Annotated in this window: 56 protein-coding genes and 1 pseudogene (1 of these 57 running past the window's edge); 28 read left to right on the forward strand and 29 right to left on the reverse strand. The window is 72.4% G+C overall.

The genetic code is table 11. The features are described from left to right. The 3 genes and pseudogenes from ACGFIQ_RS30525 to ACGFIQ_RS30535 form a co-directional block, all read right to left on the reverse strand. Window positions 1-282, reverse strand: a pseudogene (locus tag ACGFIQ_RS30525) (hypothetical protein); the annotation flags it as partial. 3 nt (window positions 283-285) lie between these two features. After that, window positions 286-3,225 carry an ATP-binding protein gene (locus ACGFIQ_RS30530; protein ID WP_393248950.1) on the reverse strand — a complete coding sequence of 980 codons (2,940 nt, stop codon included), beginning with the start codon at window positions 3,223-3,225 and terminating at the stop codon, window positions 286-288. Continuing rightward, complete coding sequence (locus ACGFIQ_RS30535; RefSeq protein ID WP_393248951.1) at window positions 3,222-5,378, reverse strand: hypothetical protein; 2,157 nt, start codon at window positions 5,376-5,378, stop codon at window positions 3,222-3,224. The genes ACGFIQ_RS30530 and ACGFIQ_RS30535 overlap by 4 nt, the downstream gene beginning before the upstream one ends. 109 nt (window positions 5,379-5,487) lie before the next feature. Between ACGFIQ_RS30535 and ACGFIQ_RS30540 the strand changes: the two genes are divergently transcribed. Beyond that, window positions 5,488-5,691 carry a hypothetical protein gene (locus tag ACGFIQ_RS30540; protein ID WP_393248952.1) on the forward strand — a complete coding sequence of 68 codons (204 nt, stop codon included), beginning with the start codon at window positions 5,488-5,490 and terminating at the stop codon, window positions 5,689-5,691. Window positions 5,692-5,694: 3 nt separating this feature from the next. On the opposite strand, the gene ACGFIQ_RS30545 is transcribed toward ACGFIQ_RS30540, so the two are convergent. Next, a complete protein-coding gene (locus ACGFIQ_RS30545; RefSeq protein ID WP_393248953.1) occupies window positions 5,695-8,304 on the reverse strand; it encodes a LuxR C-terminal-related transcriptional regulator in 2,610 nt (869 codons plus the stop codon). Between the two features lie 163 nt (window positions 8,305-8,467). Further along, window positions 8,468-9,202, reverse strand: coding sequence for an SDR family oxidoreductase (locus tag ACGFIQ_RS30550; protein ID WP_393248954.1), 735 nt, complete (start codon window positions 9,200-9,202; stop codon window positions 8,468-8,470). A gap of 127 nt (window positions 9,203-9,329) precedes the next feature. Here ACGFIQ_RS30550 and ACGFIQ_RS30555 point away from each other — a divergent pair, with 127 nt between their 5' ends. Continuing rightward, the gene (locus ACGFIQ_RS30555; RefSeq protein WP_393248955.1) at window positions 9,330-9,812 is read left to right on the forward strand and encodes an RrF2 family transcriptional regulator; all 483 of its coding nucleotides are present in this window, start codon (window positions 9,330-9,332) and stop codon (window positions 9,810-9,812) included. Between the two features lie 6 nt (window positions 9,813-9,818). Here ACGFIQ_RS30555 and ACGFIQ_RS30560 read toward each other — a convergent pair whose 3' ends face one another. Further along, complete coding sequence (locus ACGFIQ_RS30560; RefSeq protein ID WP_393248956.1) at window positions 9,819-11,372, reverse strand: ArnT family glycosyltransferase; 1,554 nt, start codon at window positions 11,370-11,372, stop codon at window positions 9,819-9,821. Window positions 11,373-11,494: 122 nt separating this feature from the next. Here ACGFIQ_RS30560 and ACGFIQ_RS30565 point away from each other — a divergent pair, with 122 nt between their 5' ends. The 3 genes from ACGFIQ_RS30565 (at window position 11,495) to ACGFIQ_RS30575 (ending at window position 13,167) form a co-directional block, all read left to right on the forward strand. Further along, window positions 11,495-11,758, forward strand: coding sequence for an aldo/keto reductase (locus ACGFIQ_RS30565; protein WP_393248957.1), 264 nt, complete (start codon window positions 11,495-11,497; stop codon window positions 11,756-11,758). A 4-nt stretch (window positions 11,759-11,762) separates the two neighbouring features. After that, complete coding sequence (locus ACGFIQ_RS30570; RefSeq protein ID WP_393248958.1) at window positions 11,763-12,269, forward strand: DUF664 domain-containing protein; 507 nt, start codon at window positions 11,763-11,765, stop codon at window positions 12,267-12,269. 403 nt (window positions 12,270-12,672) lie between these two features. Then, window positions 12,673-13,167: a CAP family protein gene (locus ACGFIQ_RS30575; RefSeq protein ID WP_393248959.1), complete on the forward strand. Its 495-nt coding sequence runs from the start codon at window positions 12,673-12,675 to the stop codon at window positions 13,165-13,167. Between the two features lie 87 nt (window positions 13,168-13,254). Here the strand turns inward: ACGFIQ_RS30575 and ACGFIQ_RS30580 are convergent, their stop codons facing one another. From ACGFIQ_RS30580 to ACGFIQ_RS30590, 3 genes are all read right to left on the reverse strand, one after another. Continuing rightward, window positions 13,255-14,172: an SDR family NAD(P)-dependent oxidoreductase gene (locus ACGFIQ_RS30580; protein ID WP_393248960.1), complete on the reverse strand. Its 918-nt coding sequence runs from the start codon at window positions 14,170-14,172 to the stop codon at window positions 13,255-13,257. Between the two features lie 132 nt (window positions 14,173-14,304). After that, window positions 14,305-14,550, reverse strand: a complete 246-nt coding sequence (locus ACGFIQ_RS30585; protein WP_357523850.1) for a flavin reductase — start codon at window positions 14,548-14,550, stop codon at window positions 14,305-14,307. Further along, the gene (locus ACGFIQ_RS30590) at window positions 14,550-14,843 is read right to left on the reverse strand and encodes a hypothetical protein (protein ID WP_393248961.1); all 294 of its coding nucleotides are present in this window, start codon (window positions 14,841-14,843) and stop codon (window positions 14,550-14,552) included. The genes ACGFIQ_RS30585 and ACGFIQ_RS30590 overlap by 1 nt, the downstream gene beginning before the upstream one ends. Window positions 14,844-15,078: 235 nt before the next feature. On the opposite strand from ACGFIQ_RS30590, the gene ACGFIQ_RS30595 reads away from it, so the two are divergent. Next, complete coding sequence (locus tag ACGFIQ_RS30595; RefSeq protein ID WP_393248962.1) at window positions 15,079-15,846, forward strand: DUF5753 domain-containing protein; 768 nt, start codon at window positions 15,079-15,081, stop codon at window positions 15,844-15,846. Beyond that, complete coding sequence (locus ACGFIQ_RS30600; protein WP_393248963.1) at window positions 15,837-16,028, forward strand: DUF397 domain-containing protein; 192 nt, start codon at window positions 15,837-15,839, stop codon at window positions 16,026-16,028. The genes ACGFIQ_RS30595 and ACGFIQ_RS30600 overlap by 10 nt, the downstream gene beginning before the upstream one ends. A 64-nt stretch (window positions 16,029-16,092) precedes the next feature. Here ACGFIQ_RS30600 and ACGFIQ_RS30605 read toward each other — a convergent pair whose 3' ends face one another. Further along, window positions 16,093-17,325, reverse strand: a complete 1,233-nt coding sequence (locus ACGFIQ_RS30605) for an MFS transporter (RefSeq protein WP_393248964.1) — start codon at window positions 17,323-17,325, stop codon at window positions 16,093-16,095. A 68-nt stretch (window positions 17,326-17,393) separates the two neighbouring features. Here ACGFIQ_RS30605 and ACGFIQ_RS30610 point away from each other — a divergent pair, with 68 nt between their 5' ends. The 8 genes from ACGFIQ_RS30610 (at window position 17,394) to ACGFIQ_RS30645 (ending at window position 23,618) form a co-directional block, all read left to right on the forward strand. Beyond that, a complete protein-coding gene (locus tag ACGFIQ_RS30610) occupies window positions 17,394-17,897 on the forward strand; it encodes a MarR family winged helix-turn-helix transcriptional regulator (protein WP_393248965.1) in 504 nt (167 codons plus the stop codon). Between the two features lie 118 nt (window positions 17,898-18,015). Then, a complete protein-coding gene (locus ACGFIQ_RS30615) occupies window positions 18,016-18,531 on the forward strand; it encodes a DUF2087 domain-containing protein (RefSeq protein WP_393248966.1) in 516 nt (171 codons plus the stop codon). 52 nt (window positions 18,532-18,583) lie between these two features. Then, on the forward strand, window positions 18,584-19,060 hold the full coding sequence (locus tag ACGFIQ_RS30620; protein WP_393248967.1) for a MarR family winged helix-turn-helix transcriptional regulator: 477 nt from the start codon (window positions 18,584-18,586) through the stop codon (window positions 19,058-19,060). A 76-nt stretch (window positions 19,061-19,136) separates the two neighbouring features. Beyond that, window positions 19,137-19,550 carry a DUF6069 family protein gene (locus ACGFIQ_RS30625; RefSeq protein ID WP_393248968.1) on the forward strand — a complete coding sequence of 138 codons (414 nt, stop codon included), beginning with the start codon at window positions 19,137-19,139 and terminating at the stop codon, window positions 19,548-19,550. Between the two features lie 323 nt (window positions 19,551-19,873). Continuing rightward, window positions 19,874-21,499 carry an ABC-F family ATP-binding cassette domain-containing protein gene (locus tag ACGFIQ_RS30630; RefSeq protein ID WP_393248969.1) on the forward strand — a complete coding sequence of 542 codons (1,626 nt, stop codon included), beginning with the start codon at window positions 19,874-19,876 and terminating at the stop codon, window positions 21,497-21,499. Between the two features lie 36 nt (window positions 21,500-21,535). Beyond that, window positions 21,536-22,024 (forward strand): GNAT family N-acetyltransferase, encoded by a 489-nt coding sequence (locus ACGFIQ_RS30635; RefSeq protein WP_393249038.1) that lies wholly within the window; start codon window positions 21,536-21,538, stop codon window positions 22,022-22,024. 102 nt (window positions 22,025-22,126) lie between these two features. Continuing rightward, window positions 22,127-22,552, forward strand: a complete 426-nt coding sequence (locus tag ACGFIQ_RS30640) for an Hsp20/alpha crystallin family protein (RefSeq protein ID WP_393249039.1) — start codon at window positions 22,127-22,129, stop codon at window positions 22,550-22,552. A 67-nt stretch (window positions 22,553-22,619) separates the two neighbouring features. Further along, window positions 22,620-23,618 (forward strand): tyrosine-type recombinase/integrase, encoded by a 999-nt coding sequence (locus tag ACGFIQ_RS30645; protein ID WP_393248970.1) that lies wholly within the window; start codon window positions 22,620-22,622, stop codon window positions 23,616-23,618. 31 nt (window positions 23,619-23,649) lie between these two features. Here ACGFIQ_RS30645 and ACGFIQ_RS30650 read toward each other — a convergent pair whose 3' ends face one another. The 4 genes from ACGFIQ_RS30650 to ACGFIQ_RS30665 all read right to left on the reverse strand — a co-directional run bounded on the left by ACGFIQ_RS30650 (window position 23,650) and on the right by ACGFIQ_RS30665 (window position 27,438). After that, window positions 23,650-24,057: a RidA family protein gene (locus ACGFIQ_RS30650; RefSeq protein ID WP_357067471.1), complete on the reverse strand. Its 408-nt coding sequence runs from the start codon at window positions 24,055-24,057 to the stop codon at window positions 23,650-23,652. Window positions 24,058-24,089: 32 nt separating this feature from the next. Continuing rightward, window positions 24,090-24,461: a VOC family protein gene (locus ACGFIQ_RS30655; RefSeq protein WP_393248971.1), complete on the reverse strand. Its 372-nt coding sequence runs from the start codon at window positions 24,459-24,461 to the stop codon at window positions 24,090-24,092. Between the two features lie 81 nt (window positions 24,462-24,542). Continuing rightward, complete coding sequence (locus ACGFIQ_RS30660; protein ID WP_393248972.1) at window positions 24,543-25,706, reverse strand: PQQ-binding-like beta-propeller repeat protein; 1,164 nt, start codon at window positions 25,704-25,706, stop codon at window positions 24,543-24,545. Between the two features lie 28 nt (window positions 25,707-25,734). Next, window positions 25,735-27,438 carry an acyl-CoA dehydrogenase family protein gene (locus tag ACGFIQ_RS30665; RefSeq protein WP_393248973.1) on the reverse strand — a complete coding sequence of 568 codons (1,704 nt, stop codon included), beginning with the start codon at window positions 27,436-27,438 and terminating at the stop codon, window positions 25,735-25,737. A 137-nt stretch (window positions 27,439-27,575) separates the two neighbouring features. Here ACGFIQ_RS30665 and ACGFIQ_RS30670 point away from each other — a divergent pair, with 137 nt between their 5' ends. From ACGFIQ_RS30670 to ACGFIQ_RS30680, 3 genes are read left to right on the forward strand one after another with little or no spacing between them, the layout of a single operon-like run. Beyond that, window positions 27,576-28,034 carry a hypothetical protein gene (locus ACGFIQ_RS30670; protein ID WP_393248974.1) on the forward strand — a complete coding sequence of 153 codons (459 nt, stop codon included), beginning with the start codon at window positions 27,576-27,578 and terminating at the stop codon, window positions 28,032-28,034. Further along, window positions 28,021-29,214, forward strand: a complete 1,194-nt coding sequence (locus ACGFIQ_RS30675) for a low temperature requirement protein A (RefSeq protein ID WP_393248975.1) — start codon at window positions 28,021-28,023, stop codon at window positions 29,212-29,214. The genes ACGFIQ_RS30670 and ACGFIQ_RS30675 overlap by 14 nt, the downstream gene beginning before the upstream one ends. Beyond that, the gene (locus ACGFIQ_RS30680; RefSeq protein WP_393248976.1) at window positions 29,211-30,425 is read left to right on the forward strand and encodes a low temperature requirement protein A; all 1,215 of its coding nucleotides are present in this window, start codon (window positions 29,211-29,213) and stop codon (window positions 30,423-30,425) included. Before ACGFIQ_RS30675 ends, ACGFIQ_RS30680 begins: the two co-directional genes overlap by 4 nt. On the opposite strand, the gene ACGFIQ_RS30685 is transcribed toward ACGFIQ_RS30680, so the two are convergent. The 7 genes from ACGFIQ_RS30685 to ACGFIQ_RS30715 form a co-directional block, all read right to left on the reverse strand. Then, on the reverse strand, window positions 30,392-31,108 hold the full coding sequence (locus ACGFIQ_RS30685; protein ID WP_110566938.1) for a thymidine kinase: 717 nt from the start codon (window positions 31,106-31,108) through the stop codon (window positions 30,392-30,394). The genes ACGFIQ_RS30680 and ACGFIQ_RS30685 overlap by 34 nt on opposite strands. 56 nt (window positions 31,109-31,164) lie before the next feature. Beyond that, a complete protein-coding gene (locus ACGFIQ_RS30690; protein WP_393248977.1) occupies window positions 31,165-32,559 on the reverse strand; it encodes an MFS transporter in 1,395 nt (464 codons plus the stop codon). Window positions 32,560-32,578: 19 nt separating this feature from the next. Then, window positions 32,579-33,346 carry a glycerophosphodiester phosphodiesterase gene (locus tag ACGFIQ_RS30695; protein ID WP_393248978.1) on the reverse strand — a complete coding sequence of 256 codons (768 nt, stop codon included), beginning with the start codon at window positions 33,344-33,346 and terminating at the stop codon, window positions 32,579-32,581. An 80-nt stretch (window positions 33,347-33,426) separates the two neighbouring features. Continuing rightward, complete coding sequence (locus ACGFIQ_RS30700; RefSeq protein WP_393248979.1) at window positions 33,427-34,629, reverse strand: serine hydrolase domain-containing protein; 1,203 nt, start codon at window positions 34,627-34,629, stop codon at window positions 33,427-33,429. A gap of 125 nt (window positions 34,630-34,754) precedes the next feature. Further along, entirely contained in the window at window positions 34,755-35,405 is a 651-nt protein-coding gene (locus ACGFIQ_RS30705; RefSeq protein WP_393248980.1) for a response regulator, read from the reverse strand. Continuing rightward, window positions 35,402-36,721, reverse strand: coding sequence for a sensor domain-containing protein (locus ACGFIQ_RS30710; RefSeq protein WP_393249040.1), 1,320 nt, complete (start codon window positions 36,719-36,721; stop codon window positions 35,402-35,404). The genes ACGFIQ_RS30705 and ACGFIQ_RS30710 overlap by 4 nt, the downstream gene beginning before the upstream one ends. 497 nt (window positions 36,722-37,218) lie before the next feature. Continuing rightward, window positions 37,219-37,992 carry a lysophospholipid acyltransferase family protein gene (locus ACGFIQ_RS30715; RefSeq protein ID WP_393248981.1) on the reverse strand — a complete coding sequence of 258 codons (774 nt, stop codon included), beginning with the start codon at window positions 37,990-37,992 and terminating at the stop codon, window positions 37,219-37,221. A 170-nt stretch (window positions 37,993-38,162) separates the two neighbouring features. Here ACGFIQ_RS30715 and ACGFIQ_RS30720 point away from each other — a divergent pair, with 170 nt between their 5' ends. The 5 genes from ACGFIQ_RS30720 (at window position 38,163) to ACGFIQ_RS30740 (ending at window position 43,566) form a co-directional block, all read left to right on the forward strand. Next, window positions 38,163-39,575, forward strand: coding sequence for a cytochrome ubiquinol oxidase subunit I (locus tag ACGFIQ_RS30720; protein WP_393248982.1), 1,413 nt, complete (start codon window positions 38,163-38,165; stop codon window positions 39,573-39,575). 14 nt (window positions 39,576-39,589) lie between these two features. Beyond that, a complete protein-coding gene (gene cydB / locus ACGFIQ_RS30725; protein WP_393248983.1) occupies window positions 39,590-40,588 on the forward strand; it encodes a cytochrome d ubiquinol oxidase subunit II in 999 nt (332 codons plus the stop codon). Window positions 40,589-40,804: 216 nt separating this feature from the next. After that, window positions 40,805-41,998: an enhanced intracellular survival protein Eis gene (gene eis, locus ACGFIQ_RS30730; protein WP_393248984.1), complete on the forward strand. Its 1,194-nt coding sequence runs from the start codon at window positions 40,805-40,807 to the stop codon at window positions 41,996-41,998. Window positions 41,999-42,052: 54 nt separating this feature from the next. Continuing rightward, window positions 42,053-42,637, forward strand: coding sequence for an RNA polymerase sigma factor (locus ACGFIQ_RS30735; RefSeq protein ID WP_393248985.1), 585 nt, complete (start codon window positions 42,053-42,055; stop codon window positions 42,635-42,637). Continuing rightward, window positions 42,634-43,566: a CU044_5270 family protein gene (locus ACGFIQ_RS30740; RefSeq protein ID WP_393248986.1), complete on the forward strand. Its 933-nt coding sequence runs from the start codon at window positions 42,634-42,636 to the stop codon at window positions 43,564-43,566. The genes ACGFIQ_RS30735 and ACGFIQ_RS30740 overlap by 4 nt, the downstream gene beginning before the upstream one ends. A 61-nt stretch (window positions 43,567-43,627) precedes the next feature. On the opposite strand, the gene ACGFIQ_RS30745 is transcribed toward ACGFIQ_RS30740, so the two are convergent. Then, window positions 43,628-44,089, reverse strand: coding sequence for a MarR family winged helix-turn-helix transcriptional regulator (locus ACGFIQ_RS30745; RefSeq protein ID WP_393248987.1), 462 nt, complete (start codon window positions 44,087-44,089; stop codon window positions 43,628-43,630). A 97-nt stretch (window positions 44,090-44,186) separates the two neighbouring features. On the opposite strand from ACGFIQ_RS30745, the gene ACGFIQ_RS30750 reads away from it, so the two are divergent. Next, the gene (locus ACGFIQ_RS30750) at window positions 44,187-44,639 is read left to right on the forward strand and encodes a MarR family winged helix-turn-helix transcriptional regulator (RefSeq protein WP_393248988.1); all 453 of its coding nucleotides are present in this window, start codon (window positions 44,187-44,189) and stop codon (window positions 44,637-44,639) included. Window positions 44,640-44,645: 6 nt separating this feature from the next. On the opposite strand, the gene ACGFIQ_RS30755 is transcribed toward ACGFIQ_RS30750, so the two are convergent. Next, window positions 44,646-45,335, reverse strand: a complete 690-nt coding sequence (locus ACGFIQ_RS30755; RefSeq protein ID WP_393248989.1) for a hypothetical protein — start codon at window positions 45,333-45,335, stop codon at window positions 44,646-44,648. Window positions 45,336-45,408: 73 nt separating this feature from the next. Next, window positions 45,409-45,870 carry a peroxiredoxin gene (locus ACGFIQ_RS30760; protein WP_393248990.1) on the reverse strand — a complete coding sequence of 154 codons (462 nt, stop codon included), beginning with the start codon at window positions 45,868-45,870 and terminating at the stop codon, window positions 45,409-45,411. A 204-nt stretch (window positions 45,871-46,074) separates the two neighbouring features. Here ACGFIQ_RS30760 and ACGFIQ_RS30765 point away from each other — a divergent pair, with 204 nt between their 5' ends. Further along, window positions 46,075-46,803, forward strand: a complete 729-nt coding sequence (locus ACGFIQ_RS30765; RefSeq protein ID WP_393248991.1) for an SDR family NAD(P)-dependent oxidoreductase — start codon at window positions 46,075-46,077, stop codon at window positions 46,801-46,803. A gap of 62 nt (window positions 46,804-46,865) precedes the next feature. On the opposite strand, the gene ACGFIQ_RS30770 is transcribed toward ACGFIQ_RS30765, so the two are convergent. The 3 genes from ACGFIQ_RS30770 to ACGFIQ_RS30780 form a co-directional block, all read right to left on the reverse strand. Beyond that, complete coding sequence (locus ACGFIQ_RS30770; RefSeq protein WP_393248992.1) at window positions 46,866-46,991, reverse strand: hypothetical protein; 126 nt, start codon at window positions 46,989-46,991, stop codon at window positions 46,866-46,868. Continuing rightward, complete coding sequence (locus ACGFIQ_RS30775) at window positions 46,988-48,400, reverse strand: OFA family MFS transporter (protein WP_393248993.1); 1,413 nt, start codon at window positions 48,398-48,400, stop codon at window positions 46,988-46,990. Before ACGFIQ_RS30775 ends, ACGFIQ_RS30770 begins: the two co-directional genes overlap by 4 nt. Before the next feature lie 260 nt (window positions 48,401-48,660). Further along, on the reverse strand, window positions 48,661-50,088 hold the full coding sequence (locus ACGFIQ_RS30780) for a DHA2 family efflux MFS transporter permease subunit (RefSeq protein WP_393248994.1): 1,428 nt from the start codon (window positions 50,086-50,088) through the stop codon (window positions 48,661-48,663). A 104-nt stretch (window positions 50,089-50,192) separates the two neighbouring features. Here ACGFIQ_RS30780 and ACGFIQ_RS30785 point away from each other — a divergent pair, with 104 nt between their 5' ends. Then, on the forward strand, window positions 50,193-50,870 hold the full coding sequence (locus tag ACGFIQ_RS30785) for a TetR/AcrR family transcriptional regulator (RefSeq protein WP_393249041.1): 678 nt from the start codon (window positions 50,193-50,195) through the stop codon (window positions 50,868-50,870). Between the two features lie 31 nt (window positions 50,871-50,901). On the opposite strand, the gene zwf is transcribed toward ACGFIQ_RS30785, so the two are convergent. Beyond that, window positions 50,902-52,281, reverse strand: a complete 1,380-nt coding sequence (gene zwf, locus ACGFIQ_RS30790; protein ID WP_393248995.1) for a glucose-6-phosphate dehydrogenase — start codon at window positions 52,279-52,281, stop codon at window positions 50,902-50,904. A gap of 194 nt (window positions 52,282-52,475) precedes the next feature. Between zwf and ACGFIQ_RS30795 the strand changes: the two genes are divergently transcribed. Then, complete coding sequence (locus tag ACGFIQ_RS30795) at window positions 52,476-53,264, forward strand: alpha/beta fold hydrolase (protein WP_393248996.1); 789 nt, start codon at window positions 52,476-52,478, stop codon at window positions 53,262-53,264. A gap of 19 nt (window positions 53,265-53,283) precedes the next feature. After that, on the forward strand, window positions 53,284-53,946 hold the full coding sequence (locus ACGFIQ_RS30800) for a hypothetical protein (protein WP_393248997.1): 663 nt from the start codon (window positions 53,284-53,286) through the stop codon (window positions 53,944-53,946). 66 nt (window positions 53,947-54,012) lie between these two features. Here the strand turns inward: ACGFIQ_RS30800 and ACGFIQ_RS30805 are convergent, their stop codons facing one another. After that, on the reverse strand, window positions 54,013-55,044 hold the end of the coding sequence (locus ACGFIQ_RS30805) for a BTAD domain-containing putative transcriptional regulator (RefSeq protein WP_393248998.1). The gene runs 1,788 nt beyond the window's last position; only the last 1,032 of its 2,820 coding nucleotides appear in the window; the start codon falls outside the window, past its right edge; it ends in the stop codon at window positions 54,013-54,015.

Consider the following 55,044-nt stretch of genomic DNA (forward strand, 5'->3'; position numbering starts at 1 on the left):
CGCGTCGGCTCGGCCCGCGTCGGCTCGGCCCGCGTCGGCTCGGCCCGCGTCGGCTCGGCCCGCGTCGGCTCGGCCCGCGTCGGCTCGGCCCGCGTCGGCTCGGCCCGCGTCGGGGCGGCCCGCGTCGGGGCGGCCCTGGTGGGTGTCCGGTGCCTTCTCCGGGCGTCGGATCATGGTGGCCTCGTTGCTGTCGCGCCAGCGGGCCTGTCCGGCCGGGTCGGGCCGCTGCTGCGCGGGCGGCGGCTGCGGGACGTCCGGCGGTCGCGGAGTGTCGGTCGGCATCGATCATTCCTCCTCTGGCTGGCGGTCCCGGGGCACGAGATGCAGCAGCGTCCAGTCGGCGTCGGTGAACCGGCCCAGCGCCGCGGCGGCGCGGTCGTCCCAGGTCTCACCGTCGGCGACGATGCCCCCGATGACCGCCTCGATCGCCGACGGGCGCAGCGTCCCGAACGTCACCGCGTCACGGGTCCTCTGCTCCCGGTCGTCCTGCGCGACCCAGGCCGCCACGGCCTGCAACTGGTGGTAGCAGTGGTCGCCGGGAATCGAGCGCCCGAAGCGGTGCTCCCAGACCGCCGAGTCCGGGTGGCGGTCCTCCCCGGCCTTCGACCAGTCCAGCTCCTGCTTGACGGGCGCCCAGCGGTAGGGCATCCCGATGAAGCCCCAGTCGTCGTCGGGGCAGTGGTTGGGGCCGTCGTGGGCCACCGAGTCGCGCAGCACCGAGACGCAGTGGTGGGCCAGGTCATCGGCGGCGGTGTCCGGCTGGAGCTGCCCGGACCGTACGGCGACCGCGTCGTCGACGGCGTGGGCGAGCGCGCAGTCGAGCAGTCGAGGGTCGAGGTCGGCGAGGAGGCGGCGCTCACCCGGGGTCAGCGTCGGGTTGAGCTGGTTCGCCAGATGCGCGAACACGGTCAACTCGGTGAGCAGTGTGAGCACCGGCCACTGCGCGAGCAGTCGCCGGGCGGCGGCCATCTCGCCGAGCGTGCACGCCCGGTTCACACAGTGCCGCCCGCAGGTGACACCGCGGCGGCCGATCAGACCGTCCACCGGCGCGACCGCGCCGCGCGCCGATTCGGCGGCACGGCCGTCGGGGATCGCCACCAGCACCGGGCGGTCCATGCCGTCGGTGAACACCGCGCTCTCACCGCTGTTGAGCGACACCACCGACCGCGTCTGGTCCCGGTCGAGATTCATCGTCGCGCCGACGCTGCGGCGGTCGTCCTCGGCCGGCAGGCGGTGCACGACCTTCACCGCGGTGTTCTTGATGACGTCCGGAATGAGTTTGCTCGGGATCTGCTCGACCACGACCAGCGCCTCGCCGTACGCGCGGACCTCGGCGAGCAGCGCCGCGAACATCTCCACGCCCTTGGCCGCCACGCCCGCCTTGTCGCCCTCGGGCCGGCGCAGCAGGCGGTGCGCCTCCTCGATGACCGTGAGGTGCTGCAACTCGTTGGCCGTGTTGTCGCCGCGCAGCAGCCGAAGGTGCTCGGTGAGCTGGATGAGCAGCGCGCCCATGAGGAATGCCTTGTCCGCGTCGTCGCCGACGTCCTCGATCTCGAACACGACCCGGCTGCGCAACAGCCGCTCGAAGTCCAGCGGATGACCGCCCTGGAAGAAGCGGCCGGTGGTGCCCAGGCGCAGGCTCGACAGCCGGGTGGTGATGAAGCCGTGCACGTCGGCCGCCATCTCCCTGCCGTAGCCGAGGCCCGCGACGACCTCCGTCGCGACCCGCTGCAGGTCGGCGAGTGTGGGATAACGTGGCCGCGCGCCGTCACGGGTGGGCGTGCCGACCACGAGGTCCCAGCCGAGATCCGCGTAGGAGCGAGTCAGCGCGGCGGAGAGGATCTGGGGGAAGGGCTCGTGCGGTTCGAACGCCGTGAGGAACAGGGCGCGCATGAGGTCCAGGTGGGTCTGCAACGGGAAGCGGCGTGGTGTGCCCGCGGCGGTGTGGACGGCCGCCGGCACGAGCGGGTTGAACCCGGCCGGCGGCACCGCGGGGTCACCGGGGCGGATCACCACGACATCGTGGTCGCCGCCCAGGGAGCGCAGCCGGCTCGCCATGCGCCGGTACTCGGCCTTGGCCGGCTCGATCACGAGCCACGGCAGTCCCAGCCGGGTCACCTCGGTGAGCAGGTGTCGGACGGTCCAGGATTTGCCGCTGCCGGTCGCGCCGCAGACGAAGGTGTGCCGGTTCAGCGACTCGGTGCTGACCTCAAGGCCGCCGACCCGCGCGTACGCCGTGTCGAGCACGTGGCCCAGCAGCAGTGAACCCGCGGCGGGGCCGGTCGGCGGCCGCTCCGGCGTCACGTCGAACCGGTGCGGCTCGGTCACCCGGATTCCGCTGACCTCGCGCCGTGGCGGTCGGGTCAACGCGACCAACAGGTCGGTGCTCGCCACGAACGCGGCGCGCCCGTCGCCCGGGTGCTCGGCCGGGCCGGCCGGGGACATCGTGTACGGCTGGTCGGCCAGGTCCGCGGCCGCACACAGCACGCCCGCCGTACGCTGCGCCGTCGCCCGGGTCCCCGCTCCGACCAGCACCCGGATCCGCCAGACGTGGCCGTTCTGGGAGCGGGACAGCTCGCGGTGCCGGGCCTGCTTGCGTTCCAGCTCGACCCGCTTCGCCTCGCCGACCTCGCCGCGCGACAGCGGCAGGATCTCGCTCACCAGCCGGTCCAGGTGGGGCTGAACCTCCGCTGGGCGCAGCGGCTCGGCAATCACCACCCAGGCGAACGGCTCGCGCAGGTGCGCCACGTGCTGCTGGAACGACCCGCGGCGGCGTTGGCCGGGCACCGACTTCGACGACGCGGGTGCCCACAGCGCGTCCGGCCGCCCGGCGGACAGCTCCCAGTGCGGGAAGTCCAGCAGCACGGACTCGGTGCCGGCGGGCAGCGGGAACGCGCGTGCGCCGGGCGGGAACAGCAGTTCCGGGGGCCGTCCGCCCGGCTCGGCGGGCTCCACGACAAGCGGCAGGCGAGGCCGGCCGCCGAGCAGGAAGCGCACCTGGCCGGTCTCGTCACGGGCCCACGCCGCCAGCAGTGCCGGAGCCGGACCGCCGGCCGCGAGCAGTGTCGAGTGGGCGCCGCCGAGTGCGGCCAGCACCGCGCCGTCCGCGTCGTCCGGTGCCACCGGCCGCTGACCGTCCTGCGGTGGTTGCTCGCGGCGCTCGGCGGCGGGGACCTCGGTGACCTGGCGGAACTCGATACCCGACCACGGCGTCGGGCCGGTCACGGGGTGACCCGGGGCGGCGCCACCGTGCCCGAGACGCGGTCCGACAAGCAGATCGGCGGGTAGCAGTTGGCCATGACGACCTGCCGGCCGCCGGTGGAGCTGTCGACGAGGATGAACTCGGTGGTGTCCATGCCGAGGATCGCCTGTGGCTCGGTGATGAACTCGTACACCCGGGCGGTGGTGGTCGAGGAGCCGAGGTTCTCCGCCGTCGACCAGGAGCGGTTGCCGGCCCAGGTGTGCCCGCGGGAGTCGGAGAGCCCGCTTGAGGACTTCAGGAAGGACTTGGACGAGTTGGTGCCGGCGTTCGTGGTGGCGGAGAAACTGTCGCCGCCGCCGTCGCTGAACGTCCGGCCCTCGGAGTGGCTGAGCTGGTTGACGACGAACTTGTAGCCCTTGCCGATGAACTCGGCGGCGATGTTCGCGTCCTTGTGGTTGTACATCTTCATGATGCACACCGCGCCGCCGGTGCCCACGATCTTCTCCAGGTCGTCCTGGGGCTGATCGAGGAAGAGCACCAGCCGTACGCCCGCCACCCGGGCCTGCTCGGACAGCGCCCGCACGGCGGAGCCGCCGAGCCGGTCGGCGCCGATCACCACGAGCTGGCGGCCGTGCAGGGTGTTGTCCGCGATGGCGTGGCGTACCAGCTGGAGCAGCAGCCGATCGATGAGCTCCTTGCGGTCGTCCTTGCCGCCGGGCGTGGCAAGCACCGACACGTCGTGCCGGGCCCACAGTGGACGGGCACCGCTCGGCGCGACGTCGTGCAGCAGGTCGAGGTGCGCGGCCCACAGCCGCAACTGCCGTCCGGTCCAGTCGTTCTGGTCGATGTCACCGATGCTGGCCACCAGTCGCTCAAGCTCCGTCGGTGTCAGCAGCTCGGTTTCCGCGCCACGGCGCAGCACGCGCAGCCCGGCGGCCAACCGGGCGAGCGTCACCGGCCGGTCCAGGCTCGCGAGCACCGTGCGCAGCACCTCGACGGCCAGCACCCGCTCATGCAGTTGCTCGCCGCCGCCGGAGCGGCCGGCCGCGTCCGGGCGGTCGGTGAGGACGTACGCCAGGCTGTCGGCGATCTCGTCGGTGCTGAGGCCGGTGAACAGGTCGAAGTCGGTCGCACCGTCCAGGACGGCCCAGCGGGTGTCCAACCCGCGGGCGGCCGCCAGCCGGACCAACTCGCCGCCCACCTCCTGCCCGGTCAGGTCGAGCACCGCCAACCGATGCCCGGCGGACAGCAGCGACGTGCCGAGCAGGACGAGCAGGCAGGCCCAGCCGTACCGGGCCGGGTCGCCGCCGATCACATCGACCCTCGCCGGTTCCGACACGGGGCGCACCGGGTACCACTGCGGTCCGCTCCTGTGCCGTTCCCGCGCCTGCCGGGACGCCTTGGCCGCGTCGTCGTGGCGCCGCTTGGCGTCCGTCCACTCCCGCAGCGCCTGGTCGTGCCGTTGCCTCTCGGCCTTACGCAGAGCCACGTAGGGCTGCTTGAACCGGTCGAGGTCCGCGTTCGTGCGCCGGACCTCGGAGAGCGCGCCCAGCACCCACAGCGCGAGCAGGAGACCGGCCGCGGGCAGCGCATAGCCGTACACCTTCATCGCGTCGCCGCCGCCGTAGCCCGACACGGTGCTCTCGATCGTCACCTGGTAGACACCGAACGCGAGGAACATCAGGACCGCGAGGGTCGAGCGCACCACGACCTTGCGCATCGCCCCGGCCCGCCGCCCGTAGAGCGCACTCGCGTCGGGGTGCGGCGGGTCGACCCACACCGGCTTGGGTCCGAGGGTCGCCAGCGGCGCCGACGGTACGGCCTCGACCAGGTCCGCGGCCTGCCAGCCCCAACGCTGCGGCGGCTGGAACAGCCGTGGCGCGAACAGCGCGGGCCAGTCGTCGCGGGCCGCCGTCCGCGTCCTCGTGTTCGTCTGGGCCGGTGCGCCGGTCCACGCCTGTGCTCGCGCCTCCGTGCGGGTGGCCCGCGGCGTGGTGCCGCCCGCACGGTAATCCTTCGCCGCGGCCCGGCCGGCCGCCTTCGCCTGCGCCTCGCTCGCGCCGCTCGCCCGGGCGGCGATCGCGGCGCGGGCCGCGACGTCGATCTCGTTGCTGTCCCCGCTGACTACCACATCGGCGAAGTAGCGATGCCAGTCGTCCACCATGACTGTCAGCATCGAGCCGGGCACCGCCGGGAGTCACGAGTAGCGGCGTACTCGAATCGCCGCGCGTCCGGGTGGAGTGCTACTCGTGCGGATGACGGCCGGCGGGACGAACATGGGCGGTATGGACTTTGCGGATCGACGGGCGGAGGCCCTGCGGCAGCTGCCTGCGGCATACGAGCTCGGGCTGCGGCTGCACGACGCGGGCGAGCCCGACGACGTGATCGCGCAGCGGCTCGGCGTGGAGCCGGAGGCGCTCGGCCCGCTGCTGGCGGTGGCCGAGGCGAAGCTTGCGGGGATTCTCGGCCGGACACCCACCGGGCCGTAACGCTCAGGCGCCCCGCAGCCGGTCTGCGAACTCGGCGCGGTTGCTGGTGCCGAGCTTGGCGCTTGCCCGGTAGAGGTGCCCCTCGATGGTGCGCACCGAGACGACGAGCCGGTCGGCGATCGCCCGATTGGACAGGCCCTCGGCCGCGAGCGTGACGATCTCGCGCTCCCGGTCGGTGAGCGGCAGCGGGCGGGCGAGGGTCAGGCCCGGCGTGCGGGCACCCTCGGACTCCTCGGCCAGCCGGTGGGCTCGGGCGGCGGCGGTATCGGCGGTGACGTCCTGGTGCCGGCGTCGGTACGCGGCGGCGGCGTGGCTCGTCGCGTCGGCGGCGGCTGGCCGGTCACCCATCTCCTCCAGACGCACGGATGCCGTGCGCAGGGCGTCGCCGTCGTCCGCGGCCAGCGCGGCGGCGTGCTGGGCCGCGGCCGGCGCCCGTGGGCCGTCGACCACGGTCGCCAGCTCGGCCAGCCGGGCGGCCACCGTCCGGTCGCCGAACCGCACCGCCGAATGCAGCGCCAGCACCTCGTAGCCGGGATGCCCCCGGGTCGCGGCAAGCGCCGCGCTGTCCCGGGCCAGCCGGACCGCTTCGGTGAGCGAACCCTCCGCGGCCGACACCCACGCGTGGGCCAGCAGAACCTCGGGGTCGCAGAACGCGAAGCTCGGATGCCGCTGCTCCTCCAGCCACCCGAGCGCCTGCCGGGCCGCCGGCGCGTCCCCCGACATGGCGAGGGCGTGGGTCAGGCTGAGCAGGGTGCGGAAGCCGTACCCCTCGGTGTCGACGTTCGCGAACCCGGCCCACGCCTCGCGCAGGTCCCGGATCGCCGTCCGTAGGCGGCCCTGGTAGCGCGCGGCGTGGCCGAGCAGCGCGACGCCGCGCAGTCGGGAGTGGCCCGGCATGTCCGCCGCCCGCCGGTAGTGCAGCTGGGCGAGGCCGTCCATCTCACCCAGGTAACCGGCGAGGTGCAGCGCCGACAGGTGGATGTCGCACAGCCCGAATGCGCCGACCGCGGTGCCGACGGAGTGCGGGGCGGCAGCGTATGCCCGAGCCGAGATCGGGCCGATCTCGTTGGCCCGGCCGAGCACCCCGAGGCCGACGGTGACGCCGTACGAGGCGAGCAGGATGCCGACGTCGGGCAGGTCGGGTACGGCAAGCGCCGCCACCGAGGCCGTCACGCCGGGCTCGGCCGGTCGGCCGAGGAAGACGTCGATCACAGCCTGGGCGACGGCGACCACGTGCAGACTGGTCCGGTTCGTCTCGGTCGCGACCCCGGCCAGCACCGCCTCGGCCCGCCCTGGGCTACGCCCGGGCCAGAACAGGTTCGCCACCCGAGGCACTGCGATCGTGAGCTGTTCCTCGACGCTGCCGGCCCGCTCGGCCAGCGCCGCGAACTCGACCTCGGCATCGGCGCCGCGGTTGAGCCACGACAGGGCCAGCGCCAGGGTCTGCCGCGCCTCGGTCCCACCGCCCGAGTCGGTCGCGGCCCGGGCAAGCCGCTCGGCGGCGGCGATGTCCAGCAGCCGGATCGCGTCGCGGGCGGCCAGGGTGAGCAGACGGGGGTCCGGCGGCAGGTCCGACTCCACCGTCAGCATGGCTCGGCGCAGCGTGTCATCGGCCCGGCGCCCGCCGGTGCCGGCCAGTGCCGTGGCGATCTCGCCCCGCATCCGCCGGGCTCGCAGTTGGCCGATCCCGGCGCGACGGACCTCCCCGTACAGCGGGTGCGCGAGCCGGGCCTGCCAGCGCCGCCCGTCCGGGCGCAGCTCGACGAGCCCGCGGATCTCCGCCTTCTCGACCTGACCCGAGTCGGTCAGCGCGGCCAGCACCGGCACCCCGAGCGGCTCGCTCAGCGCCAGCACGTCGACGACGTCGACGAGCCCCTCCGGCAGGGCGCCCATCCGAGCCTGGATCAGGTCGGTCAGGCCCGCCGACATCGCCGGCCGCCCCGACCAGCGCCACACGCCGTTCGTCGCCGCCAGGTGCCCGGCCGTCAACTCGTCGTCGACGAGTTGACGCAGGAACAATGTGTTGCCACGGGCCAGCGCCCACAGCCGCCGGACAGCGTCGCTGTCCACCGGCCCGCCGATCACGGACTCCAGCAGCCCGGTGGTCTCGGCCGCGGAGAGTGGCTGCACCTCCAGCCGCTCCAGGTGCCCGTCCTTCCAGAGTCTCGTGACGGCATCCGGCGCCGGCTCGCCGCTGCGCAGGGTCAACACGACCGGCGCGGCCGCACTCATCACCAGCTCGTGCACGACAAGCGCGGACAACTCGTCGAGCAGGTGTGCGTCGTCGACCACGACCACCACGCCCGCCTGTGCGCCGGTGAGCAGCGCGGTGATTGTCGCGCTGACCAGACGGGTCGGGCCTGGCTCGATGTCGCCGAGCACGCCGGCGAACGCACCGAGGGGCAGGCTCTGGGCCGAGGCGGTGCCGGTGACCCAGCGGGGGCTCACGCCGCGGGTGGCGAGGATGTCGAGCGCCTCCCGCGCGAGCCGCGTCTTGCCGACCCCGGCTGCCCCGGCGAGCACCACGCCCCGCGGCCCGGAGGAGCGTCGGCTGACGGCCTCGATGTACCGCAGTTCCTCGGCCCGCCCGGTGAGCGGCCACCGCCGGCTCACGACATCGGCACTGTAGACAGCTCCATTCCGGAACAGAAACCAACATCGGCCAAGAACGCAAGCGATTAGCCGACGGTGGACGCGGCGGTGCCGGCGGGGTGGGCGCCCCGAGTCGACGATCGTCTCGGGGCGCTATCACCCGCCGTTCGGTCCGGAGCCGGGGTCAGCGTGCGAGCCATTCCCGGTAGGCGGTGGGTGCGATGACGGCGTCGTCGGCGGCGATGAGGGCCGCACCGGGTGCGGCGGCGAACATGCCGGCGCTGTCGTCGGTGGTGACGGTGCGCTGGTCACCGCGTGCGGCAAGCGTGATCCGTCCCAGCTCGTCGAGGGTGAAGACGTCGGGTCCGGCGACGTTGCGGACACCGCGCAGGGGTGCGCCCATGCTGACCTCGGCGACGGCCTGCGCCACGTCGGCGGCGGCCATCGGCTGTACGGGGGTGCGGGGCAGCCGGACGGTGGTGTCGTCGGCCGTCCAGGACAGGATCGCCTCGACGAACTCGAAGAACTGGGTGGCGCGGACGATCGAGTACGGGACGGGACCGGCCTTGAGGATGTCCTCCTGGAGGACCTTGGCGCGGTAGTAGGCCAGGTCGGGCACCTGGTCGACGCCGACGATGGAGAGCACCACCGCGTGACCGACACCCGCGCGGGCGGCTGCGTCCAGGAGGTTGTCCATGGTCGTCTGGAAGAAGGCGGGGGAGGCGTCGTCGAAGGTCGGCGAGTTGGTCAGGTTGACGACGACCTCGGCACCGGTGAGTGCGTCGGCCAGGCCCTGCCCGGTGAGCAGGTCCACCCCGGTGGAGAGCGAGAGGGGCACCGCGTCGTGCCCCGCCGCCTGCAAGATCTTGACGACCTGTGACCCGATGAGGCCGGTCCCGCCCAGTACGGCGATCTTCATAACCATGCACCTTCCCGTGACTGTGAGGTCCGACCGCTGAGGTTTCAGCCAATACTCGGACCTCTCTTGTCCGAGAACTATACTCGGACACAATCAGTCCGAGTAGCGGGGTGACTAGGGTGACAACATGAAGATGTCCGGCGGGGTCGAGTGGGCCCTGCACTGCTGCGTGGTGCTGACGGCCAGCCACACGCCCGTTTCGGCGGCCAAGCTGGCGGAACTGCACGACGTCTCCGGCAGTTACCTCGCCAAGCAGCTCCAGGCCCTGGCCCGCGCCGGCCTGATCCACTCCGTGCAGGGCAAGTCGGGCGGCTACGTGCTGACCCGCGCACCGCAGAGCATCACCCTGCTCGACGTGGTCCAGGCCATCGACGGCCCCGGCCCGACCTTCGTCTGTACCGAGATCCGCCAGCGCGGCCCGTTCGCGACGCCGGCCGACGCCTGCACCACGCCGTGCCCGGTCGCCCGCGCCATGTGGGCAGCCGAGGAGGCGTGGCGCCAGGCACTCGCCGCCGTCACGATCGCCGACCTCGCCGGCGACGTCGACGCCACCTCCGGCCCCGAGGCCCTGGCCGGCATCCAGGCCTGGTTGACAAGCGGCACGGGCTGACCACGCTCAGCCCGTGTGGCGTACCTCGCTGTCCCAGATCTGCGCCCACGGACGCCGCAGCCCTCGGCACACGTGGATCGGGCCGTCGTTCTCGTCGTTTTCCACCCCGACCCGCTGGTCCACCCGCCCGGCGAGCGTGCACTCGTCGAACCAGGCGGTCAGCGGGTCGGCACGCTCCCAGCCGACCGCGATGACCACGTCCGCGCTGGCTGGCGGCTGACCGAAGTCGGCCATGCTGTTGTGCCCCGAGTAGGCCCGGGGCAGCTCACGGGTCGGACCGTAGCGGGCCAGGGCGCCGGCCTCGCCGTAGTTGTCGGTCAGGATGACCGCCCGGGAGCGCTCCTCGGGCGCCAGCCCACGATGGACGGCGGCCACCGAGTCGGCGAACGCCGGCCAGCCGATCGTCTCACCGGCGTCGTAGTTGACGTCGACCACGAACCCGGGCAACCGCTCGGCCGGCAGCACCGGCAGCAGCAGCACGATGTTGGGCAGCAGCAACGGCACCACGCCGAGCGCGAGCAGCCCCCGACGCAGCCGGACCGACCCGCGCGACGCCCACGCGACCGTCACCACCGCACCGGCGGCGGTGAGCACCAGCAGCAGCGGCGCGTCGTAGTAACCCTTGCCACCGGCGATCAACACGATGCCGAACACGACCAACCAGGCCCAACCCACCGCCCGGTAGGCCCGCCACGCCGGGCGGCGCAGCAGCGCGACGAAGCCGGCGATCCAGATCGGTACGGCGTACGGGCTGATGATGACGAACTGGAGGGTGAACGCGTCGAGACGGCCACTGTAGGAGCTGTCACCGTCGGAGATGGAGGCCGCCACGCCGAGCTGCGGGAAGCCGTGCGCCGCCTGCCAGATCAGATTGGGTGCGGCCAGCAGCACGGCGATCCCGGCGGCGGTGAGCACCCACCTGTCGCGCAGCAACCGACGGGGCCCGGCGATGAGCACGCCGGCGATCAGGCCCACGGCCAGCAGCGCGGGCAGCACCTTGCTGAGCATGCCCACGCCGAGCGCCAGCCCGATGCCCAGCGCCCAGCGGCTGTCGCCGGAGCGCAACAACCGCACCGCGCACCACGCCGCGGCCAGCCAGACCAGCAGGTCGACGGTGGTGGTGCTGAGCAGGTGCCCGCTGGCCAGCACGATGCCGGACAGCGCGGCCAGCACCGCCGCGCAGGTCTGGGCGCCCCGACCGGCGCCCAACTCGCGGGCGATGGCGGCGACCAGCAGGACCGCCCCGCCGGCCAGCAACGCCGACGGGGTACGCAGGATCACCAGGTTGCCCGGCGCGATCGTGTCCAGGAGTCGGGCCAGCACCGGGACCAGCGGGCCCTGGTCGACGTAGCCCCAGTCGAGGTGTCGGCCGGCGAGCAGGAAATACAACTCGTCGCGGTGATAGCCGTAACGGCCGGCGAGCAGCAGCAGGACCACACTCGTCGCCAGGGCCACCAGCCACGGCCCGCGCGTGGGCGCACCGGGCTCCGGTGGCAGCGTCGACGGTGCGGTCTGGGCTGGACGCTGCGGCCGATCGGTGTCGATCGCGGGCTCGCTCATGCGCACATGATGACGGGCAAGCCGGCCGCGCGGGTGCCCGTGGCAGGCTCCGGCGGCCTCCCCGTGCAGGTGGGCGAGCCGGGTGCGAAGATCGGCTTCTGGACTCGGACCGAAAGGACGATATGCGCTATCGCACTCTGGGCGGCACCGGCGCCCTGCTCACCCAGCACCTCAACCTCACCCCGATCGTGACCCTGCAACCGCAGTACAACCTGCTGGCCCGCGACATCGAGTTCGAGCCGGTGCCGGTCTGCGAGAACGAGGGCATCGGCATCCTGCCGTGGTCGCCGTTGGGTGGTGGCTGGCTGACCGGCAAGTACCAGCGCGACAGCACGCCCCGTACGGCGGGGCGGGTCTGCGCCAGCGTGCCCGCGACCTGCCGATGACGCCGTGACCGCCTTCCCCGAACCCACCGCCCCGGCCGGCAGCCGCACCGAGGTCTTTCTGCGCTACCTGGACTACTTCCGCGAGTCCGTGGTGGCCAGGGTGTCGGCGTTGGCCGAGTCGGAGCTGCGGCGCAGTCGGCTGCCGTCCGGGTGGACCCCGCTGGAGTTGCTCACGCATCTGCGGCACGTCGAGCGGCGCTGGATCGAGTGGGGGTTCCAGGGTCGGGACGTCGCGCAGCCGTGGGGTGACCGTCGCGACGACCGCTGGTACGTCGGCCCCGACGAGACCCGCGCGGATCTGGTGGCGGCGTTGCGGGCGCAGGGCGCGCACACCACGGCGGTGGTGACGGCGCACGACCTGGCGGAGGTCGGTGCGCCGGGACCGCGGTGGAGAGGCGCGGCCCCGGCGTCGCTGGAGCGGGTGCTGTTCCACCTGGTGCAGGAGTACGCCCGCCACCTCGGGCACCTCGACGTGGTCGCCGAACTCGCCGGGGGACCGACCGGAGAGTGAGGCCGCCTCGACGGTGACGACGAGGCGCGGGGCGCAGTCTTGAGGTGAACGCGGCGGGGTGCGAAATTGCCGTTGTGGCAGCGAACAGGAAATTCGCTGTCCCGCCACTGATGTCGTTCAGGGTCTGGCACAACGTGGCGCTGACGCCCACGTCCACGCCCGGCTACCCGGTCACCTGGAGCGTTGCGGCCAGTTTCGCCGCAGCGTCTCCGCACGGGTTCATCGGCGAGACCCCGACTTGCCTCTCTGTCATTGTTCCGTCACCTTCAGTGACGGCCTTTTCGCGTTGGCGAATGGAAGGCTGCCGATGGCCGCCCAGCCCCGGTGCGAGCCGTCCAGGGCCGAGCCACCCGCCAGGGGGCAGATCTTCCGCCGTTCGTCTTCCGAAGAGGGGTGTCACATCATGCGAGCTGGATTCTCTGATCGAACCAACGACGAGTTCCTGCAGGAGGTGCTGACCAAGGTCAACCAACTGCGGGCACGGCACGGATCGTCGCCGCTCACCCTCGATCCGGAACTCGTGGAGTATGCGAAGTCGAGGGCGTCCTTCATGGCCGAGAGCACCAAGCTCACCCACGAGGGCCTGCGACCGGACACCGGTGAGAACGCGTCGTGGGCGGGCGCCTCAACCGGCCCCACGGCGGGCTCGGGAACTGCCGCGGTAGACAACTGGTACGCCGAGCACAGCAACTACGACTTCGCCACGGGCGAACCCATCGACCCCACGAAGCCCATCGGGCACTTCACCGCACTGGTCTGGAAGAACACCACGAAGCTGGGCGTAGGGCGGGTCGCCGGCCAGGGCACGAAGTGGTGGGAGACCTTCATCGTGGCCAACTTCTCGCTGCCCGGAAACATGGAAGGCCAGTACGTGATGAACGTGGGGCCCGCGAGCTGACACACCGATCCCTCGGGTGGGGCGTACCGGCGAGCGGCCGGTGCGCCCCGGTCTGCGCCAGTCGAGCAGCAGACCGCCGGGGTGTTCTCAGCTGAGGAGCCCGACGGCCACGTCCCACAGCCGCTGCGCGTTGGCCGGATCGAGCGCGTACCGGGCGACGCCCGCGTAGTTCGGAGGCCTCTCGTCGACCACCGGGGCCTCGGTGACGTCCTCGAAGTAGCGCCCGCCGACGCCGTCGACAAGTGGCGAGCCGGCCAGCAGGGCGGTGGTAGCGGCGCCCTGCTCCGGGGTCTTGTGCTGTTCCTTGGGCGTTCGCAGCCCGCCGGTGTGCTTCTGCAGGCCGGTCGCGATGGCGCCGGGGTTCAGCGCGTTGGCGTAGATGCCCTCGCCGGACCAGCGTCGGGTCGCCTCGACGGCGAGCAGCACCTCCGCGGTCTTGGACTGCCCGTAGGCGAGGAACGGGTCGTACGGGCGGAATCGGAAGTGCAGGTCGTCGAAGATGACAGGGGAGAACAGGTGCCCGCTGGAGGCGACCGAGACGATACGTGCGCCACCGGCGGCGGCCAACGCGTCGTGCAGCCCGAGGGTCAGCGCGAAGTGGCCCAGGTAGTTGGTGGCGAACTGCATCTCCCAGCCCTCGGGGGTGTGCTGGAGGTGCGGCAGCGCCATGATCCCGGCGTTGTTGACCAGGATGTGCAAAGGCTGGTCCCACCCGTCGACGAACCTGCGCACCGATCCCTGGTCGGCCAGGTCGAGTTCCCGGGCGCTGATGGCGGTGTTTCCCGTTGTCGCCGTGATGTCCGCGATGGCCGTTTCGGCGACGCTGGTGCGGCGGACCGCCAACACGACCTCCGCACCCGCGCCGGCGAGGGCGCGGGCGGTCTCCACGCCGATTCCGCCCGCGCCGCCGGTGATGATCGCGCGCTGGCCGCTCAGGTCCACGCCAGCGAGCACCTCGGCGGCGGTGGAGCTGAACCCGAACGGAGTCTCGATGCGCTGTGCCATGTGTCCCATTCCTCTCGTCGTGCCTGGTGACCCACTCTTCCCGCATCCCCCGGGTTCAGGCTTGGTCCCGCTTTTCCTAGTAGTGGCAGGGCCAGGTTCGCGCCCGCCGCACGGACTGCCGACGAGTGGCACCTAGCGGGCCTCGGCCCAGCCGACGAAACGCGGGGTCAGGTCGGGCAGCGCGACGCCCGGGTTGAGCGCGGTGAGGTCGGCTTCGGCTGCCTCCTGCACCGTCGCCAGGTGGGCCAACAGGCCCGGCCGGTCCTCGCGGTACTCGCCGAGCAGGCGCAGCTTCGCGGCCGAGCACGGCCACAGGATGCCGCAGACCGGGCAGCGCCACGACGGGCGCAGTGGGAGGTGCTTGCGGCGTTCGGGCATCACTGCATCCGCACGGGACGGGTGCGCCGGATCGGCGCGGGCGGGCGGGTCTCGTTGCCCCGGCGGGGGGCCCGGAACTGCACCTGCACGCCGTGGCGCCGCACGTACAGCTCGCGGCGTGCGATCGCCTCGCCCTTCGGGCTCAGCTCGTAGGCGTCCAGCCAGAGCCAGCCGTCGTAGGTGTGCCGGTCGGATAGCTCCCGGATGACCCGTACGACGATCGGCCTGCTGAACTGCACGCTCGCGGCGGTGGTCAACCGGACCACGTCGCCGGCCCGCAGTGGGTCGGTCATCGCCGCCCCTCCGGCTGCCTCGGCTCCGCTTGCTCGTCTGGCATCGCTCTCCCCTTGCTGGCGTGGGAGAGGGCCGCCCGGCCATCGGGGCGGCCCCCGTGTCGGGCGCTTCCGTCGGGTTCGGGGCCCCGCCGATCGCACCGTCCACACACCACATTGCCCAGGGTTGTCGGACAATCACACAGCGTTGTGTAATCTCCTTCGGACGGCTGATTTGCCCCCAGGGAGGGACGGCATGAACCACGCATTTGTCGCTGCGCTCGCCGAGGCGGGGCACACCGCCGAGAGTCTCGCCGGTCGCATCGGCGTACACCCGAAGACCGTCGCGAGATGGGCGAACCCCGGCCACATTCCACAGAGCCGGCACCGCTCGACCGTGGCGGAGTTACTGGCACGGGACAGCGACGCGCTCTGGCCGGACGTCGTCCGTCGTCGCGAACCGGTGTGGTTCCGGCGGTGGGTCGACATCGAACGCGAGGCGGTGACGCTGCGGTCGTTTCAACTCGCCTGGGTGCCCGGTCTGTTGCAGACCGAGGCATACGCGCGGGCGACCCTGGCGGGTGGGGTGCTGGCACCGGACGCGGTAGTCGAGTTCGCCGAGGCGCGGATTGCTCGGCAGGCGATCCTCACCCGCGACAGTGGACCGCTGCTGATCGCCGTGTTGGACGAGGCGGTGCTGCGGCGGCGCGTCGGTGACGACCGCGCCCTGATGGCGGCGCAACTCGCCCGGCTGATCGAGCATGCCGAGTCGGACAGCGTCCAGCTGCACATCGTCCCGTTGGACGCGCCCAGCTATCCCGGGCTGGATGGACCTTTCGCCATCGCCGACATGCCGGACGGGTCGCGCGTCGCGCACGTCGACGGCCCGGCCCAGGCGCAGATCCTCGATCAGGCATCGGAGCTTGTTAAGCTCGAACGACGGTGGGAGTGTATTCGCGGAGAGGCACTGCCCCGAGGGCGTTCCCTGGACCTTCTCAGAGAAGCGGCAGCATCATGGACATGAGCGGTGCGCGGTGGCGTAAGAGCACGAAGAGCGGCGGCAACGGCGGTGACTGTGTCGAGGTCGCCGACAACCTCCCGGGTGTGGTCCTCGTGCGGGACACGAAGGATCGCGACGGCGGCACGCTGACCTTCAGCCCGCAGGCGTGGCGTGGCTTCGTCGCCATGACCCGCGACGCCGGCTGACCGAGGACACCGCACAAAGGCTCCCGACGTTTGTCGGGGGCCTTTCGCGTGGGCCCGACCGGCGTCAGCGCACACCGGCGGGTTCGGCCGGTTGCGGTTGCGGGGCCGTTGGCCACGTCAGTCGGCGTACGCCGGGGACGAGCGCGGTGCCCGCGCAGGAGGCGACGACCAGCAGGCCGGCGACGGCCAGTGGTACGGGCGCGCCGAACGCGTCGGCGGCCAGCGGCGCCAACGTGTATCCCAGCGGCATGGCGGCCAGCGACACCAGCCAGTCGTACGAGGTGACGCGGGCCAGCACCTCCGGCGCAAAGTGGTGCTGCACGACGGTCTCCCAGACCGGGTTGAGGTAGCCGAGGGCGGTCAGCGCCACCGCGTAGGTGGCGATCACGGCCGGGGCGGGTGCGGCGATGGCGAGCAGGAGCAGCGGCGCGGCGTAGCTGGCCAGCCCGAGGTTGGCCAGCAACACCGGTCGACGCAGGCGGATCCGCCCGGCCAGCAGGGAGCCGGTGAGCATGCCGATCGCGCCGGCCTGCAACAACAGCACCCAGGTCGTCTCGCCGCCGAGGCGGTCGATGGCGACGGCCGGCCCGAGGGTCATCAGCACGGCGGCGGCGCCGTTCCACACCCCGTGCCCGAGCAGGCTGGTCCAGAACCAGTCGCGGGCGCGGACCTCCGCGAAACCGTGGCGCAGGTCGGCGAGCACGGACCGGTGGGGCACCGGCACGTGGCGGATCCGCACCAGCGCGAGCAGGAGGGCGCTCAGCGCGAACGACGCGCCGTCGAGGATGAACGCCCAGCCAGGCCCGGCAGCCCAGATCAGCGCGCCGGCCAACGCCGGGCCGGCGAGACGGCTGGCGTTGGCGGTGATCCCCATCAGGGCGTTGGCCCGCTGCCGGCCCTCTGGTTCGACGGTGCCGGCGACCAGCGGGGACGCGGTCGGCATCGCGAACGCCGACGCGGTGCCGCCGAGGGCGGACGCGACGACGACCGTGGCCAGTGACGGATCGCCGCCAAGCAACTCCATGCCGACCGCGAGTTGGGTCGCGCAGCGGACCAGGTCGGCCAGCAGCGCGACCCGCCGGGCGTCGAACCGGTCGGCGACGACGCCACCGAGGGGTAGTAGCAGCAGCCGGGGCACCATCGCCGCGGCCAGGACGACGGCCAGCGCGCCGGTGGAGCCGGTGGCCCGCAGCACGGCCAGGGCCAGCGCGGTGGGCACCACCGCGTCGCCGACGGCGGAGACGGTCCGGCCCAGGAACAGCAACCGGAACGAACGGGTGCGCAGAGGGTGGGTCATATTCGCAATGTACTTCGACGCCGAACTTTTCGGCAATGAATATTTCGATACTGAGGTAAGCTGGGGCGGTGACCACGACTTCCGACACCGTCGACAGCCACATCGAGCGGTGGCTGCCGGTGGTGCCGCACCTCGACACGGACGTCGAGGGGGCGGTGACCAGGATGATCAAGCTGACCCGGCACCTGCGCTCGGTCAAGGAACGCGTCCTGGTCGAACTCGACCTGCCGGTCCACGAGTACGACACCCTGCACGCCCTGGCCGGCCGCCGCGGCCGAGCGGCACCCTCGGACCTCGCCGCGGATCTCGCGATGGCTCCCGCCTCGATCACCGCGCGGGTGGACGCCCTGCTGCGGCGGGGCTTCGTGCGCCGGATTCCGTCGACAGCCGACCGCCGGCGGGTGGACGTCGAGCTCACCGACGAGGGAGAGGCGGCGTGGCGCGGGGCCATGGAGATCCAGGGCGCGGAGGAGCACCGGCTGCTCGGCGCGCTCACGGCGACCGAGCGGCGACAGCTCGCCGACCTGCTGCGCCGTGTGCTGCTCGTCGCGGAGCAGCCGGCGGCCGACTGAGCGGGCCGTAGGTCAGCCGACACGGCCGACCGAGTCGCTCGCCGAGCAGCCGGCGGCCAACCCGGCGCGCCGGAAAACGCCTGGCGGTCCGCGTACCGCTGATGCGAGGGTGACCGGCGTGACTACGCATGCTCTGGCCGGGGCCCTGGCCGACGACGGACGGCGACGGATCTTCGCGGCGATCGTGCTGGGCGCGACAAGCGCGACGCAGGTCGCCGAGCGGACCGACCTGCCGGCGCGGGTCGTGCTCACCGGGGTCCGCCGGCTCGCCGACGCGGGCCTCGTCACCGACGTGGGCGGCGCACTCGCGGCCGACGAGGCGTCGTTGCGGGCGGCTGCCCGCGACAGCCGCCCGGCCGACGACACCGACCCGGCCGCCGATCCGGTGCTGCGGACCTTCCTGCGCGGGGACGTCCTGGTGGGCCTGCCGGCGCAGCCGAAACGGCGGCGCGTGCTGCTCACGCACATCGCGCAGCGGTCGTTCGAGCCGGGCACCCGCTATCCGGAGCGGGCCGTCGACGAGGCGCTCAAGACGTGGTGCGCGGCGGGCGGGTCGGACCACGCCACGCTGCGTCGGTATCTCGTCGACGAGCGGTTGCTCACCCGCGAGCACGGCATCTACCAGCGGGCCTGATCGTCCACGGCGCAAACCGTCTGGTCGCGGAGGATCTTGCTAGCCTCGGCGCATGACCTCCTGCACGCCCGCCGACGGCCCACCCGATCTGCTGTTCCTGCTCTCCTGGGCCAGTCACGCGTTGCAGACCGAGCATGCCGCGGGGCTGGCCGAGCTGGGTATCTCGCCGCGGGCGCACTACGTGCTGGCGCAGGCTCACACCGGCGAGTTGACCCAGCGGGAGATCGGCGAGCGGTGCGGCGTGGACAAGACCACGATGGTCGTCACGCTCGACCAGTTGGAGCGAGCCGGGCTGGCCGAGCGCCGTCCGGCACCGACGGATCGGCGGGCCCGGCTGGTCGCTGTGACGCCGGCGGGGGAGCAGGTCCTGCACCGGGCACGGCAGGTGGTCCAGCGCATTCAGGACGACCTGCTCGCGACCCTGCCCGAGCAGGACCGGGAGGCGTTCCTGCGGGCCCTGGTGGTCCTGGTGACCGGACCGCTGGCGGCCACCTCCCCGTACGCGCCGGGAGGCCGCTCGGGCTGTTAGTTCCGAGAAAGATAGTTCCGAACAAGACTATCTGCTACGGTCGTACTCGTTCGTTTCCCCTGAACGAGGAGCCGTCATGAGCGCTGCCGCCGTCACGACCCCCACCACCTCCACCCTGCGCCGCCGCGCCCTCGGCGTCGCCGCCGCCGTGGTGGCCGCCCTGGCCATCTGGGCGATCGGCGCGCTGGCCGGAGTCGACTACACCGTCGAGAACCCCGGTCAACCCGCCACCGACATCGGGGCGGGCGCGATCCTCGTGGTCGCCCTGGGCGCCGCCCTGCTCGGGTGGGCGGCGCTGGCACTGCTGGAACGGTTCGCCCCACGGGTCGCCCGGCCGGTCTGGATCTCCCTCGCTGTGGTGGTGACGGTGGTCTCCCTTTTCCCCCTGCTCGGCGTCGAGGCCACCGGCGGCGCCAAGCTGACCCTCGGCGCGACGCACCTGGCCGTGGCGATCCCCCTGATCGCCCTGCTGCCCCGCCCTCGCCGCTGACGGCACCCGGCCCGCTGGGTTGTCGCCGCCCACCCCAGCCCTCCGGGGCGACGGGGTGGGCGCAAACCGTGTGGTCGGGGCACCGCGAGGTTGCTAGCATCGCCGTCATGGCACGAGGTATCTGGTCGCAGAAGGTCCGCTTCGCCCGCTGACGGCGGCGCCCTTCCCTCTGCTGAATCCGCGCTCGCCGTCCCGGTTCCCGCCGGGCGGCCACTGGCTGCTGCCCGGCTCAATCGCGAGCTGCGGAGCACCGTTGACCCTCACACCAAACCCCAAACCCCGAACCCCTCTCCTCGCCCGTCGAGGCCGGCGGCAGCGCGCACGTGCGCGCCACCGGCATCACCGTCACCCGTGGGTCCCGTCGCGTCCTGCGGGATGTGTCGGTCACCGTCTCCGCCCGGTCACGGGTCGCGGTCGTCGGCGAGAACGGTCGCGGCAAGACGACGTTGCTGCACGTCCTCGCCGGGCTGATCACACCGGACGACGGCACCGTGCGGCGGGCCGGCGCGATCGGCCTGGCCCGCCAGGAACTGCCCGCGCGCGACGGCGAGACTGTCGGCACCCTGACGTCCGAGGCGCTGACCGCATCACTGTCGGCCCTCGCGGCGCTGGATGAGGCAGCCTTCGCCGTCGCCACGGGTGATCCGGGCGCCGGGGACCGCTACGCCGCCGCGCTCGACGAGGCCACCCGGCTCGACGCGTGGGACGCCGAACGCCGCGTCGACGTGGCGCTGGAGGCCCTCGACGCCTGCCCGGACCGCGACCGCCCCCTGGCGACGCTGTCGGTCGGCCAGCGCTACCGGGTGCGACTGGCCTGCCTGCTCGGCGTGCGACACGACGTGCTGCTGCTCGACGAGCCCACCAACCACCTCGACGCCGACGGCCTGGACTTCCTGACCCGCCGGCTGCGCGATCACCCCGGCGGCCTCGCCATCGTCAGCCACGACCGGGCGTTGCTGCGCGACGTCGCGGACCGGTTCCTCGACCTCGACCCGACCCGCGACGACACGCCGCGGCTCTACGCCGGGGGGTACGACGCCTGGCAGGACGCGCGGCGTCGCGAGCGGGAGCGCTGGCAGCAGGAGTACGAGGAGCAGCAGGCCGAGCACCGCCGACTACAGGACGCGGTGTCGGCGGCCCGCGACCGGCTCTCCACCGGGTGGCGGCCGGACAAGGGGACCGGCAAACACCAGCGCCAGTCCCGCGCACCGAGCGTCGTGCAGGCTCTCCACCGGCAGCAGGACGCACTCCGGGCGCACCGGATCGACGTACCGGAACCACCGCTGGCGCTGCGGTTCCCGAACCTTGGCGTACGCCCCGGCGCGCCACAGGTATGCGCGCAGGGCGTCGCCGTCGACGGGCGGCTCGCTGGTCCGATCGACCTCACCATCGACGGCGGCGACCGGCTGCTCGTCACCGGACCCAACGGCGCCGGGAAGTCCACACTGCTCGCGGTGCTGGCCGGAGCCCTCGAACCCACCGACGGTCACGCCTGGACGGCGCGGCAGGCCCGCATCGCCCGGCTCAGCCAGGAGACCGCCGAGCAGGCTCCCGAACTCGACGCCGACGAGGTGTACACCCGCCAGGTGGGCTCGCTCGTCGCTCGCGGGGTGCTCTCCGACGCGGACGCCGTACCGCTCGCGGCGCTTGGTCTGCTGGACTCCGCCGCGCTGCGTACACCGGTGGGGCGGATGTCGCAGGGGCAGCGGCGCCGCCTCGACCTGGCGCTGGTGCTGGCCGGGCGGCCCACGCTGATCCTGCTCGACGAGCCGACCAACCACCTGTCGTCGAGGATGGCCGACGAGTTGACCGCCGCGATCCGCGACACGGGCGCGGCCGTCGTCATCGCCACCCACGACCGGCAGCTACTGCGGGACCTGTCCGACTGGCCGCGCCTGCGGATCGGCGAGTCGTCGACACCGGGTGCGCGAGCCCAGGCGACCGGATAAAACCGTTGACCGGGCGGTCATGATCAGCGGGTGACCATGACCGCCCGGTCCGCCTGGGCAACCACCGCTGCCCGGCCCGACCACCCCGACGCCGTGCTGCTGTTGCACGAGTACATGACCGAGATGGTGGTTCGCTACCACCGTCGCCCGGCCCTGCCCGGCGAGGTCGAACGGGCTCTGACCGAGCTGCCCAGCGACGACCTGACCGCGCCCACCGGGCTGCTCCTGCTCGCCCACCGCGGCGACGAGGTGGCCGGCTGCGCCGGGCTGCGCTGGCAGCCCGGCGGGGCGGAGCTGACCCGGGTGTTCGTCCGACCCGCCCATCGGGGCGCGGGTGGCGGCGCCGCGCTGCTGGCCGCCGTCGAGGAGCGGGCCCGCGCGGCCGGGGCGGACCGGATCCGGCTCGACACCCGTGCCGACCTGGTCGAGGCCCGCGCCCTGTACGCCCGGCACGGCTACACCGAGATCCCCGCGTACTCGCACGACCCCTACGCCGAGCACTGGTTCGAGAAGCGGTTGCGGTGAGCGGTTGACGCCGGCCGGCGGATGCGTTAAATAAGAAGAGGAAGTTGAGTCACCCCGGCTCAACTCATCACCTTCGGCCAGGAGAACCGAGGAGGCATGACCATGTTGATGCGTACCGACCCCTTCCGCGAGATCGACCGACTCGCCGAGCAGTTCTTCGGTACGGCAGCCCGCCCCGCGATGATGCACCTGGACGCCTACCGCGACGGCGACCACTTCTACGCGGCGTTCGACCTTCCCGGCGTCGACCCGGACAGCATCGACTGCACCGTGGAGCGCAACGTGCTCACCGTCCGCGCCGAGCGTCGCCGGCCCACCGGCGACGGCGTCGAGCTGGTCGCCGCCGAACGCCCGATGGGCACCTTCACCCGGCGGCTGTTCCTGGGCGACACACTGGACACCGACAAGCTGGAAGCTGGCTACGAGCACGGGGTGCTGACGTTGCGCATCCCGGTCGCCGAGCGCGCCAAGCCGCGCCGCGTGACCATCAGCTCCAACGGCGACGGGCGCCGGCAGATCAACGCCTGATCACGGTGACGGGTGGGTTCGGCGCGCCTGCGCGCTGATCCCACCCGAGGCTGAGAGCCTTTTTCACATGGTGATCTCCGACGCCCCGGTGCCGGTCCGCCCGTCCGCGCCGCCCGCGCTGCCGAGCGGACCGATCGAGGTCACCGAGGCGTGGCTGCGTAACCGGCGGCTGTCCGAGCACACCCGCGACGCCTACCGCCGCGACGTCACCGGCTGGCTGCGCTGGTGTGCCAGCCGCGACCTGGACCCGCTGCGGGTCACGTTCCTGCACGTCAACGAGTACGCCCGGGCGCTGGAGGCCACCATCGGCGCCCGCAGCGGCAGGCCGCTGACCCCGGCCACCGTGGCCCGTCGGCTCTCCGCGCTGTCCAGCTGGTACGACTTCCTCGTCAAGCTCGGCGGCGTGGCGGCCAACCCGGTCTCCGGAGTCGACAGGCCCCGCGTCGACCGGGACCACTCCGCGACCATCGGGCTCACCCCGGAGGAGGTGGACGCGCTGCTCGGCGCCGCCGACGCCGACACCGGCCCGACCGCCGCGCGCAACCGGGCCGCGCTCGCGCTCCTGGCCGACCTGGGCCTGCGGGTCGGGGAGCTGATCTCGCTGGACCTGACCGACCTCGGCACCGAACGCGGGCACCGCAGCGTGCGCTTCGTCGGCAAGGGCGGCAAGCAACGCCGCCGCGCCCTCACCCCCGGCACCGGGTACGCGGTCGACGCCTACCTGGCCCAGCGGGCCGCCGCCACCGGCGTGCCGGTGCCACAGCTGACCGGCCCACTGCTGGTCACCGCCAGCGGCGCCCGACTGGACCGGCACTCGGTGTTCCGGATGGTCCGCCGACTCGCCCGCGCCGCCGGCATCCCGGCCTGGGCGAAGCTGTCCCCGCACTCGCTGCGGCACGCCTTCGCCACCACCGCCCGCTCCGAGGGCGTGCCGCTGGAAGACGTGCAGGACGCGATGGGTCACGCCGACCCGCGCACCACCCGCCGCTACGACCGCGACCGGCACAACCTCGACCGGGACCCGGCGTACGCGGTGTGGGCGGCCCGGTCCCGCCGCCGGGCCTGACCTTCACACGCCCGACGGTGGGGCTGCGCGGTCAGTCGAGAACCGCTGTGGCTTCGACCTCGACGAGCAGATCAGGCTCGCCCAGAGCAGTGACGCCCAGCAGCGTGATGGGCTTGACCGGGTCGACTCCCAGCTTCGCGGCAGCCCGGGCGACACCTTCGCCCAACAGCGGCATCTTGTCGGCAGACCAGTCGACGACGTAGATGGTCAGCTTCGCCACGTCGGCGAAGGACCCGCCGATCTCGGCCAGGGCGGTGCCGATGTTGAGATAGCACTGCTCCACCTGGGCGGCGAAGTCTCCCTCGCCGACCTTGCGCCCGTCGGCGTCGCGGGCCACCTGACCAGCGAGGAAGACCAGCTTGGACCCGGTCGCGATCGACAACTGACGGTAGACGTCCGGCTTGGGCAACCCATCGGGGTTGACGAGAGTGATGGCCATGCGGGCTCCTTCGGTGGTTGCGCCGAGACGTCTCAGCTCTGGGGGCGGGGGCAGATGCAGAACGGCTGGCCGATCGGGTCGAGGAGCACCACCCACCTGTCGCCGCCGGGCTGGAAATCCGGCTTGGACGCGCCCGCGGCGACGAACCTGTCCGTCGCCGCCGCGAGGTCGTCGACATAGAGATCGAGGTGGTAGCGCTTGCTGCCGGCGGGGTCGGGCCAGGCCGGCGGCTGGTAGCCCTCGACCAGACCGAAACCGATGGAGACGGCCCCGGAGCTGATCATCGCGTACTCGGCGTTGCTGTGGGTGATCTCCCAACCGAGTGCCTCGTGATAGAACGCGGCGTGGCCGGCGGGGTCGGAACTGTCGAGGTTGACCATGGCGAGGTCGGCGGAAGCTGTCACGTCGGCAGTATGGGGCGCGGGTCCGACAGGAACCCTCCCGCGACACCCGCCCCGGTCAAACGTCGTACCGGGCTCGGACGGTCAGGGGGCGGCGAGGGGCCAGAGCGTCACGCGGGCGGTGCCGTCGCGGCAGATGAGACCGCTGCCGACCCACCGGCAGTCGGTCAGCCCCGCCGGGAGCACCGCCGACACCCGATGTCCGTCGCGTCCCACCGTCGCGACCAGGGTGCGTTTCCCGTCCGCCGCCAACCCCAGCACCACCAGGGGTTCCGTGGGCACCCGGGAGCCCGGCACCGTGCGCCAGCGTGCCCCGTCCGGCCACGTCCAGCGCCGCGCCCCGGTGCCCGCCTCGATCGCCCAGCGGCCCCGCTCGTCCTGCCCGCAGACCAGGCCCTGGCAGGGCCGCAGGGTCAGCTCACCCGGCTCGACCGGCAGCCGCCACCGCGGCGTCAGGCCGGGCAGGTCGTACCCGGTCAGCGCCGGCCCGCCGCCGCTGGGGTGGCGCAGCACCAGGTGCTCGCCGACGACCTGGGGGTTGTCCGGGCCGTAGTCGGCCGGCGGAAGCTGTCCCCGCCCCCGTTCCGTGCCGTCGCGGGCGTCGAGCAGCCGGGCCAGCCCGTCGTCCTGCACCAGCAGCAACCGCCCGGGCAGCGCCCGCAGCACCGCCGTGGAGGGCACCGGGACCGACCAGCGGGTCGCGCCGGTCGCCGGATCGACACCGTGCACCGCGCCCTCGACCCGCCGTCCCGGCTCGGAGGCACTGCGCACCTCGCTCACCGCGACCGGCGCGTCTCCGGCCGCGTACACCCGCTCGCGTCGCCCCCACACAAGCTGGCCGGTCCGCATCGACCGCGCGGTGGTCACCCGCGCCCCGCGCGTCTGGTCGCGTTCGACGAGCAGCAGCAGCTCGCCGGCGACCTCGGCGAACCACCCGGCGGCGGACTGCACGGTGACCCGCCACCGGGGTGGGCCGTTCGGCGCGGCCGAGTCGTAGGCGCTCAGCGTCGGCGGGTTCGTGCCGGGGTCGACGACGAGCAGCAGCGGCCCCGCGCCGAGCACTGTCGCCCCGGCGGGCACCGTCGGCCCGACCCGGGGCGTCAGGTGCGCGGGCCCGGTCGCGCCGCCGAGCAGGGCGCACGCCACCAGTAGCAGCGCCACCCGCCACCGGCGCGACACCGGCGGCGGTGGCCCGCGCTCGTCCAGGGGTGCGCCCCGGTCGTCACCCAGCTCGATCAGCACCGACATGGCTCCTGCCCGCGCTCGCCCCGGCCGCTCAGCAGAGCAGCTCCAGGTGGTGGTGGGCGTCCTCGGCGATCTCCTCGTGCCGCAGCCAGCGCCGCGCCCACAGCCGGGCCGCCAACTCCGCCCGCTCGTCACCCCACGCGGCGTGCTCGACGAGCAGCGCGGTGCTCAGCGCGTACGCCAGGCGCAGCGCCAGGCCACGGGCACCGGCCTGCACCGCCGCGGCACTCGGATCGGCGGTGACCGCGGCGATGGTGTCGCCCAGCTGCGCGGCGGCGGCGGCCAGGGTGTCGGCAAGCGTCGGCGACAGCGGTCGGGCCAGGTCGACGGCGGCGGCGAGCCGGCGCAGCACCGGCGCCCCGGCGTCCTCCCGGGTCAACGCGCGCAGCACGTCCAGGGCCAGCACGTTCGTGGTGCCCTCCCAGATCGGCAGCACCTGCGCGTCGCGCAGCAGCCGGGGCACGCCGGTGTCCTCCACGTAACCGGCCCCGCCGAAACTCTCCACGTACTCGCTGGCGGAGCTGACGGCGAGCCGGCCGGTGGCCAGCTTCGCCAGCGGCGCCACGATGCGCAGCTCCGCCGCGGCCTGCGGGTCGGCGCCCACCTCGACCCGCCCGAGCAGCGCGAACGCGTGCCCGGCGAGGGCGAACGCGCCCGCCGCGTCGACCGCGAGGGTGCCCAGGGTGGCCCGGTGCAGCGGCGAGGACGCCAGCGGCCCGCCGGCGACGTGCCGCACCTCGGCGTAGGCGCGGGCGTAGTCCAGCCCGCGGCGCATCCCACCTGCCGCCGCGGCGGCGTTGTGCACCCGGGTCACCACGACCAGGGTCATCGCCCGCACCAGGCCGGGCACCGCCGGATCACCCAGCGGAAGCGCGTACGCGTCGTGCAGACCGATCTCGGCGGTGGGCAGCGCGCGGGTGCCGAGCTTGTCCTTGAGGCGGTGCACGGTGACACCCGACGCGGGCGCGCCCGGCGCCTCGCCGATGCTCAACGGCGAGTCGGCCGCGTAGCGGGGGACCAGGAACGGTGCGAGCACCCGGCTGCCCCGCCCGGCGCCCTCCGGTCGGGCCAGCGCCACCGCCATCGCCGCGTCGGCGGCGGAACAGAACCACTTCTCCCCGGTCAGCCGCCAGGAGCCGTCCGCCGCGGGTCGGCCAATGGTGCTGGAACGGCCCAGGTCGGAGCCGCCCTGCGCCTCGGTCATCCACTGCCCGCTGGTGATCGCGGTGGCCGGGTCCGTGGAGATCAGCCGGGGCAGCCATGCGTCGCGGACCCCGGCGTCCACGTCGGGGGTGCTGAGCAGCGCCGCCGCCCCGTCGGCCATCGCCACCGGGCAGGAGAACGTCGCCGACTCCGGCCCGTACAGGTGCAGCAGGGCGTGCTGCACGACCCGCGCGGCGGCGCCCCAGGTGCCGCGGGCGTCCGGAAGGTAGGGCAGCGCGACCACGGCGTGTCGGGCGGCGGCGGCGCGCTGCGCCTGCCAGCCGGCGGAGGTGTCGATCCGGTCGATCCGAGCGCCCCACGGGTCGTAGCGGACCAGCGTCGGCGGGTGCGCCTCCGCGTCGGCGTGCGCCGCGCGCAGCGGCCCGGTGACGTCGGCGGCCAGGTCGGCGAGGCGGCCCTTCGCGGTGGCGTGCCCGGCTGGGCCCAGGTGGCGCTCCAGCCAGGACCGCAGCAGGCCGTCACCGGCGTACGGATCGACGGGAGGTGGTGGCGGCTGCACGAAGCGGCTCATCGATCGGCTCCTGGCACTGCTCGGGGGTGTGCGCCGACCGTAGACGATCCGTGGCCGGTCCGAACAGGGCAGTCACCTGTCGCTGATTTCCGACTTGTCACACTTCAGTGCGATCGTGTTCTCTACGGTCGGTAGTCGTGGGTGCCGGCCAGTCGTGGAGCCGACCGGCCCGGCGCAACCGCCCGATGCGCACCGGGCTCGCGTTCGCCGGGTTCGGCGTGGCGCTGTGCTGCGTCGGGGTGGCCGGGCTGGCCGCCTGGAACCTGCAGACCGTCCGGCAGGCCGCCGGCCCGATCCGGGAAACCGCCGACGACTTCCTCAGCGAGGTGGCACTGGGCGACAGCGACCGGGCGTACGAGCGGCTCTGCGCCGACGCCCGCAGCCGGTGGAGCGCGATCGGCTTCACCAGTTGGGTGCGGACACCGCCGATGGTCACCGACTACGAGATCACCGACGTGTCGGTGGCCACCCGCAGCGGACGCCCGCACGGGACGGTGACGGTGAAGGTGACCCGCGACGGCGGGCGCAGCGAGGAACGCCGCCTACCGGTGGTCCGCGAGGACGGGGACTGGCGGGTGTGCGGTGACCCCTTCTGAGTCACCCGCCACCACCCCGCTACGTCCGCAGTTGTTGCGCCCGCGCGAAGGAGTGCAACCGACCACCTCGACGGAGCTCTTCTTCGACCTGGTCTTCATCTTCACCATCACCCAGCTGTCGCACTACCTGATCGCCCACCCAGATTGGCGGGGTGCCGCGCGTACCGCGCTGTTGTTGGCCCTGGTCTGGTTCGTCTGGGTCTACACCACCTGGCTGACCAACTGGTTGCAACCGGATCAGGGGCCGGTGCGCACGGTGCTGATCGGCGTGGCGTTGGGCAGCCTGTCGTTGTCGGCGGCGATCCCGCAGGCGTTCGCCGGCACCGGCCTGCTCTTCGCGGTGATCTACGTTGCCGTGCAGCTGGGACGCACCGTGTTCGCGTTGTGGGCGGTACGGGGCAGCCCGTGGCTGGTTGCCGGGTTCCAACAGTCGCTGCCGTGGATCACCGGGACGTCGGTGCTCGTGGTGCTCGGCGGCCTGGCCGCCGGGGTTGCCCGGGAGACGCTGTGGGCGGCGGTGATCGTGATCGAGGTCGTCGGACTGCTGATCGGTTACCCGCTGCCGGGGCGGGGTCGCAGCCGCCCGGAACGGTGGATGGTGGAGGGTGGGCATCTGGCCGAACGGTGCGCCGCGTTCGTCCTGATCGCGTTGGGTGAGTCGATCCTGGTCACCGGCAGCACCCTCACGTCGCACGTGGACCTGGTGACGTCGGGGGCGTTCCTGCTGGCGTTCGCCGGTTCGGTGGCGCTGTGGTGGGTGTACTTCGCCCGGTCGGCCCCGGCCGCGACCGAGGTCATCGCGGGGGCGGGGGAGCGCACCGGCGCGTTGAGCCGGGTCGCGTTCAACTACCTGCACCCGGTGATCGTCGCCGGCGTGATCGTCGTGTCCGCCGGCGACGAGTCGCTGCTACGCGAGCCCGGCGCGCCCGCCACCACCGTCGCCGCACTGTTCGTCCTGGGCGGGCCGGCGTTGTTCCTGGCCGGGCACGGCGCGTACCAGGCGCTGCTGTGGCGACACCTGCCGACCAGCCGGATCACGGCGGTGCTGGTGCTGCTCGCGCTGATGCCGGTCGCTGTGGGGCTGGGCCTGCCCGTCGCGGTGTGCGCCGCGCTGGCGCTGGCGGTGACCGTCGCCGTGATCGTGGCCGACCGGTCCCGGGTGCAGCGGGGTGTGCGGTGACCGGCTCGGGGCCGAACAGCCGTCCGCTGCACCCGCAGTTGCTGCGCCCGCGTCGCGGGGTGGAGCGGACCACCTCCACCGAGCTGTTCTTCGACCTGGTCTACGTCTTCACCATCACCCAGTTGTCGCACTACCTGAGCGACGACCTCGGCTGGCCGGGCGCCGGCCGGACCGCCGTCCTGCTGGGCCTGGTGTGGTTGGTCTGGATCTACACCGTGTGGGCGGGCAACTGGTTACACCCGGATCGGACCCCGGTGCGGGTCACCCTGCTGCTGGCGTCGCTGGGCTGCCTGCTGCTCGCCGCGGCGCTGCCTGGCGCCTTCGGCGACAACGGCATGCTCTTCGCCGCGGCCTACGCGGCGGTGCAGGTGGGGCGGACGGTCTTCGCCATGTGGGCGATCCGCGGGCAACCCGGGCTGGGTGACAGTTTCCGCCAGTGCGTCGTCTGGGTTACCGCCACCAGCACGCTCGCGGTCGTCGGCGCGCTGGTGGACACCCCGGCCCGGGAGGTGATCTGGATCGCGGTGATCGGCGTCGACGCCATCGGGCTGGCGACCGGGTTTCCGGTGCCCGGGTTGGGGCGCAGCACCCCCGAGCACTGGGAGGTGGAGGGCGGGCACCTGGCCGAACGCTGCCAGGCGTTCATCCTCATCGCGCTGGGAGAGTCGATCCTGATCACCGGACGGACGCTGACGCAGCAGCTGGACCGGGTGACGATCGCCGCCTTCCTGCTCGCCTTCGCGGGCTCGGCGGCCCTGTGGTGGGTGTACTTCGACCGGGCCCAGGCCGCCATGCTGGCACTGGCCGGGGCGGGCCGGCGGGCCGGCCGGCTCTCGCGGTTGGTGTTCAACTACCTGCACCCGGTGATGGTGGCCGGCATCGTCGTCACGGCGGTCGGCGACGAGCTCCTGCTGCACGCTCCCGGTGAACCGGTCGGCTGGGCGACCGCTCTGGTCGTGCTGGGCGGTCCCGCGCTGTTCCTGGCCGGGCACGCCGCGTACCAGTTCGCGCTCGGCGACGGCGGGAGCGTCGCCCGGGCCGCCGCGACTGTGCTGTTGCTCGCGCTGAGCGTGCCGGCGGTCGCGCTGCGGGTGACACTCGCGGTGGCTGCCTCGGCCGCGCTGCTGATCACCGGCGCGGTGATCGTGGCCGACTGGGTGTCGTCGCGGCGGGCCGCTCAGTCGCGGGGGCCGAGGTCGCCGCTGCGGTAGTGCCGGCGGCACAGCACCTGGTAGCGCACCTCGGCCGTGTCCACGGTGTCGCCGATGACGACCTGAGCGCCCTCGCGGACCACCCGCCCGTCGACCACGCGGGCGTTGAGCAGCCCCTCCCGGCCGCACCAGCAGAGCACCTCGACCTGGATGCGGGCCACCTCGTCGGCCAACTCGAACAGCCGCTGCGCGGCGGGGAACAGCTGCGAGCGGAAGTCGGTGGCCAGGCCGAACGCGAACACGTCCACGTCGTAGCTGTCGACCAACTCGGCCATCTGCTCGACGTGCTCGACGGTGTAGAAGCACGCCTCGTCGCAGATCAGGTAGTCGACGCGTACCCCGTCGGCCCACCGGCCGCGCACCAGGGCCCGCAGGTCCAGGTCGTCGGTGACCTCGATGGCCTCGTGGGCCAGGCCGATGCGGGTGGTGACCTGCGGCCCCAACGACCTGTCGATGCGGGTGGTGACCAGCCCACGACGGCCCTGCCGGGCGTGGTTGTAGTTCATCTGCAACGCCATCGTCGACTTGCCGCAGTCCATCGGCCCCCAGAAGAACTTCAACGCCGCGGCGTGCACCGGCCGCCCGTCGAGCCCACGCGCGGCCGCGCACCCGGCCGGTGCGTGCGGCTGGCCGGGGAACGGGTGAGCCAGGCAGGTCGGAGCGGTGGCGGCGTCGTCTGTCACGGTCGGGCAGCCTAGCCGATCGGCCGAGGCTGATCTGTCGGGCGCAGGACGCGTGCTCAGAGCACCCGCGGTGGTGTGTTGCCCGCGGCGACGATGGCACGGCGGATCGGCACGGCGGCCAGGAGCAGGAAGCCGACCACGAAGAAGATCAGCAGTGAGACCAGGCCCACCCGGTAGGAGGCGGTGAGCTGGAACACCAGGCCGAAGGCGAGCGGGCCGAGCCAGCTGGTGCCCTTGTCGCTGATCTCGTAGAAGCCGTAGTACTCGCCTTCCTTGCCGACCGGGATGAGCTGGCTGAACAGCGACCGGCTCAACGCCTGGCTGCCGCCGAGGACCAGGCCGATGCTCGCGCCGAGGATCATGAACGGCACCGGCGCCTCGGCGGGCAGCCGGAACGCGCCGATGATCACAGCGGTCCAGAGCACCAGGCTGAGCAGCACGGTCTTCCACGCGCCGATGCGCCTGGCCAACGCGCCGAGGCTCAGCGCGCCACCGAAGGCGAGGAACTGCACCAGCAGGATCGTGATGATCAGGGTGCTCTGCTCCAGGCGCAGCTCCTCGGTGCCGTACTGGCTGGACAGGGTGATGACGGTCTGGATGCCGTCGTTGTAGACCAGGAAGGCGAGCAGGAAGAACAACGTCAACGGGTACGCCTTGATCTCCCGCATGGTCCGGCCGAGCTGACGGAACCCGTCGGTGACCACGTTGCCGCCGCCACCGGCCAGGGCCGCCGCGCTGGGGTGCTCGCGCATCCAGCGCAGCGGCACCAGCGTGAACACCGCCCACCACACCCCGGCGGACACGATCGACCAGCGGGCCAGGTCCAGGGTGCGTTGCGGGTTGTCCCCCTCGTCGAGCAGGGTGATCGCGACGAGGTTGAGCGCCAGCAGCAGACCACCACCGAGATAGCCGATCGCCCAGCCGCGGCTGGAGATGCCGTCGCGTTCGTCGGGGCCGCCGAGCTGCGGCAGGAACGAGTGGTAGACCACGACCGCCGCGCCGAAGGAGATGTTGGCGACCAGGAACAACGCCCCACCGAGCAGGTAGCGGTCGCCGGTGACGAAGGCCATCGCGATGGTCGCGCCGGCACCGGTGAACGCGGCCCCGCCGAGCAGCCGCTTCTTGTGCGCCGACCGGTCGGCGATCGCCCCGATGACCGGCAGCACGAACACGGTGAGAAACACCGACAGCGAGATCAGGTACGGGTAGTAGGACCCGGCCGCGACCCGGATGCCCAGCGGGTGCACGTACCCGTCGCAGGTGTCCGCGCCCAACTCGCAGCCGGCGGCCAGCTCGGCGACGGTGGTCAGGAACGGACCGAGGAACACGGTGATCACCGTGGTCTGGAACGCGGAGTTCGCCCAGTCGTAGATGTACCAGCCCCTGCGCTCGCGGCGGGTGCTCGACGCGGGCGGGGTGTCGTCCACCGTGGGCGTCACGGTCTCGGCCATCCGGGGGTCCTTCGACGGATCAGGCGGCCCAGTGGCCGCGGCTGCGGTAGACGTCGCGCAGCACGCCGACGTGATCGGTCATGATGCCATCCACGCCACGATCCAGTAAGTCGTGCATCTGGGCGGGTTCGTCGATCGTCCAGACGTGCACCTGAAGGCCGAGCCGGTGGCAGTAGTCGAGGAATCGGCGGTCCACCACCGGCACCCGCCCGTAGTGCGGTGGCACCTGCGCGGCGACCACCGACGGGGGCAGCCGCAGCGGCCGCCCGTGCAGGGACGCGAGCCGCAGCCGGGCGACCCCGCGCATGCCGAGGCTGGTCGCCACCCGCCCCTGCGTGAGCGCGCGTAGCCGGGTCAGGCGGGCGTCGCTGAACGACGCGAGCAACACGCGGTCTCCGGCGCCGGCCCGGGTCACCGTCGCGACCGCCGGTTCGACGCCGCCGTCGGCCTTCACGTCGATGTTGAAGCGGACCTGCGGCCAGGCGCCCAGCACCTCGTCGAGCCGGGGTACGACGGCGGCGCCGCCGACGCGTACCGAGGCGAGGTCGGCCCAGTTCAGCTCGGCGATGCGCCCCGCCTCGCCGGTGACCCGTCGCAACGTCGGGTCGTGGAAGACCACCGCCACGCCGTCCGCGGTGGCGTGCACGTCGGTCTCCACGTACCGGTAGCCGAGCCCGATGGCGCGGGCGAACGCCTCGGCGGTGTTCTCGTCGCCCTCGGCGGCGCCGCCACGGTGGGCGAACGCCAGCGGCGCGGGCGCGTCCAGGTAGCCGAATCGGGTCAACACGCGACGCAGTATGCCCCCGGTCGGTGGCCGGCGGGTGGCCGGCCGGCGTCTGTCGCCCGCCCGCGCCGCCCCGCGGGGCGTCAGCCGCAGATCAGGTCGTCCAGCAGGGTCATCTGCCGCTGGATGACCGCCACCGCCGGACCCGGGTCAGCCAGCTCGGTGGCCAGGTACAGGACCGTCGAGCGGCGCCCGTCCGGGCTGACCGCGGCGAGGGTGCTCATCCCGGGCATGGAGCCGACGTGCGCCCAGGAGCCGCCGCACCGGTTGGGTATCCACATGATCCCCAGCCCGTAACGGATGCCCGGTCGGATGCCCTGGAACCCGTCGGCCAGCACGGTCCGGTGCAGTTCGGCCAGCTGTGCCGGCCGCAGGAGCTGACCGCGGCCGACCGCCTGCCAGAAGCGGGCCAGGTCGCTGGGGGTGCTGACCAGGCCGCCGGCCGAGGCCGTCACCGTTGGGTTGAACACGGTCGTGTCGACCAGTTCCCCGCCGGGCGCGAACTGCCGGTACCCGTTGGCGTGCGGGCGAGGCAGGGTCGGCTGGTCACCCGGGTAGAACGTGTGGGTCAGGCGCAGCGGCAGCAGGATCCGGGAACGCACCTCGGTGTGCCACAGGTGTCCGGTGACGCGTTCGACGAGCATCCCGGCCAGCAGGTAGTTGGTGTTCGAGTAGCTCCAACCGGTGCCGGCGGCGAACAGCGGCGCGTGCCGCATCGCGGTCGCCACCTGCTGCGCCTCGGTGTAGTGGTCGAAGCGGTGCGCCAGGAACTCGTCGGCCGATCGCAGGGCGGCGAGGTCGCCGGTGGGATCGTAGAGGCCGCTGGTGTGTTGCAGGAGCTGGCGAACGCTGACGTACCGGCCGTCGTTGCCGCTGCCGGTGACGACGCCGGGCAGCCAGCGTTCGATCGGGTCGTCCAGTCGGATCCGGCCCTCGCCGACGAGTTGGAGCACCACCACCGATACGAACGTCTTCGTGGTACTGCCGATCCGGAAGTACCCGTTGACGGGCATCGGCGCCCCGGTGTCCAGGTCGGCCACACCGCTGCGCGCGGCGGTCACCCGGCCCGCGTCGCGGACCAGGCCCTGCGTCCCGGACACGCCCAGGCCGTGCAGGTCGTCGAGGCCGCCTTGGAGCACCGTGGCCGTGGACCGGTGATCCGGGGTGGGCGGCGTGGCTGACCCGGCCGCCGGGCCGAGCGGGGTGGCCAGCACCGCCGCCACTGTCGCGGCCACCACGACCGCGCGCCACCGCGCCACCTTCCGGCCTGCGAAAACCACGCTCATCTGAGGGCTCCCTTCGGGACGATGTCTGCCCCCAAACGCTACGAAGAACCTCGATGTCCGCACCAACCGGAAAACCCCGGGTACGACGCGGGGGTTTGCCCCCAGCACCTCGGGCCGGCGCGGACCTACGAACTGAGGTAGCGCAGGACCGCGAGGACACGGCGGTTGTCGGCCTCGGCCGGGGGCAGCCCCAGCTTGTCGAAGATGCTCGCGACGTGTTTCTCCACGGTGCCGCCGGTCACCGCGAGCGCGTCGGCGACGCCGGCGTTCGAGCGACCCTCCGCCATCAGCGCGAGGACGTGGCGCTCGCGCGGGGTCAGCGCCGCCACCCCGTCGGCACGACGGCAGACGCGCAGCAGTTGACCGATGACCTCCGGGTCGAGCGCCGTGCCGCCGGTGGCGACCCGGCGCAGCGCGTCGGCGAACTCCGCGACGTCGGCCACCCGTTCCTTCAGCAGGTATCCGACGCCCGCCGCGTTGCCTTCCAGGAGCCGGGCCGTGTACCTGGTCTCGATGTACTGCGACAGCACCAGTACCCCCGTGCGGGGGTGCTGGCGGCGGATCTCGAGTGCGGCGCGCAGCCCTTCGTCGGTGTGCGTCGGCGGCATCCGGATGTCGGCCACCACGACGTCGGGCCGATGCGCGCTCACCGCGGTCAGCAGCGTGTCACCGTCGCCCACGGCGGCGCACACCTGGTGGCCGTGGTCCTCGATCAGGCGGGTGAGCCCCGCCCGGAACAGGGCGGCGTCCTCGGCGATCACCACGCGTACGCTCATGCGCGCATCGGAAGCTCGACGGTGACCGTTGTCGGGCCACCGGGCGGGCTCACGATGGTCAGCGTGCCGTCGACCACGGCGACCCGTTGCGCCAGCCCGGACAGCCCGGTGCCCCGGGTCGGGTCGGCGCCGCCGGCGCCGTCGTCGGCGACGCTGAGCCGCAGCAGTCCCCGCCCGCCCGCCACTTGGACGGCAATGGTATTCGCGAAGCCGTGTTTGGCGGCGTTGGCCAGCAGTTCGGCGGCGCAGAAATACGCGATGGTCTCGATCGCGGGGGTGGGCCGGACCGGAATGCCGATCTCCAGCTTGACCGGGATCGCACTGTCGGCGGCCAGCGAGGCGAGGGCGTCGGCCAGCCCGTTGTCGAGCACCGGCGGGTGGATCCCGCGGGTCAGACTGCGTAGTTCGCCGAGTGCGTCCTTGGCGCCGCGCAGCGCGGCGTCGACCAGGTCGCGGACGGCGGCGGCGTCCGCGACCTGGTCGCCGTCGCCGAGCTTGCGGCGGGCCATGCCGAGGTTCATGGCCAGCGTGGCCAGCCGGATCTGCGCGCCGTCGTGCAGGTCGCGTTCCAGCCGGCGGAGCAGGGCGGCGGAGTCGTCCACGGCCGATGCCCGGGTCAGCTCCAGCTCGTGGACCCGCTGCGCCAGCCGCCCCGGCCCGAGCAGACTCCGGATCAGCCAGGCGTCGGCGGACGTGACGGCTCTGGTCACCCACGGTGCGGCCAGCAGCATCGCGGCTCCCGCCGCCGCGGCGGCGAACGTGCCGCCGAGGGTCGCGACGCGGAACGTGCCGTCGGCGAACAACCCGAACGGCGTGAACACCGGCACCGGGTCCAGTCGAACCCCCGGCGGGTGGTTGCGGAACGCCCCCCACAACAACGGGTAGCTCAGGTTGACCAGGCCGCCGATCCAGAAGAACACGGCGTACAGCTCGATCAGGCTGGCCGGCAGCCTGGCCAGCAGATACCCGACGACCCGCCAACCGGCCCTGTCGCGCGGCCCGGGCCAGGCCTGACTCGCGCGCACCGGCGGCGGCGCCGCGACCCGGACCCCGAGCAGCCGGGCCGCGAGCGAGCGGTGCAGTGCGCCGAGCCTGCGCGCCGCCGTCGTCGACACCAGCAGCACGAGCAGCAGTCCCACGCTGACAACGGCGACGACCAGGTCGGTCGGGGCGGGGTTACCCCGCGCGCCGTTGCTGACCAACCAGCTCAGGTCCACCGCGACAACGAAGAGCGCCACCGGGTTGACCACGAGGAATGGCAGCTCGGCGAGGCAGAACGCCAGCTCACGGCCCGCACGTCTGTGCAACGGGGCCACGACCGCCGCGTGGACGCCCCGCCACGGGTGCCTGCCCCGCCTCCGGTCGCCCGGCGGCGGGTTCGCGCTCGGCGTGCGAACCGGAAGGCCCATGCCCGTCATCCTCCACCCCGCCTCCCGCGCACGCGTCCCGCCTGCCCGCCGACGGCGGATGCGCACTGGCACCGCTCACCGATCGTCGGCCCCGTGTCGCCTGGTGAGGGTCCGGGCCCGGGTCACCCGCGTCGTCGGTGGGCTACGGAAGATCACGCTAGGCGCGTGGTTGTCCGGGCAGAAGCCGGCTGTCAGCCGTCTTGCACTGGGGGATTTCCCCCAGACCGGCCTATGCGAGCAGAGGGTGGTCAGCCCGGTGTCGGGGACGACGAGGTGTGTGGGGCGCCGCGCGCACCGCTGAACCGGCGCGACGTCGGGTCTCCGGCGGTTTTCTGCAAGGCGGGGTGTCCGGGGCGTGGGTATGCCCCGGTTTTCAGAAAGCGGAGTTGATCACGGCGTCGTCCTCAGCGGGGGTCGCGGCGGTGGACGCGGCTGGTGTCGGCGGGGCGGCCGGGGTCGACGTGCCGGGGCCGGTCCGGCTCGTCGGGGCGCAGCGGGGCGAGGGCGTCGGTGAGCGCGTCGATGATCCGGTCGGTGGCCCGGCGGGCGGCGCCGGGGCTGGTGGTGTTCGTCTCGCCCAGGTCGACGGGCGCGCCGAAGTGCACCCGGATCACCGGGCGGCGCCACAGCGCGCGGGCGATGCCGCGCAGCATTCCGCGCGGCGCCCGGTAGGGCAGCACCTCGTGGGCGCCCCACTGGGCGATCGGTACGACCGGAGCGCCGCAGGCCAGGGCGAGTCGGGCGGCGCCGGTCTTGCCGCGTTCGGGCCACATGCCGGGGTCCAGGCCGATGCGCCCCTCGGGGTAGATGAGGATCACCGACCCCCGGGTGACGGCGCTGGCGGCGTCGTCGAGTGCTCGGTGTACGGCGCTGGTGCCCCGGTCGACGCGGATGTGCCCGGCGTGGCGCATGGCGGCACCGAAAACCGGCACGCGGAACAGCCCGGCGGTCGCCATGATCCGGGGGGCGATGCCGCGGGTCTGGCAGGCGGCGGCCATGACGAGGGGGTCGAACGGGCTGATGTGGTTGGCGGCCAGCACCAGCGGGCCGCGGCGCAGGTGCGCGGGGACGTCGCCGGTGACCTCGAGGCGGGCGAGCAGGCCGACCAGGCCGCGCATCAGCAGGAGGGCGGCGCGCCAGATCAGCGGCGGCTGCCAGGGGGCGTGTGCGGTGTCCATCAGCGCGCCATCGTCGCACGCGGCGGTGTGGTCGCGAGTGCGGGTCGGGGGACCGGGGTGATCAGGGTCATTGGTCCCGGGCCGGTTCGGGTCGCACGGCCCTGCCGATTCCTCTACGACGAGCGGTAGTATTTACTACGTCTCGTAGTACGAATGGGTGGGGGTTTCGAGTGGACGCGTTGGACGTTGCCCGCTGGCAGTTCGGTGTCACCACCGTCTACCACTTTCTCTTCGTGCCACTGACCATCGGCCTGTCCGTGCTGGTGGCCATCCTGCAGACGATGTGGCACCGCACCGGCAACGAGCGCTACCTGAAACTCACCAAGTTCTACGGCAAGCTGTTCCTGATCAACTTCGCGATGGGCGTGGTCACCGGCATCGTGCAGGAGTTCCAGTTCGGCATGAACTGGAGCGACTACTCCCGCTTCGTCGGCGACATCTTCGGCGCACCCCTGGCCATCGAGGCACTCGTCGCGTTCTTCCTCGAATCGACGTTCATCGGCCTGTGGATCTTCGGATGGGACCGGCTGCCCAAGCGCGCCCACCTGGCCAGCATCTGGGCCGCCGCGATCGGCACCAACCTGTCCGCGTACTTCATCCTCGCCGCGAACTCGTTCATGCAGAACCCGGTCGGCTACCGCATCAACCCCGACAGCGGACGCGCCGAGCTGACCGACTTCCCGGCCGTGCTGACCAACAAGGTCGCCCTGATCACCTTCCCGCACACCCTGGCCGGCTCGTTCCTGGTCGCCGGGTCGCTGATCGTCTCCGTCGGCCTGTGGCACGTGATCCGCAACCGCGACTCCGCCGACACCGGCGCGTACCGCTTCGCCACCAGGTTCGGCTCCTGGGTGGTCCTGGTCGCCTCCGCCGCCGTGCTGTTCACCGGCGACATCCAGGGCAAGATCATGACGGACGTGCAGCCGATGAAGATGGCCGCCGCCGAGGGCCTCTACACCACCGAGAGCCCCGCCTCGTTCTCCGTGCTCACCATCGGCAGCCTCGACGGCAGCCGCGAGGTGTTCGCCCTCAAGATCCCGTACCTGCTGTCGTACCTGGGCACCGGCGACCCGAACGGCACCGTGCACGGCATCAACGACCTGCAGGCCCAGTACGCCACCCAGTACGGCGCGGGCAGCTACACCCCGATCATCCCGGTCACCTACTGGAGCTTCCGCTTCATGATCGCCTTCGGCATGGCGGCCGGCGCGATCGCCCTGCTGGTGCTCTGGAGCCAGCGCAAGGGCCGTACCCCCAGCAGCAGGTGGCTGCTGCGCGCCGGGCTGGCCATGCCGGTGCTGCCGCTGCTGGCCAACTCCTTCGGCTGGATCTTCACCGAGATGGGCCGCCAGCCGTGGATCGTCTTCGGCGAGATGCTCACCCGCAACGGGGTGTCGCGCAGCGTCTCGCTGGCCGAGGTGCTCACCTCGTTCACCGCCTTCACGCTGATCTACGCCACCCTCGCCGTGATCGAGGTCAAGCTGCTGCTGCGCTACGCCCGCGCCGGCGTGCCGGACGTCACCGAACAACCCCCCACCGACGACACCGACGACGCCGAGCGCCCGCTCGCCTTCGCCTACTGATCCCGGAGCCCATCGTGGAACTGACCACCATCTGGTTTCTCCTCGTCGCCGTGCTGTTCACCGGGTACTTCATCCTGGAGGGCTTCGACTTCGGCGTCGGCATGCTGCTGCCCGTGCTCGGCCGCGACGACCGGGAACGCCGCGTTCTGATCAACACCATCGGCCCGGTCTGGGACGGCAACGAGGTCTGGCTGATCACCGCCGGTGGTGCCATGTTCGCCGCGTTCCCGGAGTGGTACGCCACCCTGTTCTCCGGCTTCTACCTGCCGCTGCTGCTGATCCTGCTGGCCCTGATCGCCCGGGGCGTCGCCTTCGAGTACCGGCACAAGCGCCCCGAGGTGTCCTGGAAGCGCCGCTGGGACACGGCGATCGTGCTCGGGTCGGTGGTGCCGGCGATCCTGTGGGGTGTCGCCTTCGCCAACATCCTGCGCGGTGTGCCACTGGACGCCGACCACGAGTACGTCGGCGGCCTGCTGAACCTGCTCAACCCGTACGCCCTGCTGGGCGGCGCGACCACGCTCGCGCTGTTCGCGACCCACGGCGCGGTGTTCCTCGCGCTGAAGACCACCGGTGACATCCGCGAGCGCGCGGGCGCCCTCGCCGTGCGCCTGGGCGTCGGCGCCGCTGTGCTCGCGGTCGCCTTCCTCACCTGGACGCTGAGCATCCGCTCCAGCACCGCCGCCGTCGTGCTCGCCGTCGCCGCGGCCCTCGCCCTGCTCGGTGGGCTCGCCGCCGCCCGGGTACGCCGGGAGGGCTGGGCGTTCACCGGCACCGCCGTGGCGATCGGTCTGGCCGTGGCGACCCTGTTCGCGGCGCTGTTCCCGAACGTGCTGCCCTCCACCCTGGATGCGGCCGGCACGCTCACGGCCACCAACGCCGCCTCCACCCCGTACACCCTGAAGATCATGACCTGGGTCGCGGTGATCTTCACCCCGGTCGTGCTCGGCTACCAGGCCTGGACCTACTGGGTGTTCCGCAAGCGCATCGGCGTGGCCAACATCCCGCAGCACTGAGCGGATCAGGCCGGCGCACGATCGTGCCCGTGCCGACCCCGTCGATCACGGAGTTGTGGTGCCCGGCCTGGGCCAGTTCGGGCCCTTTGTCACCCACCACAACTCCTTGATCGACGGCGGAGGGCGGCGAAGGGCTGCGGGGCGGGGTGGGGCGGGGTGGGGGTGGGGCGGGGAAATCGGCGGTCGGCTCCGATCCGCCCCCGCTAGGGTGTGCCGATGCCCGAGCCTGTGCACGTTCGTGAACTCAGCACCGACGACCTTGACGCCGCCTGGGAGTTGGGTCGGTTCGCCTTCGGCTCCGCCGCGGAGCGACACGCCAGCACCACCGTCGCGGTGCCCGGCATGACCCGCTACGGCGCGTTCGACGACAGCGGTCGGCTCGTCGGCAAGGCCGTCGACCTGCATCACGACCAGTGGTGGTCGGGCCGGGCGGTGTCGGCCGCCGACGTGGCCGGGGTGGCTGTCGCCCCCGAGGCCCGCGGTCGGGGCGTGGGCCGTGCCATGCTCACCGCTCTGCTGCGCGGGGCCCGCGAGCGGGGGGCGGCGGTCAGTGCCCTCTACCCGACCATCGCCGCCCCGTACCGGGCGTGCGGGTGGGAGGCCGGCGGTGTGCTGCGTACCGTCGATCTGGCCACCGCCGCGCTGCCCCGGCACCGGCCCTGCCCGGACCTGGCGGTGCGGGCCGGCACACCGGCCGACCTGCCCGCCGTCGCCGACCTCTACCAGCGGGTCGCCCGGCACCGCAACGGCATGCTGACCCGCCGGGGTGAGCTGTTCGACTTCTTCGCCGCCGACCAGGGCCTGCCCGGCGACGGTCTCACCCTTGTCGAGGACGACGGCGACCTGGTCGGCTACGCCACCTGGCAGCGGGGCCGCGGCTACGGCGCCGACTCGGTGCTCACCGTCGACGAGGCCCTGGCCGTCACCGCCGAGGCCGCCCGGGAACTCGTCGGGGTCCTCGGCAGTTGGGCCAGCGTCGCACCGACGCTGCGGCTGTGCCCCCTCGACGGCGACGCGGTCAGCCCGCACCTGCCGCTGGAGTCGGCCCGCGACCACGAACGCGACCTGTGGATGCACCGACCGGTCGACGTCGCCCGCGCCGTGAGCGCCCGGGGGTGGCCCGCCCACGCCCGGGGCGTCGTCGACTTCACCCTCACCGACGCGCTCGCCGACTGGAACTCCGGCACCTGGCGGTTGACCGTCGCCGACGGTGCCGCCGAGCTGACCCCGATCAACATCGCGGCCGACCTGCGGCTGGACGTGCGCGGTTTCGCGTTGCTCTACGCCGGAGCCGCGCACGCCCGGTCGGTGGCACAGGCCGGGTTGCTGCACCACGGCCCGGGTGCCGACCCGGCCGCGCTCGACCTGCTGGGCGCCGGGGGTCCGGCGCAGTTGCTCGACTACTTCTGACCGGTGGCCGATGACTGACCGGGAACCCGACGGCGGCAGCGGACAGATACAGGTGTGACAGCCGAGATGCGGGCCCGGATCCGGGCCGGAGACACCGATGCGTTGGGCGAGCTCTTCGATGAGCACGCCGACGCGGTTCATCGACATGCGCTGTGGAGCGGGAGCGATCCGGCGCACGCCGAGGACGTGGTGTCGCTGACCTTCCTGGAGGCGTGGCGGATCCGCGAGTCCCTGCGCCCGGACGGGGACAGCCTGCGGCCGTGGCTGCTCGGGATCGCGACCAACGTCCTGCGCAACCGCCGCCGGGCGGCGCGCCGGCACCGGGAGGCGTTGCGGCGGCTGCCGGTACGCGACACCGTCCCGGACTTCGCCGACGCCGTGGTCGACCGGATGCACGACGCCGAGCAGGTGGCTGCCGCCCTGGCAGGGCTGCGGGCGCTGCGCCGCGCGGACCGGGAGGTGTTCCTGCTCTGCGTCTGGTCGCACCTGGACTACGCGGCGGCGGCCGAGGCGCTGGGCGTACCCGTCGGGACCGTGCGCTCCCGGCTGTCGCGGGCCCGCGTCCGACTGCGCGCGCTGGCGCAGCAGGAACTGGCCGGCACCCCGATGATCCCCGTCGAGCAGGGAGAGTACCGATGACAGAGCCGTCCGCTCCGCCCGTGCCGGCTCTGCCGGCGGTGCGCCGACAGGCGCTGCGGCATCATCTGCTGACCGAGGTCCGGCGGCCGTCGCAGCGGCCCCGACGGGTACGGGTGCTCGTGCCGGTGTCGGCGGCGTTGGCCGTCGCGATCACGACCGGGATGATCACCCAGCCGTGGGCACCGGACAGCGCGCCACTCGTCGTCCCGGTCGCGCAGGGCGAACGCCTCGGCGCGACGCTGCTGCTCAACCGGATGGCCGCGGCTGCCGCCGCGAAGCCGGCGCTACCGGCGGGCACAGGCCGCTACGTCTACATCAGGAGCCGGGGGGCCTTCGCCGAACTCGGCGACGGCCCGGCGCGGCTGCGACCGGTGCACGAGCGGGAGATCTGGATCCCCCGCGACGAGCAGGGTGACGGCCTGCTGCGGCAGCCGTTCTTCGACGCGCCGATCGTCGGCGTGATTCCTGAGCGCGAGACGCTTACCGACGTGACACCGAACGCCGCGCTGGTCGACCTGCCCGAGGACCCGGACGCCCTGCTGGCGAAGCTGTACGCCGAGCGCGAGCAGCGGGGCCGGGGCACCAGCCGCGACGGTGCGGCGTTCACCGCGATCGGCGACATCCTGCGCGAGTCCTTGGTGCCGCCGCGCACGAGCGCCGCGCTCTACCGGGCCGCGGCGAAGATCCCCGGGGTCGAGATGGTGCGCGGGGCCACCGACGCGGCCGGACGGCGGGGGATAGCCGTCGCGCACACCGAGCGCAGCCGCCGCGACGAGTGGATCTTCGATGAGCAGACGTTCGACTACCTCGGTGAGCGCAGCTATCTCGTGGCGGACACCGCCGACGGGCCGGCCGGGACGGTGCTGGGCACGACCGCCGTGCTGCAACGGGCCGTGGTGTCGCAGCTCGGGCAGCGCCCGGCACGGTAGGTGACCAGGCGGCCGGCACTCACACGCGCTGGGTGCCGGCCGCCTGACTGCCGGCGTCCGGTCAGGCTGGGATCGCCGCCAGCTCGGCGTTCGCGCGGTGGGTGACGAGGGTCAGCACCCGTGCTGCCGTGCTGGCCTCGTCGGTGGGGATGTCCGCGTACAGCCGGGCACTGAGGTCCGCGACGGCGGCGACGACGCCGCGCTGGGCGGCGTGACCGGTGTCGGTGAGCGCCACCAACGGCTCGTCGCCGCCAGCCGGGGAGGAGGGGCTGTCGACCGTTGCGAGGCCGGCGTCGACGAGGTGGGCGATCAGTTGGTGCACGGTCGGCTCGTCGACCTTGAGGGTGCTGGTGACCCGCTGCGTGAGGTGTGCGGCCCCGACCGGGCCCTGGGCGAGGGCGTTGAGGGCGACCAGTTGGGTGAACGTGACGCCCAGGGGTTCGGTGGCCCGTTCGAGTAGGGCCCGGGTGGCGTAGTGGGCTTGGCCGATGACCTGCCCGTTGAGGGTGGGGACGGTGGACATGACGCCTCCTTCAAAACGTTGGCCGGACCAACGTTGGTCGCGTCAACGTAACACTCGATCGTGGGTCGCGCCAACGATTGCTGGTAGGCTGCACCCCATGGACAACGCGGCCCCGCAGTCACCCGCCGGGCTGCGCACCACCCCGACCTGGCTGCTCAACCAGACCGCCAGCCACGCCACCCGCCTGCTCACCGAGGGCTTCGCCGCACACGACCTGCGCGGCTACCACTACCGGCTGCTCGCCACCCTCGCCGAGGACGGGCCGGCCAGCCAGGCCGACCTCGGCCGCCGCTGCGGCATCGACCGCAGCGACGTCGTCGCGGCCGTCAACGACCTGGCCGGCCGAGGGCTCGTCGTGCGTGCCCCCGACCCGACCGACCGCCGCCGCAACGTCATCAGCAGCACCGAAGCCGGCGCCGCCGAGGCCCGCCGACTGGGCGACACCCTCGACCGCGTCCAACACGACCTGCTCGCCCCACTGTCCACCACCGAACGCGAACAACTGACCCACCTGCTCACCCGACTGCTGGACCACCACACCCGGCCCTGACCCGCCTCAGCGGGCCTCGCGCAACTCCGCCAGCCGGGCCTCGATCTCGGCCAACTCGGCGCGCAGCTTCTCCGCCTGCTGCTCCGCCTCGGCCCGCTCGGTGCCGAGGATCTGCTCCACCGCCTCCTGCACCCCGGGCACGTCCACAAGCGCCACCATCTTCAACGCCTCCGCCGGCTTCACCACGTACGGCTTCGCGAGAGCCTTGCTGCCCTGCTGCGCCGCGACGGTCCACTCCCCGTCGGCGTACGCCAACGTCACCGTCAGCCCCGCCGGGCCCTTCGGCTTGACGGCCTTGACCGCCCGCCGCGCCGGCGGCTTCTCCGTCTGCTCCACCTTCGGCTCCTCCTGTCGCTGCGCGGGCACCCGCGGCGTGTCCAACACGAACTCCGGCGCGGGCGGCGTCGCGGGCGCCTCCTGCGGCTCCGGCTCCGGTTTCGCCTCCGCCACCCGACGACCGGCACCCTTGGGCGCCACCGCCAGGTCGGCGGGGGAGAACGGCAACTCGTCGCGACCGAAGCGCACCACCACGAACTCGTCGGACACCTCGGGGTCGGTCAGCTCGATCACCTGACCGACCTGACCGGCGATCTGCCCCGCCGCCGCGGTGAACACCACCCGCGGCTTGCGCCCGGCCGCCAACGCCTCCCGGATGCTCTGCACCTCGCTAGTGGACAAACCCTGGCCGGCATCCATCACAACCCTCTTCCGTACACCTGTTTGATTGCTGTCTTGATACCAGCCGGCTGCGACACCCGCCGCACGGGGCTCAGCCGCCCAGTGCCCGCAGTGCCCGGTCCGCGTGGTCGTTCATGCTGACCTCGCTGTGGATCACCTCGATGATCCGCCGGTCCGTACCGATCACGAACGTCATCCGCTTCATGCTCAACGGCCCCAACGGCACCCGCCGCCTGACCCCGAACAGCTGCGCCACCGCGCCGTCGACATCCGACAGCAGCGGATAGTCGAAACCGTGCAACTTCGAGAACTCGGCCTGCTTGGCCACCGGGTCCCGACTGATGCCCACCCGCGACGCACCCCGCGCCGTGAACTCCGCCGCCAGGTCCCGGAAGTGGCAGCTCTCCGCCGTGCACCCCCGAGTCATCGCCGCCGGATAGAAGAACAACACCACCGGCCCGGTCGCCAGGAACTCCGACAGCCGCCGCGGCGTGCCCGTCTCATCCGGCAGCTCGAAATCCCGCACCACGTCGCCGACACCCACACCCGCCACCGCACACCTCCGTTGTCCGATCGAACGCGCGGTGAGCGTAAGCGATCACACCCGCAGCGCCGCCACCTCGTCGGCCACCACCGCGGCCTGGGCCCGCCCGCGCCGCGCCCGCCGCAGGTGACCCTCCTCTCGACGACCCGGCCGCGCCGGTCACGGTAGCGTCGGCGCGACCGACGCGCAGCCGACAGAAACTCGGGAGGCACCATGGCACCCGTCACCGTCATCACCGGCGGCGGCCGTGGCATCGGCGCGGCCACCGCCCGCCGCCTCGCCCAGGCCGGTCACCGCATCGCCCTGTGCTACCGCCGCGACGACACCGCCGCCGCGAGGGTCCTGACCGACCTGCGCACCGCAGGAGCACAGGCCATCGCGGTACGCGCCGACACCACCGACCCCGACCAGGTCGCCGGCCTGTTCGACGCCGCCACCCAACTCGGCCCCCTCACCGGCCTGGTCAACAACGCCGGCGTCACCAGCCCCATCGGGCCCTTCACCGAGCTACGCGTCGACGACCTGCGCCGGGTCGTCGACGTCAACCTCGTCGGCTACGTCCTCTGCGCCCAACAGGCCGCCCGCCGACTCACCGACGGCGGGGCGATCGTCAACGTCTCGTCGGCCGCCGCCACCCTCGGCAGCCCGGGGGAGTACGTGCACTACGCCGCCGTGAAGGCCGCCACCGACACCCTCACCGTCGGCCTCGCCAAGGAACTCGCCCCCAGGGGCATCCGGGTCAACGCCGTCGCACCGGGGATCGTGCGCACCGACATCCACGCCGACTCCGGCGTACCCGACCGCGCCGACACCGCCGTCGGTCGTATCCCCCTGGGCCGCGCCGGTGAACCCGACGAGATCGCCGCCGCCATCGCCTGGTTGCTCGGCCCCGACGCCTCGTACACCACCGGCACGGTCCTGCGGGTCTCCGGCGGCCTGTGAGCCGGGGAGCGCGGCGCCCCGGCTCACCGCTCAGCGGGTGAACAGCTCAAGGCGTGAACACCTCAGTGCGTGAACAGCTTCGCCGCCGTGCTGACCGTCTGCACCACCCCGTAGCCGAGCAGCACCGCCACCACCAACCAGGAGATCCACAACCGGGCCTGCTGCCCGGATCGACTGTCGTCGCTCATCGCGTGCCACTCCTCTCCGCCATGGTGTCCTCATCCACACCGCGCTCCGCCGCCGGTTCGTGGTAGCGCTGCGGCACCGGCCGCACCAGCAGGTTCGCCACGAACCCCACGGCCAACACCCCCACCATCGTGAACAACGCCGGCCGGTACGCCGCCGCCGTCAACGAACCCGGCTCACCCTGCGCGTCGAGGAACCCGTTGACGATCAGCGGACCCGCGATCCCCGCCGCCGACCAGGCGGTCAACAACCGGCCATGGATCGCACCCACCTGGAACGTGCCGAACAGATCCCGCAGGTACGCCGGCACCGTGGCGAACCCACCGCCGTAGAACGACAGGATCACGCACGCCAACAGCACGAACAACGCCGTCGCGCTCTGCCCGACCAGGGCCAGCAGCGCGTACAGCACCATGCCGACCCCCAGGTACACCAGGTAGATCGGCTTGCGACCGATGACGTCCGACGTCGACGACCACACGAACCGACCGGCCATGTTGAACAGCGACAGCAACCCCACGAACCCACCGGCCGCCGCCACCGACACCGCCGACGTGCCGTTGTCCCGGAAGAAGTCCTGGATCATCGGGCTGGCCTGCTCCAGGATGCCGATGCCCGCGGTCACGTTGCAGAACAGCACCACCCACAGCAGCCAGAACGAGCGGGTCTTCACCGCGTTCGCCGCCGACACGTTCGCCGTGGTGACAAGCGGCTTCGCCGCCACACTCGCCGGGTCGAACCCGGCCGGGCGCCAACCCTCCGCCGGCACCCGCACGTTCGCCACCCCGAACATCATGATCACGAAGTAGCCCAGGCCGAGCGTCACGAACAACCACACCAGGGCGCTGCCCGACGCCGTCGAGCCCGCGTTGGCCGGGTCGTAGCCGGCGTCGTAGAACGACAGCAGTTGCCGCGACAGGGGAGAGGCGACCATCGCCCCGCCACCGAATCCCATGATCGCCAACCCGGTGGCCAGACCCGGCCGGTCCGGGAACCACTTGATCAGGGTGGAGACGGGGGAAATGTAGCCGATGCCCAGCCCGATGCCGCCGAGCAGCCCGTAGCCCAGGTACAGCAGCCACAGCTGCTTGGTGGCGATGCCAAGCGAGCCCACGAGGAAGCCCGCCGCCCAGAAACAGGCGGAGACGAACATGGCCTTACGCGGCCCGTTCGCCTCCACCCAGGTCCCGGCGACGGCGGCGGACAACCCCAACATCACGATCGCGATGCTGAAGATCACTCCGATCGCCGTCTGACTGGTGTCGAAGTGGGCGATCAGCGAGTTCTTGTAGACGCTTGTGGCGTACACCTGACCGATGCAGAGGTGGATGGCCAACGCCGCCGGGGGAATGAGCCAGCGGCTGTAACCGGGCGGCGCGACGGTGTGCCGACGATCGAGTGCGGAAAGCATGCGCTGCTTCCTCTCCGACGAGGACGAGAGACGTCCCGCACAACGTGCCCACAGCACCCGCAAGCGGCAAACCTCACCAGCGCCGGACGGTCGCTGCGCTGAGCTGAGCGGTCAGTCAGCGCCCGCCCGGTGCGCGCGTGATCGACTCGGCTTCCGGGAAGTCGGGGTGTCGCACAGAGCCTGACACCGCGACATGCCGGAAAACCGAGTCGATCACGCTGCCATGGGGGGCCGACCGTGCCGGCTTCCCGTGGGCCCGCTCAGGCCGCGACGGCCGCCTCGGCGACCCGCTCGGCGTCGGGGCGCAATTGCGGGGCGGCCAGCGAGATGACCAGGTTGACGATCGCGAAGACGGCGGCGATCAACAGCCCGCGGTGGAACCCGTCGACAAGAGCCTGCTGCTGACCGGCACCGCGACTGAGCGCATCGGTGACGTGGGTGACCGACAGTGTGGTGACGATGGCCAACCCCAAGGCGCCGCCGACCTGGTACACGGCGGTGACCACACCGGACGCGGCACCGGCCTCATGGTGTTTGACGTCGGAGATCGCGGAGATCTGGGCGGGTACGCCAAGCGTCGTGATGCCCAGGCCGAACAGCAGCAGGCCGGGCAGCAGCTCGCCGGCGTACGAGCCGGTGGCGCTCGCCCCACTGAGCAGCAGCAGGCCGATCACGCTGAGCAGCGCGCCGATGATCTGCAGGGTGCGGGTGCCGAGTCGGTGCACCAGTTGGGTGGCGAGGGCAGCGCCGGCGATGGCTGTCGCACCCATCGGCAGGAACTGCAGGCCGGCGGTCAGCGGCGAGGCGCCGCGCACCTGCTGCAGGTAGATCGCGGTGAGGAAGAACATCGACAGGAACGCGGCGCCGTTGAGCGCCAGCGCCCCACTGGAGACACTCAGCGCCCGGGAGCGGAACAGCCGCAGCGGCACCAGCGGCGCGGCCGAGCGCGCCTCGACACCGACGAAGACCGCCAGCAACGCAACCCCGCCGACGAGGGTGGCGAGCACCTGCGCCGAGCCCCAGCCGGCGGACTCGGCCCGGACCACGCCGAACACGACGGCGAGCAGGCCGGTGGTGCCGAGGACCGCGCCGAGCGCGTCGAAGGTCCGGGGGCCGGGCTGGGAGTGCCGCACGGCCGCCACGAAGGTCGGCACGATCGCCACGAGCGCGATGACGATGGGTACGTTGACGAAGAACACCCACCGCCAGCTCAACGCGTCGACGAGCAGGCCGCCGGCCACCACGCCCAGGGTTCCGCCGAGCCCGGCGAGAGCACCCCAGATGCCCATGGCGATGTTGCGCTCCCGTCCGTGCGCGAACGTGACGGTGAGGATGGCCAACGCCGCGGGGGAGAGCAACGCGCCGCCCAGGCCCTGCACGGCGCGCGCGGCGATCAGCAGGCCGGGCGAGGTCGCGAGCCCGGCGAGCAGGGACATCGCCCCGAACAGCACCAGACCGACGATGAAGATCCGGCGGGCGCCGAGCAGGTCGGCGGCGCGGCCACCAAGCAGCAGGAAACCACCGAAGAGCAGGGTGTACGCGCTGATCACCCATTGCAGGTCGTCAGCGGTGAAGCTCAGGTCGGTCTGGATGTTGGGCAGCGCCACGTTCACGATCGTCACGTCGAGGATGACGATGAACTGCGCCACCGACAGCACCGCCAGAGTTGCCCAGGGACTACGTCGCATGCCCACCCCATCGGGAGAGAAGACCTCACGCACGACGCGGTATACGCCGTACATCTACAACGTATACCTTGATGTGTACGTAGTACACTGGCGACGTGGCCAGTATGAACAAGGACACCCCCCAGCGCCTCGACCCCACCGCGATCGTGGCGAGCGCGCTACGCATCGCCGACGCCGAGGGCCTCTCCGCGATCACCATCCGCCGGCTGGCCCAGGAACACGGCGTCACCCCGATGGCGCTCTACCGGCACTTCCGGGACAAGAGCGACCTGCTCGACGCGCTCGCCGCACGCCTGCTCGCCGACATCCGCCTGCCCGAGCCGAGCACCGCACCCTGGGACCAGCAGGTCCGCGCCATCCTGGCCGCCTGCCTCGCCGCGCTGCGCCCACACCCCACCGTCGCCGGGCTCGTCCCCACCCGCATCCTGCTGTCCGAGCCGGGCCTGGTCCTGGTGGAGCGCATCCTCGCCCTGCTCGACGGGGCGGGCTACCCCCCGGAGCAGGCCACCGAGATCGGCAGCCAGGCCCTCTGCTCCCTGGTGACCCTCGTCGCCACCGAACCCGGCGCCATGGGGAGCACCGACCCGGACACCCGCGACAACGCCATCCGCGCCAAGCGGGCGGCGCTGCAGGCGTTGGCGCCGCAGCGTTTCCCGCACGTCCTCGCCGCCGCCGACGCGCTCACCCTCTGCGGAGACCGAGAGGGTTACTACGACCTGGGCATCGAGTTCGCCGTCGCCGGCATCCGCGGCATCCGCCCGGCGGCCCGTACCACCGGCTGACCCCACCGCCCGCGAGCGGTGCGGCCCACCGCTACCGCAGGTCCGGGAAGTGCCAGCCGCCGGCCAGCGCCTCGGCGTCCGCCGGACCCCAACTGCCCCTGTCGTACGACTGCACCGCCGCCGCCAGATCCAGGATCGGCGCGACGATGCGCCACTCCTGCTCGATCGTCTCCTCCCGCGCGAAGCGCAGGTGCTGCCCATCCATCGCGTCGTCGAGCAGCCGCTCATACGCCTCCTGACGACGACCGAAAGCCGCGCCGAAGTCGACGGACAGATCCACCGGACGACTCGCCACCTCGGCACCCGGGCTCTTCGCCTGGATCGACATCGTGATGCCGTCACCACGCCCGAGCCGGAACCGCAGCAGATTCGCGGCGGTCACCGTGCCCCGCTCGGCCGGGATCAGCGAACGCTGCGGCTGCTTGAACTCGACCACGACCTCCGTCGCCGTCCCTGGCAACGACTTACCGGCCCGCAGGTAGAACGGCACACCGGCCCAGCGGGGGGAGTCGACGGTCAACCGGGTGGCCACGAACGTCTCCGTGTTCGAATCCGCTGCCACGCCCGGTTCGTCCCGGTAACCGGCGTACTGACCCCGCACGGTGGACTCCGGCGACAACGGCGCGATCTGCCGCAACACCGCCACCTCCGCCGCACGGAACGCGGCGGTGTCCTCGCTGTCGGGTGCCTCCATCGCGATCAACGCGACGACCTGCAGGATGTGGTTCTGCAACACGTCCCGGATGGCGCCCACCGTGTCGTAGAAGCCGGCGCGGCCCTGCGTGCCGAAACCCTCAGCCAGGGTGACCTGGACGTTGTCGATGTGCTGGTTGTTCCACAACGGCTCGAACAACCGGTTGGCGAACCGGAAGGCGTACAGACCCTCGACGGCCTCCTTGCCCAGGTAGTGGTCGATACGGAACACCCGCTCCGGATCGAAGGCCCCCCGCAGCGTCCGATCCAACTCGCGGGAGGACTCCAGGTCACGCCCGAACGGCTTCTCCACGATGACCCGACCCCGATCGGCCAGACCGGCCGCCGCGAGACCCTGCACGACGGCACCGAACACCGCCGGAGGGATCGCCAGATAGAAGACCGGCCGCTCGGCGCCCCGCAGACGCTCGGCCAACCGCTGGTACGTGGCCGGGTCCGCGTAGTCGCCCGAGATCATCGAAAGGTGCTGCGCCAGCCGGTCGAAGGTCTCGTCGTCGATCTCGTCGTTGGCCTCGGCGACCGACTTACGGGCCGTCGTGACGAGCTGCTGGTCATCCCAGGGGGAGCGGGCCACGCCGATCACCGGGACGTCGAGGCGGTCGCGCCGAGTCAACTCGTACAGCGCCGGGAACAGCTTCTTCGAGACGAGGTCGCCGGTGACGCCGAACAGCACTACCGCGTCTGAGCGCATGTGCATGGCACTTCCATTCGATCATGTGGTCCTGATCTTCCGAACCCAGAACGGCGCGACCCGTGCCGAGAATTCCCCGACGGGCGGCGCGCGTGAGGTCGGCGACAGCGGCGGCACTTACCGCCCTCCACCACTCCCTTCACAGCACCGCCAAGGCATGAGACGTTGGTGCACCACCACCAACTCCCACAAGGACTCCCATGAACCTGGCGTTCCACCAAACAACGGCAACCGGACCAGCGGTGGTGTGCCTGCCCATGTTCAGCCTGAGCCGCGCCGCCACGGCCGCCGCCTTCAGCCCCGCCCTCGCGGGCGCGGGCCTCCGCGAGATCTACCTGGACCTGCCCGGCCACGGAGACACCCCCGCGAACTGCGCACCCACCTCCCAGGCAGTGCTGGACACCGTCTGCGCGTGGCTCGACCACCACCTCGACGCACCGGCCCTGCTGGCCGGCGGCTCCTACGGCGCGTACCTGGCCACCGGCATCGCCCGCCAACGACCCGACCTCGTGCGCGGCCTGCTCCTCGTCTGCCCCGGAGTCACCATCGCCCGCGACAGCCGCGACCTGCCCGACGACCCACCGCCCACCGCGCCCCCGGGCTGGCTCGACGCCGCCCCCGCCACCCTGCACCAGCACCTCGACGCCGCCCTGGGCCAACGCACCCCCGCAGTCGTCGCGACGGTGCTCGCGGCACTGGACTCCGGCGGCCCCGGCGACGCGACGTTCCAGCAGAAACTGCAGTCCAGCCCCGACTACGCGCTGCCCGACGAGACCGCCGAGGTCACCTTCGACGGCCCGGTCACCGTGCTCACCGGCCGCCAGGACCGGATCGTCGGCTACGCCGACCAGTTCCGCGCCATGCGCCGCTATCCCCGCGGCACCTTCACCGTGCTCGACGCGGCCGGGCACTACCTCCCGTACGAACAGCCCACCCCGCTGCGATCACTCACCCAGGACTGGCTGCGCCGGATCTCAGGGGCATCATGATCGGCTCCACTCTCCGCCGGTGAGCTTCAGCGCCTTCTCCCACCAGGTCCAAGACCCGCGGCTACCGCGCCAGCGCCGGGTCTCGGCGCTGCGCTCCTGCGTCCAGCTCTATCGCCCAATCGGCTTCGCGGCGACACTGAGCTTCCTCGAAGAGTTGGCCGGGCCATTCCAGCGAGACGAACACGCGTTACCACGCGCACTCGATCATCTCGCGGCGAGCCGCGCCCTCTGGCACGAACACCTCCGCGAGTACGCCGACCAGCGCCGCGCGGCAAAACGGCTCGGGCACCGGACGCCCTGGGCTGATGCGGCAAACCCGAATCTGGGTCCGTCGATCTGGTACGGCGCTTCGCGACAGGCCGCGCTGCACGCGCTGAACTACTGGCGGCGGAGCCGACTACCCGAACTGCTCGCGTGGGACGACCCGGGCGCAGGGGAAATCGACCTCGCGGTGACCGCCTGCCTGGCAGGTGGCGGTTCACTCCGCGCCGACCAGCGTCGACTGCCCGACACCGCGGTGCAGCAGGTGCGGCGGCGCATCGGTGGGGGGCTCTACGGTCAGGACGTCCTGGCGTACTTCCGCGCCAGGGATCTCCTGCGCGTCGCTGCCCTCGTCACCAACGCGACCGACCCGGACTCTGCCGCGGCGACGGACGCAGACCGGCTGTCATCTCTCAGTTGACCCGGGCCACGCGGATGGCTCTTGAGCAGCCAGACGACCGCCGCGGACAACGCGTCCTGGCCAGCCTCACCCAGTCGTCACCGTACGGATCTTTTCCAGGATTCGGTCGGCGTCCTGGCCCAACTCCACGATGATGTCCAGCGCCTCCCGCCACACCCCACGCGCCGCCGACCGCTCGCCCACAGCGAGATGGGTGTCGCCGAGGTGGGTAAGCGTCATCGACTCGTAGTAGCGTTCGCCCGCCTCGCGCCAGAGCGACAGGGCCTGTCGGTAGCACTCGGTGGCCTCGGGGTACTGGCCCAGGTGGTGGTGCACGCACCCGAGGCTGTCCCAGGTGTGAGCCTGCCAGTAGCGGTCACCGGCCTCCTGTTGCAGCAGCAGCGCCCGCTGGCAATGGTGTAGCGCAAGCTCGTGGTCACCGAGCTGGCTGTGGTACCAGCCCGCGTTGTTCAGGGCATTCGCCTGCCCGGATCGGTGCCCGGCCGCCCGAAACAGCCGCAGCGCCTGTTCGGCGTAGCGCAGGGCGATCCGGGGCTGGCCCCGATGCTCGGCGACCGTACCCAGGTTGAGTAGGGTGCGGGCCTGCCCGACCTGATCACCAAGCCCCCGGTAAAGCCGCACCGCGTGCCACAGGTGGTCGCGGGCCTCGCCGTGCAGACCCCGACGCAGGAGGGCGATGGAGATGTTGCGGTGTGCGCGAGCCTCCCCGTCCCGGTCCGAAACCCGGCGGGCCGCCTCCAGCGCGAGCTGTTGGACGATCGCCTGGTCATGCCAGCGGCCACACCGGTCCAGAAACGTGGTCATGGCCCAGCCGAGCTGCCACGCGTGGACGTCGTACCCGTCGCCGCCGGCCCGTCGCAGAAGATCGAGCAGCACCGGATACTCCTGGGTGAACCAGGTCCAGGCGGCCTCGCGGTCACCGATGACCGCTACGGTCACGCCCGCGACCGTCGCTGGTAGCCGGATCGGATCCCGGTGTGGGTGCAGCCGCAGGTCGGCAAGGTGGGCGCTGGCCAGGTAGTGGTCGAACATTCGGTGCGTCACCGCCAGCCGCTCGGCGCGGTCCTCCTCGATGCCCGCCCGCTCCATGGCGTAGGC

Source organism: Micromonospora sp. NPDC048898, from assembly GCF_043198035.1.
Lineage (GTDB): Bacteria > Actinomycetota > Actinomycetes > Mycobacteriales > Micromonosporaceae > Micromonospora.

Excerpts from the sequence above, each read along its gene's own strand:
- ACGFIQ_RS30645 (WP_393248970.1), top strand. The coding sequence starts at position 22,620 with ATGGTGATCTCCGACGCCCCGGTGCCGGTCCGCCCGTCCGCGCCGCCC.
- ACGFIQ_RS30555 (WP_393248955.1), top strand. The coding sequence starts at position 9,330 with ATGAAGATGTCCGGCGGGGTCGAGTGGGCCCTGCACTGCTGCGTGGTG.
- ACGFIQ_RS30715 (WP_393248981.1), bottom strand. The coding sequence starts at position 37,992 with ATGGACACCGCACACGCCCCCTGGCAGCCGCCGCTGATCTGGCGCGCC.
- ACGFIQ_RS30540 (WP_393248952.1), top strand. The coding sequence starts at position 5,488 with ATGGACTTTGCGGATCGACGGGCGGAGGCCCTGCGGCAGCTGCCTGCG.
- ACGFIQ_RS30750 (WP_393248988.1), top strand. The coding sequence starts at position 44,187 with ATGGACAACGCGGCCCCGCAGTCACCCGCCGGGCTGCGCACCACCCCG.
- ACGFIQ_RS30535 (WP_393248951.1), bottom strand. The coding sequence starts at position 5,378 with ATGCTGACAGTCATGGTGGACGACTGGCATCGCTACTTCGCCGATGTG.
- ACGFIQ_RS30650 (WP_357067471.1), bottom strand. The coding sequence starts at position 24,057 with ATGGCCATCACTCTCGTCAACCCCGATGGGTTGCCCAAGCCGGACGTC.
- ACGFIQ_RS30600 (WP_393248963.1), top strand. The coding sequence starts at position 15,837 with ATGGACATGAGCGGTGCGCGGTGGCGTAAGAGCACGAAGAGCGGCGGC.
- ACGFIQ_RS30590 (WP_393248961.1), bottom strand. The coding sequence starts at position 14,843 with ATGACCGACCCACTGCGGGCCGGCGACGTGGTCCGGTTGACCACCGCC.
- ACGFIQ_RS30580 (WP_393248960.1), bottom strand. The coding sequence starts at position 14,172 with ATGGCACAGCGCATCGAGACTCCGTTCGGGTTCAGCTCCACCGCCGCC.
- ACGFIQ_RS30690 (WP_393248977.1), bottom strand. The coding sequence starts at position 32,559 with ATGGCCGAGACCGTGACGCCCACGGTGGACGACACCCCGCCCGCGTCG.
- ACGFIQ_RS30780 (WP_393248994.1), bottom strand. The coding sequence starts at position 50,088 with ATGCGACGTAGTCCCTGGGCAACTCTGGCGGTGCTGTCGGTGGCGCAG.
- ACGFIQ_RS30550 (WP_393248954.1), bottom strand. The coding sequence starts at position 9,202 with ATGAAGATCGCCGTACTGGGCGGGACCGGCCTCATCGGGTCACAGGTC.
- ACGFIQ_RS30795 (WP_393248996.1), top strand. The coding sequence starts at position 52,476 with ATGAACCTGGCGTTCCACCAAACAACGGCAACCGGACCAGCGGTGGTG.
- ACGFIQ_RS30740 (WP_393248986.1), top strand. The coding sequence starts at position 42,634 with ATGACAGAGCCGTCCGCTCCGCCCGTGCCGGCTCTGCCGGCGGTGCGC.
- ACGFIQ_RS30770 (WP_393248992.1), bottom strand. The coding sequence starts at position 46,991 with ATGAGCGACGACAGTCGATCCGGGCAGCAGGCCCGGTTGTGGATCTCC.
- ACGFIQ_RS30785 (WP_393249041.1), top strand. The coding sequence starts at position 50,193 with ATGAACAAGGACACCCCCCAGCGCCTCGACCCCACCGCGATCGTGGCG.
- ACGFIQ_RS30700 (WP_393248979.1), bottom strand. The coding sequence starts at position 34,629 with ATGAGCGTGGTTTTCGCAGGCCGGAAGGTGGCGCGGTGGCGCGCGGTC.
- ACGFIQ_RS30565 (WP_393248957.1), top strand. The coding sequence starts at position 11,495 with ATGCGCTATCGCACTCTGGGCGGCACCGGCGCCCTGCTCACCCAGCAC.
- ACGFIQ_RS30585 (WP_357523850.1), bottom strand. The coding sequence starts at position 14,550 with ATGCCCGAACGCCGCAAGCACCTCCCACTGCGCCCGTCGTGGCGCTGC.
- ACGFIQ_RS30620 (WP_393248967.1), top strand. The coding sequence starts at position 18,584 with ATGACCTCCTGCACGCCCGCCGACGGCCCACCCGATCTGCTGTTCCTG.
- ACGFIQ_RS30560 (WP_393248956.1), bottom strand. The coding sequence starts at position 11,372 with ATGAGCGAGCCCGCGATCGACACCGATCGGCCGCAGCGTCCAGCCCAG.
- ACGFIQ_RS30660 (WP_393248972.1), bottom strand. The coding sequence starts at position 25,706 with ATGTCGGTGCTGATCGAGCTGGGTGACGACCGGGGCGCACCCCTGGAC.
- ACGFIQ_RS30625 (WP_393248968.1), top strand. The coding sequence starts at position 19,137 with ATGAGCGCTGCCGCCGTCACGACCCCCACCACCTCCACCCTGCGCCGC.
- eis (WP_393248984.1), top strand. The coding sequence starts at position 40,805 with ATGCCCGAGCCTGTGCACGTTCGTGAACTCAGCACCGACGACCTTGAC.
- ACGFIQ_RS30765 (WP_393248991.1), top strand. The coding sequence starts at position 46,075 with ATGGCACCCGTCACCGTCATCACCGGCGGCGGCCGTGGCATCGGCGCG.
- ACGFIQ_RS30605 (WP_393248964.1), bottom strand. The coding sequence starts at position 17,325 with ATGACCCACCCTCTGCGCACCCGTTCGTTCCGGTTGCTGTTCCTGGGC.
- ACGFIQ_RS30745 (WP_393248987.1), bottom strand. The coding sequence starts at position 44,089 with ATGTCCACCGTCCCCACCCTCAACGGGCAGGTCATCGGCCAAGCCCAC.
- ACGFIQ_RS30640 (WP_393249039.1), top strand. The coding sequence starts at position 22,127 with ATGTTGATGCGTACCGACCCCTTCCGCGAGATCGACCGACTCGCCGAG.
- ACGFIQ_RS30755 (WP_393248989.1), bottom strand. The coding sequence starts at position 45,335 with ATGGATGCCGGCCAGGGTTTGTCCACTAGCGAGGTGCAGAGCATCCGG.
- ACGFIQ_RS30705 (WP_393248980.1), bottom strand. The coding sequence starts at position 35,405 with ATGAGCGTACGCGTGGTGATCGCCGAGGACGCCGCCCTGTTCCGGGCG.
- ACGFIQ_RS30775 (WP_393248993.1), bottom strand. The coding sequence starts at position 48,400 with ATGCTTTCCGCACTCGATCGTCGGCACACCGTCGCGCCGCCCGGTTAC.
- zwf (WP_393248995.1), bottom strand. The coding sequence starts at position 52,281 with ATGCACATGCGCTCAGACGCGGTAGTGCTGTTCGGCGTCACCGGCGAC.
- ACGFIQ_RS30635 (WP_393249038.1), top strand. The coding sequence starts at position 21,536 with ATGACCGCCCGGTCCGCCTGGGCAACCACCGCTGCCCGGCCCGACCAC.
- ACGFIQ_RS30665 (WP_393248973.1), bottom strand. The coding sequence starts at position 27,438 with ATGAGCCGCTTCGTGCAGCCGCCACCACCTCCCGTCGATCCGTACGCC.
- ACGFIQ_RS30595 (WP_393248962.1), top strand. The coding sequence starts at position 15,079 with ATGAACCACGCATTTGTCGCTGCGCTCGCCGAGGCGGGGCACACCGCC.
- ACGFIQ_RS30575 (WP_393248959.1), top strand. The coding sequence starts at position 12,673 with ATGCGAGCTGGATTCTCTGATCGAACCAACGACGAGTTCCTGCAGGAG.